We start from the raw sequence: 54,433 nt of genomic DNA, 5'->3' as shown, positions 1-54,433 counted from the left end.
CCCCGTACCGTCGAAGAGGACCAGGACCCTTGTAGCACGAACGGACTCGCACGGTGCAGTACCGCAGCACGGACCCCCTGATGGCGACCTGCACCCGGTGCCGGCACGTCATCGAGCGCGCGCCGCTTCGTTCCGGCGCCTGCTCCGGCTGGCCCTGCTACGCCCACCCTCGGCCGGAGGCCGAAGCCCGCGTCGAAGCAGTCCTCCAGCCCGGCCCCGACCTCCCGCCGACGCTCGCCACGGCCGTACCGGCGCGCAGGCCCAGGCGCACCCGAGCGCCGCAGCGCCCGCGTGCCGCGGCGACGACCGCAGGGTTCTCCACGTCGAACGCGGCGTAGCGGCCGGGGGCAGCGGATCCCCCGGGCTGGTCGCCCCACCGCCGGTACAGGCTGTGCGGCACCCGGGACGCAGCCACGGACAGGAAGCTAGGACAAGCCCGCGTGCCGGCGGATGGCGGTGAGCGCGTGCCCGAGCGACCGGACATCCCGGCTCAGCGTTCCACCGCGCACCCAGTGCGTTCCCGCAGGCTCTCCGATCCCGGCGCTGGGAGTCGCCCGGTACTCGGTGCCGTTGACCGTCACCGTCCAGTCCTCGCCGTCTCGCGTCCACTCGGTGGTGTGGTCAGTCACAGCAGCGTCCCGCCTCTTCCGGTTCTTCGAACGCCCGCCATCATCACACGGCGGCCGGGCCGGGGCCGGACGACGGCAGGCCGCTCGTTCTGGCCCGGTGCGAGCGGTGTGGTATCCAGGTGTCCGCATGATCGCGCCCTACCTGTGGGGCTGGACCGGGGGATGATCCGTGACCGCACAACCGCCGGGGCCGCCCGCGCCGAGCCGGATTCCGCCTCAGCCCGGAAGCCCACCTTCGGCTGGCCCCCACCCGTCGTCCCGGCGCGCGCTGGACCTCCAAGGCTGGGGGACGATGATCACCGCCGTGGTGGGGCTGGTGACGGCAGGTGCGGGGTTCGCGGGAGGGTTCTTCACGCAGTCGCAGGTCGGTGAGGCCCGGCCACAGCCTGCTGTGACGGTGACCGTGCCCGGCCCCACGGTCACCGTGACCGCCCCGGCCGTCCCTGCGGTCCCGGCCTCCGGGCCGTCGGTGAAGGCCCTGCCGTCCGGTGCCGCGCCGAGCCCTTCGGCCACCGGCCACCCGGTGCTGTCAGCGTCACCGGACGCTGGGAACGGCGGTGCCAAGGTGGTCCTGACCGGCACCGGCTTCACGCCCGGTGACGTGGTGAGGGTGTCGTTCGTGGTGAAGGAAGCGACGATCGGCGATGTCGAGGTCCGTGATCTCCGCAACACGGTGCCTGGTAGTGATGGCGCCTTCTCGCTGGAGGTGCTGATCCCGTCGGATCTGGGCAACTTCGTGAACTACAACACGTACCTGCGGGCGAAGGCCACCGCCGGGCAGAGCGAGACGGTGTTCGACCTGACGCGCTGAACCGGTCGCGGTGTGTCTGCCGTGGGGGCGTGATCCCGAAGCGGTGGCCTCGTTGAAGGTGGCGAACGCCCGCTTTCCCAGGGCGTTCCCGGTGCGGCCCTGGCACTTCTTCGGTGCCCGGGCTGCCGGATGGTGACCGCCTCCGGTGGGTGGCGCGCGGATTGACCCCCGGCAGCCGGAGGTGAGGGTGCGCCCGGGCGTACCCCTAGGACTACATCCGGGCCCAGTGGCGGTGCTCGGTGGGCGAGGCCGGAGTCGAACCGGCACAGCAATGCGGGGGTTTTACGGACCCTTGGGCTCTCCAGTGCCCAGCTCGCCCTTGGCGGAGAAGCGGAGGAAGTGGGGGTCGAACCCACACGGATGCTCGCGCACCCCAACGGATTTCGAGACCGAGGCCGGCGCCACCTGTCGGCTGGCTCCTCCATGAACTGCCTTGTCCTGCGCGGAGAGTGCGCGGATCGAACGCGCGCGGGCTTCCACCCGACGACGGCTTAGCAAGCCGCTGCCTTACCACTCGGCCAACTCTCCGGGTACTGCGCTGCCGGACGAGGATTCGAACCCCGAGTCTCCTGATCCAGAGTCAGGCGTGCTGCCAGTTGCACCATCCGGCACTGCGGGGCGGCAACGATAGAGGCCGCCCGGAAGGGGGGTGTTCCCCTCGGGCGGCCAGGCACGAGTCGGTGCCGGTCTACCGCGCGGAGGGATACCCCTGGCTCTGCTGCTGCGAGCTCGAAGAACGCTGATACGACTGGCTGTTGCTCATGACGTGCGTTCCTCTCCGTGGCGGTGGTGCCGGGCTGATGAGCCAACTCTGCGGCACGCTGGCTGGGACGGGCAACCGCATTTTGCTGCTGTGCCTCGGGTCGTGTAGCCCGCCGGAGGGCTCGATACGTCTGAACGGGTGGACACCGGGCGGTCAGCGGGGGAGGAGCTTGAGGTCGGTCGCCACGCTCAGGCACGCTTCCGTCAGGTCTCAGCGGGAGATCCATCCGTCCCACCGGAGCCGACCTGCCGGTGACTGCGACGGACCAAGCCAGCTCGGCAGCCCGCAGCTCGATCATCTCAACCTCTCGTTGCACACGCCTAGTTGTCGTGCTCCGAGGTCGGCGGCTGCACGAGAACGGACTTTCTGTGGAATCCCACGCTGACCAGCGCCTGCGGCACCTCTACACGGGTGACTCCGTCTGGTACATCGCCCGAACCGCCCGAGATCGCTCACCCGGGATCGAAGAGGCGAACGCGGACCAGGCCCTCATCGAGCATCTCTTCCTGTCCGAGGTTCGCGGTGGCGCCGCCTACGCCCAACACCCAGTCTCGATCCGAGCCACCCGCGTGCTGGACGGCCGTACCGAGGTTTTCCTTGACAAGTGCGCCATTGGCACGCGGGGCAAGAGGTACGACTTCGCGGAGGAGGCGCTGTGCCGCCTCCTGCCCTTCGGCGTCGACGACGGCGAACTAGCTGGTGTCTGTGGCCTGCGAGTCAGCCACATCGACAGCAGGGGAATCCACCTGAGGCTGGTCCAGGCCCCCGCCGCTCACCTCACCCTTGTCGGGCCAACTGCTGCTCACTGGAAGCAGCTTGTGGCCGAGCACCACAAGGCCGTCAGCGCCGCCGGCTCCACGCCGCTGTGGGACCGGCAGCGGTACGGAGAGGCCGAGCACGCCTTCCACGCCCGGCACCCCAAGTTCGGGGAGCACGAGGCCGGAATGAGCTTGCTCACCTCCGGCATCCTGCGGCGCATCGGCATGTGGCACACCACCTCCAACGCCTTCTGCACGCGCTACTGGCAGGCCGGGCACCAGACCATGGTCTGGGAGCTGCGGCACCTCTACGGGACCCGCCCGGCCCACGACGAGTTCGCCGCCCTGTTCCGGAAGCCGCTGTGGGGTCCGCCACTCGTCGTCCTGAAGCAGCACTGCGACTGCCACAGCAGGCGGCCCGACGCCGGTGGACGGCCGCACCCCGACTTCGAACGGCAGTGCACGTTCGAGTTCCACCACCAGGACCGGCCAGGGGTCCTTGAGATTCGCTTCCGCACCGGACGCCCCCGGAATGATGACGAGCCCGAAGTCCGGGCAGACCTGGAAGCCGCGGGCGCCGACCCGGCGTGGCTGGGGCGGGTCCTTCCCCGGCGCAAGATCCTGGTGCCGGCAGGGTGACCGTCGGCAGGCGAGCTGAGGCGGAAGTGAGCACTGAAGCCCACCGGCTGCCCAGCCTGGTGAAGTTCATCCTCGCCCCGCTCATGATGAGGCGGGTCACCCTGTGGATACTCGATCATCACCTCAGCTACTTGGAAGCCTGCGGTTGGCACGCCCTCTGGTGCTGCTTCCGAAGGGACTTGGCTGCCGCCTACGGGCCGACCTGGCAAAAGAGTGCTCCCGCTGAGCTACGAGTCCTTGCTGACCCGATCGTCTTCCACCCTGCGCTGCTGCCCGACGAAGGCCGCGCCCAACGGCTGCATACCGTCTACCAAGTTGGTGGAGTCGTCTCTGAGAGCGCGCGGTGGAGTCGGCCGTTGGGGTGACCAACTGCCGTAGTCCCCGACTTATCCACAGGCTGTGCGGGACTCCCGCGCTTCTCCCCGTTGGTCCGGCACAGTCCTCTCAGCAGGTCGCAGCCCGGCGACCCAGGAGAGAGGCGGAAGTCCATGAGCAGGGAGCGGCACCCCCGCCAGACGCGTGCCACCGGTCGCCCCCGAGTGCGGCCGCCCGCGCTGCGCCGCTCGCCGCCGGCGCGATCGGTAGCAGAGGGGCCTGGGGTGCGCGGCTCGGTTGCCGCGCGCTTGGTTGCACGCCTGCTCGGCGAGGTGCTCGGTGGAATCCTCGGAACCTGATCCGATCGCCCGGCACAAGCCGCCCGGCCGCAGCCGGGCGCTGGGCAGCCCGGCGGCGGCCGGGCTGCCCAGCGGATCGGCAGCTACTACGACCGGCGGGTGCCCGGCCTGCGGCGGTTCCGCGTACGGCGGCTCGCGGTGGCCGCCGGCCAGGTCACCGCGATGACGCGGACCATGGTGGTGGACTTGCCGGTCGTCGGGGTGCCGCGCCGGTGGCGATCGACGGCACGGTGCAGTTCGCCGACGCGGCGCGACGGGTAGAGGGGTGACGGCGGGGTGATCGCGGTCGGCGCCGTGGCGCTGCCCGGAGGCTGGTCGCGCCGGGTCCGGCGCTGGTCGAGGACCTGGCGCAGCAGGTCCAGGAAGACGCCCAGGGCGAGCCCGAGCACCTTCCAAGCGTTCTCGTCGGTGATGAGCGAATGGACGACGTGGATCACGTCGGAACCCCCAGGGTTGTGAGACTCCACCGGGATGGTGGAGTTGTTGTCGGCTCGTCCGGCTGGCGGCCGGCGGTGCCTGTGCGCACACGGTGCTGTCGGGTATCCGGGCCGGTGCTGGCTCGGTGGCGTGTGCGAGATGCCTCTAGTGCCACCTGGCCTGGGGTTTCCGCAGGCAGAAGTGGTCGGACATACTGGGGGTGCTCCTGTTCAGTGAGATGGGCGGCGAGCAGCACTCGCGGAGCCTGAGAAACCGCGCGAGTAGCTGGATGTGATCTGAGGCCGAGGGTGGCGACCCTCGGCCTCAGCTGTTGCTGGAGTGACCTGGTGACTCGCTCTAGGCGGCCCCGGTGCCCGGCTCGGTGTTCGGCCTGGGAGTGAGGGCCCGGGTCTCGCGCCTGGGGGGGATGCCCTCAGGTGAGTCGGGCAAGGTGATCTCGATGTCCGGGAAGTCGAGATCTGGGCCAGGAGTCCAGGCACCGCGGCTGGAGGCGAAGTGGCCCGTCGAGTCGGGCCAGACGACCTCGATGTCCAGGCTGGAGCAAAGGGCGAGGATGTCGTCGTAGGGCTCCGACGGCAGGATGATGCCGATGCCGGCGGAGCCGCCCGACCGCCAGCGGAGATCCATCAGGCTGCCGATGGCTGTGCGGATGGAGGCGCGTGAGGCGGACGTCTTTACCTCGTAGATCGTCCCAGTGGTCCTGTCGAACAGATCCACCAGGAGTCGGTCGGAGCCGTCCGGCAAGGTCACGGCCATGCGGCCAGTCGTGTGGCCGAGGTCGTGAAGGTGGGAGGTGAAGGCCCCAACAAGCGCCCGCCCGCGAGTGGCAGTGTCACGTCGAAGGGATGGCACCGAGGAGGTGTAGAGGCGCTGAGGCGAAGCTGCCTCCACCTCGACGGTCCGGGGGCGCGGTGTGATTGTGATGGTGCGGCCGGAAGGAGGCGGGACAAGGTCCTCGGCGAAGGGGACCGTGCCGTCGAGGGGACGAAGTCGGAAGATGATGACGCGGCGGGCAAGGCCGTGCCGGTCTTCCTCGTCCTGGTGGAAATACGGCTGGGCGTCGTCGACCTCGAACTGGCCGATATACCGGAAGGTGAGCGTTTTGGCTCCCGGAACACGGCCGACCGCCTGGAACACATGGACGCTTCGGCCGTCCTCCTTGTGCTGGAGGAGGGCCTTGTTGCCCTGAGTCATCTGCTGATCGCCTTCGAGGCCCTCTCCCTGAAAGTGAAGTGTGCCGTCGGACGCGAGGCCGGTCGGGGCAGCCGCGAGCGGACGCGGGGGGAGGAAGACGATGACGCGGCGATCCTTGGTCGGAGAGATTGCGCCCTGGAGGCGCCCACCGAACGCGGCGTGCACCTGCTGCCTGGTGACGACTTCGCCGGGCTTGATGAATTCATTCATTCGCTGGACCTCCTCCATGCTCGAACCCTAGCCTAGATCAGGCTTAGCCGCAAATCAAGGCTAAACCTACCCTGATGGGTGCCCTGCATCCAGGTCGACTAGCGCAGCGTACAAGCGGCGGCGCGTATTCCCGCGCCTCGTGGCTGGTCCGCCGCAGTGCTCGCCTGCGGCGACGGACCGCCCGCCGCCTGCCGGTCCGGAGGTAGGGGATCATGGGTGTTGGCGCGGGGGCGCACCCGAAGGACCTGCGCCCATGCCCCGCCCCACCCGGGCCCAGCGCGCCGCCATCGCCCGGCGGCGGGCAGACGCCGTTGAACTGCGCCTCGCCGGCGCCGACCCGCTGACGGTCGGCCGGAAGCTCGCCGCCGACCCCACCATCAACTCCGACCGGATCGCGTACCCGCTCGGGTACGGCCACGAGCTGCATTTGAAGGGCCGCCCCGCCCCGGACGACGAGACGCTGATCCGCTCCGTCAACCGGGACGTGACGCAGGCCCTCGAACACCGGATCGCCGGGTCGCAGGCGGCGGTCGAGGAGCTTCGGGCGTTGGAGGACGCCCGCCTGGACCGGATGTTCCTCGTTGCCTACCGCAAGGCGGTGAAGGACGGCGATCTTCCGGCGATCGACCGGGCGCTTCGGATCATGGAGCGCCGGGCGCGGCTGCTCGGGCTCGACCAGCCGGCGAAGACGGAGGTCACCGGGCAGGACGGCGGTCCGATCGAGCTTGCGGCGGACGCCACCGGTCACGAGCTGGCGGCGCTGATCGCGCTCACCGACCCGGCCGTGGTCCGGGACGGCGCGTGAGCGCGACGGACGACCTGGTCGAGCAGTACCGGCGGCTGCCGGCGGAGCGGCGCCGGGCGATTGCCGAGCAGGCGTCGCCCGCGCTGCGCACCAGGTTGGCCAAGGTCGAACGGGACATGGCGCTGCGGCACTCGCCCGGGTCGCTCGCCGCGGTCCTGACCGACGGCCGGGAGATGCAAGCCGCGCACCTGGACCTGATCGACGACGCCTTCCGGCGGATCGCCGCCGGGGAGACGGTTCGGCTGCTGCTGACGATGCCGCCCCGGCACGGCAAGAGCCGCCGGGCCGCCCGGTGGGCGCCGTTGTGGTACCTCCTCCAGCGGCCGGACCACCGGGTCATGATCGCGTCCTACAGCTCCGACCTGGCGGACGACCACGGCCGGTGGATCCGCGATGCGATCACCGAGTGGGGTGAACAGCTCGGCATCACCCTCCACCCGGGGTCGAAGGCCGCGCACCGGTTCGACATCGCAGGCCGGGAGGGCGGCCTTTTCGCAGCCGGTGTCGGCGGCGGCCTCACCGGCAAGGGCGCGAACCTGGCCATCGTCGACGACCCGATCAAGGACGACGCAGAAGCCCAATCACCCACGCAGCGAAGGAAGTTGTGGGAGTGGTGGCAGGCCGTCCTGTTGACCCGGGTGGAGCCCGGCGGGTCGGTCATCGTCATCCAGACGAGGTGGCACGAAGACGACCTTGCTGGGCGGATCCTCGCCGGGGAGACCGCCGACGACTGGACGATCATTGACCTGCCCGCCATCGCGGACAGCCCGGACGACGCGCTCGGCCGGAAGGTCGGCCAGCCGCTGTGGCCTGCCCGCTACGGGCACAAGGCGCTGGCCGGTATCCGGCGTGCGGTCGGCGAGCGCGTCTGGTGGAGCCTGTTCATGCAGAAGCCCCGCCCGGTCGAGGGCGGGGTGTGGCAGCGGGCCTGGATCGACCGGGCCCGGGTGACGCCGGTGGAGTTCGCCGGCGCCGAGATGGCCCGGGTCGTCGTCGCGGTCGACCCGTCCGGCGGCGACTCCGCCGTCAACGACGAGACCGGCATCATCGGGCTCGCCTCCGACTACCACGAGCAGCTGTACGTCGTCGCGGACGAGTCCGGCACGCTCGGGGCGAACGACTGGGGCCTCACCGCGTGCAGGTTGGCGCTCAGCCTGCGGGCGGACGCCATCGTGGTGGAGGCCAACTACGGCGGGAACATGGCCAAGCAGGTCCTGACGCAGGCGTGGGACCAGCTCGCCCGGGACGGTGAGGCCCGAGGGCAGCTGATGCCGATGATCGTGGAGGTCAACGCGAAGGTCGGCAAACGGTTGCGGGCCGAGCCGGTGGCGCAGCTGTACGAGCAGGGCCGTGTCCACCATGTCGGCCACTACCCGGAGCTGGAAGGGCAGATGGCCACCTGGGTCCCCGGGATGGACAGCCCGGACAGGATGGATGCCGCAGTGCACGGCCTGACGGAACTGGCCGGCGCCGGGCTCGATGCTCTGTCGCAGGGTATGGACGACGGCCGACTTCGCGGCAGGCGCTGACGGGTCCGGTGCGGGTGGCCTCCGACCACGGGTCGGAGGCCACCCGCACCGGAGGGTCGAGACCGGTTCCGATCTTGGACGGGCGGTCTCGAACACTTCCGGTCAACGCCCCGTGCGGGAATCGCCGGCTGGCTACGGTCGGGCCATGACACTCCTGCCTGCCGACCTGTGTGCCCTGGACGGGCACCCGCTCGTCGACCTCACCGCGAGGGTGAAGGCCGACCTTGCCAAGATCGGCATCCCGATGTACCTGGACTCGAAGCGCGGGGACGGCCGCGACACACACCCCGGCGGGATGGGCGCCGATCTCGGCGACTCGCACCTGATCCTCTGCTGGGACCGGCCCGAGCAGAAGCGCGTAGGGCCTGCCGCCGTCGCCCCCTACGAGGAGGACGAGCTCGCGATCATCCAGCTCGCCGCGCACGCGCTCACCGCCGCCGTCGTGAGTGCCCTGGTCGGCTTCGGATACACCGTCCGCGTGGAGGGCTGGTCGGACCCCTTCGCCCCGATGGTCCTCGTCTCCTGAGCTGGGCTTCGCAGATCCGGAACAGTGGCTGGGCGCCTACGTGGCCATCGCGGTGGCGAAGTCTCCGCTGACCTCGTGCACTGGTGTCCACGACGGCCGCCCGTCAAGGGCGTTCGGCCAGTGCCCGGTCGGGTTCGTCGTGAGCTGCTGCGGCCGGTTGCTCCCGGCGACGAAGAACGCCAGTGCGGCGACGGTGCGCAGGTCGACCGCCGAGCCCCGGGCCCGTTCGGCGTCGTGGACGAGCCGGGACATCGCCTGCCGGCTGACCGTCTCGATCGCCCGCAGCGTTGCCTTCGCGGTGATCGCTTGGGCGTTCCCGCGGCGGGGCAGGCCGCCGATCACCGTGCCGATGCTGGGGCCTTGCGGGGTGTGGGCCTGCCCGTCGGGTGCGGTGCCGGTCATCACCGCGAACACGGCGAGGGTGACCGCCAGTGCGTTGTCCTGCGCGATGGCCTGGTAGCGGGACGCCGGACCGTATCCCAGAGGGAGAGGCAGCCCGGCGTCCCCGGCGACCTCGTACAGGACTCGGGTGCTGGCGGCGATCCTGAGGGCTGCGCCCGGGTGCCCGCCACCGGGCGGGGCCGCCCACGCGCGGGCGTGCGTCACCCAGTCACCGCCAGTGGGCGGCGTGCTGCGTAGGTGGTCGCAGAGGGTGTTGAGGTACGTCTCGTCGAGGATGCCGCGCATCGGTGCTGGTCCTTCCGCAGGGTCGTGAAGTGGGCTTGCTTCGGCTCGGGGCGGTGGGCTTTCGGGTGGGCGGAGAGGCGGCCGTGCGCGGCACCGTTCCCGCATCGGGGCTCGCGGCCCGGGGTGAATCTTCAGGCGTTGCTCCGGCCCGGCCGCCCGTCCGCCAACCCGAGGGTTCAGGCAGCCGTGGTGTCGGGTGCTCGCGGCCACGCCGCCGGGTCGAACAGTTCGTCGTGGAGGAGACAGTGGTGCAGGGAGGCGATCAGCTTCCCGAACAGGCGCCGCAGGGCGGCGTTGTGCCGGTCGCCGGCGGCTCGCCGTCGGTCGTAGTGGGCCCGGCACTCCGGGGATTTCGTGAGCGTGGTGAAAGCCCACAGGTGTCCGTAGGCGGCCAGGCGCTTGTTCGCCGCGACCCTGCGGTGCAGGACGGTGCGGGATGTGCCGCTCGCCCAGGTGAACGGGCGGGCCCCGGCGTAGGCGGCCAAGCCCTTGGCCGTGGCGAACCGGTTCGGGTCGTCTCCGAGTTCGCCGAGCAGGCGCGCGCCGGTGAGCAGGCCGACGCCGGGGAACGAGCGGTAGATCCGGCTCTGCGGGTGCTGCTCGAACAAGTCGCCTGCTGCGTCGGTGAGTTCGGCAATGCTCTGGCAAGCTTCGCCGAGGAATCGCAGGGTGGTGAGGACTTCTTGCCCGAGGGCGTTTTCCACTGCCGGGCGGTTGTGCAGGACCGGCTCGCGGAACTGGGCGAACAGGCGGTCCGTCTCGGAGTCGAGGAGCCGGGTCCGGCCGGCGCGTTCGAGTGCTGCGCGGATCTGTCTGCGGGTGAGGCGGGCGGCTTGGCCGCTGGTCGGGGCGAGGGCGATCACCTCCCGTGCCTCGGGGCGGACCAGGCGGCCGTCGAGGTGCGCCCAGGCGGTCACGGCGGCCGGGTGCACTGCCAGCAGTTGTGAGCGCAGCTGGAGGTAGTGGTACTGGCGGGTCCGGGTGGCTCGGAGCTGGGCGCGGGTCAGGGCGCCGACCGCGTCGGCGTCGTCGGAGTTGGTGTGCAGCGGGCGGTGGGCGTGGCCGTCGGTGCGCAGGATGTTGGCGAGGAGCGCGGCGTCCCCGGCGTCGGACTTCTTCCGGTTGCCGGGGTTGAGACGGCCCCGGTATCGGGCGACGGTGGACGGGTGGATCGGGATCACGGTCTGGCCGTGGCGGCGCAGCGCGGTGACGAGCAGGCCGCGGCTGGCCTCGACCGCGACCGGCACCGATCGGCGCGAGAAGGTGTGACTGGTCCGTAGGCCGGAGAGCACTGCGAGGGCGTCGCGGACTCCGGCGGGAGTCGCCTCGAACCGTGTGCTGGCGACGACTTCGCCGGACCGGTCGACCACGGCGAGATCGTTGAGGTGCTCCGACCAGTCGACGCCGGCGAAGAACTTCGGCGATGCCACAGCGCCCCCTCGGCCTGGTGCCGCTCGGGATGTCCGCCGACCCCACCGGTGAAGCCCGCTGGCCACGACACAGCTCGGGCGTGCCGGCGGACACCCCGCCCGGGTGGCGCGAGAGTGCGCCACGAATGGAAGGTAAACCTTCCAGTGGTGTTCGCGCAAGCAAGATCATCCGAAACGGGGCAGGATGAGGCGGTCACATCCCCGGAAGCCAGGAGCCGCGGTGCCACGCAACCATCAGGTGCCACGATCGTTCGTCGCGGAGGGGGAGTGGCCGGACGTCAAGCTGACTGCGGACGCTCCGCCGGAGGCGGTCGTTGGGTATGCCTTCGTGCTCAAGGTCCGAGCCGCGATGGAGGCCCGGTCGTGGTCGGCGAGGTACACCGCCGAGAAGGCGGGCGTGAAGCACACGACGCTCAACGACCTGCTGGCCGGACAGGCCTTGCCCGGCCTGTCGACCATCGTCGGCCTGGAGATCGCCCTCCAGCTCGACCTGTACCCGGCCGGGCTGTGGGCCGAGATCGCGGAGAGCGGCGACCAGGCCCGGGAAGGCCGCGCCGACCTGGCCGGATGACCGGTGCGGGCCGTCGGACAGGGTTGTTCGTGGGCGCTGCTATCTTCTCCGATCATGAACGTGGGTGGGATGCGGCAGGCTGCTGCCGTGGTGTCGATCGTGCTGGTCGCGGGTCTGTCGGCCTGCACGTCGAAGAGCGGCGGGCCGACGGCGGCCGCGGTGCCGTCGCCAACGGTGTCGGCGGTCGAGGGCAGCCCGGAGTGGGCCGGAAGGTGGCTCGGCGACCGCGAGCGCAACAAGGGCGCCTCCAAGGTGGTCGGCCGGTACGCGCAGCTCGCCATCGTGCAGCGCGGTGACCGACAGGGCGATCCGGAGCTGTGCGACGCCGAGTGGGCGAAGTTCGCCCCGGCGCAGAAGGTCATGGTCGACCGGGACGGCTTCGACGAGGGCTGCCGCATCCCGGCGTAGCGCGAGGCGGCTACGGGCGTTCGTCCAGGCGGCTGAGGAGCCCGGCCGTGGTGGCGATGGCAGTGACGGCGTCGGCCCTGCTCCACGTGAAGTGCTCGGTGGTGCCGGGGTCGTCGTGGTGCGCGCCGCCGAAGAGGTCGTACGCGGCCTGGAGGAGCATCGTCCACCGCTCTTCCTGGGTGCGCTCCTTCGCCTTCTTGCCGACGGCCTGGGAGTATGCGGCCTGATGGCCAGGCGGGCGGACGGCGTCGAGCGCGGTCCGGGCCTTGGCGACGGCCGCCTCGAAGTCGCCGGCGCGGATGGCGGTCTGTGCCTCGCGCAGGCGGCGCGCGGCGGTCGCCCGGTCCTCGTTGTCGGTGATGGGGACCAGCACGGTGACGAACGCCCCGTGCCCGATCTCGGTGATCTCCTTGGACCACTCCGAGTCCGGGATGTCTATCTGCTCCTGGAGGTTGCGTGCCGGCCACTTGCCGGTGGGGGCGAGCGCGGTGACCACTAGGTCGAGGCGCAGCCGAAGGTCCGCACCGCTGCGGGCCTGCTCCAGGGCGGCGAGCTGTGCATCGGTCAGCGAGACCTCCGGCCCCATGGTGATGGCGGAGTCCGCTGCGTTCAGCGGCCATCCCTGTATCAGGTGGCCCAGCCAGCCGGTGTGCCCCGGAAGGTCGGTGGCCCACAGCGACCCGGTCACGGAGTGCGCCGCGTCCTCGGGCCAGGTGCCGGTCGCGGCGCATTCCAGGTGGACGGTCAGGCGGTGGGTGCCGAAGCCGGGCAGGAAGCTGACCACCCGCCGCTGCGGTCTGATGTTGAGCGAGTAGCCGTCGAAGTCCAGGCGTCCCATCGCGTTCCCCTTCTGTCGGTGAGCTGATGGTGGCAGCCGCAGCGGGCTGACGGAAGCGACTTGATCTGCCCCGTAGGCTGAGCGGTGGCGTGGGGCCTGGTTGCCTGGGAGGGCAGCATCGTGGGCCTGCGCGAGCTGATCATCGACGGCTGGTCGTGGCTGAACTACAAGCCGGTCATGGCCACCCCGCCGAGGCGGGGCATCGGACCGTTCGGAGACCTCGCCTCCGGTTGGGTGCCGCCGGAGGACCTGCGGCGCCTCCAGGCGTACAAGCTCCTCGTCGCGTACGACCACAACCAGGCCGGGCAGCTCGCGTACGCGGCCGGCGACGAGTCCGGCCAGGACCGGCGGGAGCTGGGCGACCCGGCGAAGCTCAACTCGGCTGCGCTGAACTACCTCCTCGGCGCATCGCAGAGCATCGTCGTGCCCGGGGCGGAGGGCGACGGCGGGAAGCCGACCCCGGAGGCCGCTCTTGCCCGGGACGTGCAGGACCGGCTCCGGGCGTGGGCCCGCAAGGAGTTGCTGCCGATGAGGATGCAGCAGGCCGAGCGGTCCGCGGTGCGCTACGGCGACGGCGTGTTCACTCTCGCCTGGGACGCGCAGGCTGCCCGGCCGGTCCTGCGGACGATGGACCCCGGGTTCTTCTTCCCCGAGTGGACCGAGGACGAGGTTGACTCGGCGCAGTTCCCTGCCCGGGTGCACTTCGCGTGGGAGCTGCCGGAGGACCCCGTCACCGGGCAGAAGGCGAGGCTGCGCCGGATCACCTACGAGCTGGGTCCGATCGGTGGTGCGACCGTGCCGGTGGTCCCGGAGAAGGGCAGCCCCTACCGGGAGTGGGCGGCCGGGCCGGACGGGGAGCGGGTGCTGCTGGCCGGTGACCGGACGGACCCGGCGACGGGGCTGGTGACCCGCGTCTACCCGTGGGCGCCGGACCGTCCGACCGGTGTCACCTGCTATCTCACCGACGCGGAGTGGCTGCTCGAAGACCTCAAGGCCGCGCACAACGTGTACGCGCTGCCCGCCGACAAGGCGACCTACCGGGTCCGGCGGGACGGACAGGTCCTCCAGGCGCTGGACCTGCAGATCGACTTCCTCCCGGTCGTGCACCTCACCAACAGCATCCCGGACGTGGGCGAGCACTGGGGGCAGCCAGTGATCTCCCGGGTGATGCAGGTCCTTGACGAGGTCGCCGCGACCGACACGGACTCCTCCGCCGCGTCCGGGACGACCGGCACGCCGATCATCGCCCTGTCCGGGGTGCGGCTACCGAAGGACCGGACGACCGGTGCGGCGGTGCCGCTGCGCGTCGAGGCCGGCACGGTGTGGTCCCTGAACGAGGGCGGCTCGATGTCGACCCTGGACACGTCTCCGCAGCTGCGGGAGCTGCGCGAGCGCACCGATCACCTCCTCGACCGGCTCGCGGGCAACTCCCGGTTGACCGCGTCCGGTCTCGGTACGGTCCAGCCGTCCGAGGTGCCGTCCGGGTACGCGCTGGCCCTCGCGCTGGGCCCGCTGGATGCCCTGGTGGGGGAGATGCGTCTCGCCCGCGCCCACAAGTACGAGATCCTGCTGCGCATGGTCGGCCGCCTCCACCAGGCCGGGCAGGTCGGCTGGCCGGGCGGGGAACTTCCTGCCGGTCAGCTCGTCTGGGGCCCGCACGTGCCCACCGACAAGGCGGAAGCCCTGGAGCAGGCCGCGAAGGGCTACCAGGCCGGGGTGTTCTCCCTGGAGACGTGCGTGCGGATGCTCGCCGACGCCGGGTACCCGATCACGGACATCCCGGAGGAGGTGCAGCGCATCCAGTCCCGGGCGTTCGACGCGGCTGCCCGCCTCGCCGATGCCACCGGCGACATCGCCGCAGTCAGGGCCTACCTCGGACTGCCCGCCGGAGGGCCCACAATCCCCCCTGCGCCGCTCCAGAAGGCCGACCGGTAGAAGATCACCCCGCAAGGCCCGGGTGGCCTCTCAGGGGCCCTCTGGGCCCCTGTGGGGGATGTGGTGTCCGGGGGTGATCCTTCCGTGGCGACCGGGACCTCCTGGCCCCCTGCGGCGACAGCGGTGGGGGGTTGGGGGGAAAGGTAGGAAGTAAGTAGGAACAAAGGAAAGAAAGGGGTTCCCCCGGGGGAACCCATGGGTTGCGCGAGGGGAACCCACAGGGTTCCGCCAGGGGAACCCGCTGTGCCGACTTCTATGGGTTCCCCCGGGGGAACCCACTTCGGGAGGACTGGCCCCGTCGACAGGACACGGCGGGGGTGGCCTCCATCGACCGGTGAGACCGAAGCCCCGACCGGACGCGGCCACGACCCTTTCTCCGAACACGGTGTTCCAGGTGGCCCCGAACGGCTGTCCGGGCCGTTATGGCAACGCCCTATGTCTTTGCTTCCGTCCCCTGATCAGGCGGGTAGGTGTACCGACCGGCAGGGCAGGGCGCTGTGTCAGCAGGCCGCTCTACCATGGTGGGCATGCCTGACGACCGCCCCGCGATTCCCCGAGAGTTGGACCGCAGAGTCAGAGTCGAAGCCGGTCATCGATGTGCTATCCCGCATTGCCGCATGCCCGTCCTCGATATTGCCCATATCCGGCCTTGGGCCAAGGTGCAGCGGCACGAGTTCGAGAACCTGATCGCCCTTTGCCCGACCTGCCACAGGCTGTTCCACCGGGGTGACATCGACCGGAAGTCCATGCTCCACTACAAGGCGAGATTGAGCCCGTTCTCCCCGTATGCGCTTGCCGCGCATCCCGACCACATCGACCTCTTGGCGGCCTACCAGAAGTTCCGAGCGTTCATCGACATGTGGGTCGATGCCGCTCATGCATTCAGCACGGCGAAGCAGCAACGAGTCGGAGTCGACGAAGGAAAGCGTGCTTTTCAGGCTGTTGGCGATGCGGCCATGGAAGCCAGCTATGCGCGGCTGTGCTTTGCGGCCGAATCCCCAACTCGTGTCACACGGATGGCGGACCAGATCATGAACGCGGCCGTGTGGAGTGCTTCTACGACCATGGGTATGCCCGTCCCCGCCGCGTTCACGGACCTGAAACCGGCCTCTGACGATCTCGCCGCGATGTGGGCGGATCTGGATCAAGAGATTCACGAGGTGCTCAACAGCCACGCGCGGAAGAAGGTCAAGCTCATGCCGCAACGTCCACACTACGTGGATGAGCTTGATGAAGCGGAGCAGCAACGGTCCGGATGAGGTCGGCACGAGGTCCCGCGCGGGGTCTCATGGAGTGTGAGCGTGTGAGTGCTGAGGCGTCGTCGGCCAGCTTGACCGTTCCAGGGACCTGACCGGCGGGATGGCTCGTCGCGCAGTTCCGGAGATCCTGATCTCCGCGCCCCGAACGGAGGAGTAGCTACACTGATCACTGGCGCGGGGGCGCTCGCTGTTGCGGAGGAATCCGATGACTGCCCCCCTGCCCCAGGCCGCCCCGCCCGCCGGTGACCCGGCCGCACCGCAGACCCCGGCCGCCACCGACCCCGGCAGCGCCCTCATCACGCAGGACACCCTTGCGCGGCTCCTCGCCCGCGAGAAGGACCAGGGCTCCCGCGCCGGCGTCCGCAAGCTCGTCACCGACCTCGGCTTCGCCGACGGAGCCGCACTCCAGGCGTGGGTGGAGGCGCAGCGCACCGCCGAGCAGGCCGCCCTCACCGAGGTCGAACGCCGCGAGCAGGCCGCAGCCCAGCGCGAGCAGGTCGCCGTCCAGCGGGAGCAGCAGGCCCTCCAGCGTCTCCAGCAGGCCGTCCGTCACGCCGCGCTGAGCCGCCTCGGCGCGGCCGGTGACAACCTGGACGACGCGATCCGTCTCCTCGACGTACCCGACGACGCCGACCAGCAGGCCGTGGCCGACGCGGCGAAGGCCCTCGCCGACCGCCGCCCGGAGCTGTTCGGCCCGGCCGTGCCGCCCGCCACCCCGCCCGCGCCGAGCGGTTCCCCGGCCGGAGGGCCGCCGCCGCGCGGCCAGGCCCCCGCTACCAGCTCCTTCGGCACCGAGATGGCCAAGCGGCGCGGCTACCTCACGTCCTGACCGGACACCTTGATCGTCTGACCCGGCAGTGAACCGGGACCAGGGGACCACGCCCCTCCCCTCCGACGTGGACGGCACCACCAGCAGGTGAGTGCGTGACCGCCAGCTCCAGAAGGCGATCACACCCCTTGACCGTCCAGCCGATCACCACCACGGCGAACTACGCCCACGGCCGACCGTGGCTCGCCAGCCTCCACGGCACCGACCAGACCGAGACCGTCACCATCGACGCGTCGAAGCTCGTCGCCGGCACCCACTACGTCGCGTCCACCGACCCCGCCCAGCCCTACAGCCGCGTCCTGTCCGGCGTCCCTCTCGGCAAGATCACCGCGTCCGGCCTGTACGGGCCGTACGACCCGGCCGCCGCAGACGGCCGCCAGGTCCTCGTGGGCCTGGTGCTTGACGAGGCCCTGTTCGCGCCGGGCCAGCCGAAGATCCCCTGCGCGCTGCTGTGGCACGGCTCCGCCCGCGCCTCCAAGATCCCCGGCGGGATCGACACCACCAAGATCACGGCGTCGCCCGCCGGCGCCCTGATCCGCTGGGGGGCCTGACATGTCCCTCCAGGACCTCATCAAGGGCGTCAGCGCCGCCGATCTCACCACGTTCGCCCGCGCCATCCCCACCCCGGCGGATTTCCTCCTCACCAGCACGGTGTTCCCGGCGTCGGTCGTCCCCGAGGTGAAGTGGCGGATCCGCAGCACCGGCCGCCGGGTCAACACCGCCAAGTACCGCGCCTACGACTCCAGCGTGGCGTTCGCCGAGCGGACCGCGTGGGAGACGACCCGCGAAGGGCTGCTGCCCGCCCTGGGCCAGAAGTTGATCGTGGGGGAGCAGCAGCAGATCCTCCTGGAGCAGGCGCACGGCGCCGACCAGGACCGGCTGCTGGAGCTGCTGTTCGACGACGCCGAGCGGCACATCGAGGCGATCCGCTCGCGGCTCGAACTCGCCGCGGGTGACGTGCTGGTGGACGGCCGCTTCACGCTCGACGCGGCCACCGAGAACGGGCTGAGCATCGAGGTGGACTTCGGCGTCCCGGCCGGCAACATGCCGGTCGCGCCGAAGCCGTGGAGCGATCCGACCTCGGACCCGCTCGCCGACGAACTCGGCTGGCTCCAGTACCTGGACGACCTCGGCGCACCCGAACCCGAACTCGTCATCACCTCCAAGCGGGCGTTCAGCCACCTCGCCCGCAACAACGCCTACCGGGCCGCCTACTACCGGAGCGTCAACCCCTCCAACACCCCGACCCGCACCCTCACCGTCGCCGAGGTCAACGCCGTCCGCAACGACTACGGCCTGCCGCCGGTCACCCTCTACAAGGCCCAGGTCAACGTGGACGGGACGGCGACCAAGGTCCTCCCGGACGACCGGTGGATCATGCTGCCGCCGGACCGCGCCAAGTGGGGCCAGACCATCTACGGCGTCACCGCCGAAGCCCTGGTCCTCGCGCGCGGCACCAACCCGGAGATCGTGAAGGAGGACGCCCCCGGCATCATCCTCACCCGCGGTGTCCAGGACGACCCGGTCCAGATCTGGACCAAGGGAGCTGCCGTCGCCATGCCCGTCCTCCACACCCCGGACTGCCACATCGTGGCCAAGGTGCTGTGATGGCACGCCGACTCGCCTTCGCCGTCCACCTGGAGGACCCCGCCACCGGGGACCGCCTCGTGCTGCTGCCCGACGAGATCCCCGTCCGGGAACTCGCCGAGCTGATCACCCACCCAGGCGCCTGGCACCCCGACGACGGGGACGACCCGGACCCGGAAACTGGCGACGACGGCCCGGCCGACAGCGAGGACGGCCCGGCCGACGACGAGGAGGACGACCCCGCCCCCGACGCGGACGGCCCGCCGGCTTCCAAGGCGGCCCGCACCCGCAAGACCCGGGCGACCGCGACGGAGTAGCCGTGCCGTCCGCTGACCCGCCGACCGGCCGGATGGCGATCGTGCCGCTGCCGTTCAGTACCGCCAGCGACTACGTCAATCAGATCCACCGCAGCCACCGCGCCCCGCAAGGCCACAAGTTCTCGCTGGGCGCGGTGGCCGCCGGTGATCTGGTCGGCGTCGCCATCGTCGGCCGTCCCGTCGCCAGGGCCATGGACGACGGCCTCACCGTCGAGGTCACCCGCCTCGCCACCCCAGGCCACCCGAACGCCTGCTCGTTCCTCTACGGGGCAGTGTGGCGCGCCGCCCGGGCCCTGGGCTACCGGCGGGCGATCACCTACACCCAGCAGGGCGAGAGCGGCGCCAGCCTCCGGGCGGCAGGGTGGCGCAACGCCGCCGACTGCCGCGCCCGGCCGGGCTGGGACACCCCCTCCCGCCCCCGCACCAGCCACGGGACCGAGCAGATCCCGCGCACCCGGTGGGAGATCACCCTGCCCACCCACCCGACCCGCTGACCCCGACTCGGCGACCGGCGCCCAGCCATCACGCTGCGGGCGCCGGTCCCGTCTGACCGACGAAACGGAGCCCGCCCGTGGACCCCGCAGCCCTGGCCTGGCTCCGCGCCCAGCTCGGCCCCACCACCGACACCGCTGACCTCACCGAACGCCACGCCCGCCTCGGCACCGCCCGCGCCGTCGCCCTCGAAGTCCTCGCCGAACGCCGCGCCGCCCTCCTCGCTGACCCCCTCCGGCTGGTGGTCGACGGCGTCGTCACCATGGACCGCAGCGCCAACCTCACCGGCCTGGAACGCCAACTCGCCGAACTCCACGACACGCTGGGGCCCGACGAGACCGTCCCCGGCGGCGACACCGCCCTCCAGTTCGACATGAGCGTCCTGACCCCGGCCCGCCGCACCCGATGAGCGACATCCCCGAAGCCGACGCCGAGCAGGCCGCCGAAGACCTCGGCGCGGCCTGGCAGCCGCTCGCCGACGCGCAAGCCGCCGTTCTCGCCGCCCTCGCAATAGGCCGCCGTACCGCCCGTCTCGCGTCAGCCCTCGCCGCGTTCGCCGACGCGATCCGCAGCTTCCACCACACCGTGGACGCGGTGATCGGCGACTTCGCGCACCGCGAGGTCGCCCGCCTCTACGAGGAAGCCGCCCGCGCAGCCACCGCCGGCATCGGCCGCACCTTCGAGTGGACACCCACCCACCAGGACACCCTGAGGGCCCTCACCGCCGACACCTACAGCGATCTCCTCCGGCGCGCCCAGGAGACCGTCCGCACCTCCGGAGCGTTCTACCGCGCCGCCCGCGCAGCAGCCCGACACGACCTGCCGCTCCTCAACGTCGACCCAGGCGGCACCCGGGCCGCCGCCCAAGCCCTCGCCGACCGCCTCGCCGCGACCTACCGCCTCGACCGAGTCATCTACCGCACCGGCACCCGCATGCCCGTCCAGGCGTGGGCCGAAGCCGCACTCCGCACCCGGGCCGCCGTCGCCACCAACACCGGCACCCTCGCCGTCGCCCGCGAGTACGGCATCACCCACGTTGAGGTCTTCGACGGCTACGACTGCGGCTGGACCAGCCACCCCGACCCCGACAAGGCCACCCGCACCCTGCGCACCGTTGAAGACGCCGCCGAGTGGCCGATCTCCCACCCCCGCTGCACCCGCGCCTTCGGGCTGCGCCCTGATGAAGAGGACCGTGGAACCGGGGAACTGTGACCAGTCCCGAGTGTGTGTGCGGTACCGAACCGAGCTTCGAGAGGGCGCCCTCTTCTGAACGCCTTTGATCGCCGTGACGCCGATTCGGCTCTCTGTTCGGCGTCAGTGTGTTCGGTGAAAACGGGGAGGATTGCGTGGCGCCTTCCAGGGCGACCGGGGACCGTCGGGCGCGCTACGTTCTTCGCATCGGCCCACCCCGCTCCGGGGTCGCCCCGCCCGGTGTCTTCAGCACCGGACGAGGCTGTCAGGCCAGCCATGGAGGTAACGCCTACCTATGTATGACCGACCCGCTTTCGGACGGGCTCTGCCCGAGGTGTTCGCCCACGCTAGCAGGGGCGACGGTGCCTTCGCGGGATTGCGCGGAGCGTCTGCCTCCCGCGGTGCGGTGCAGCTGCACGCGGTCCTCGCCCCGTTGGTGCTCGTGTGGGCGGTCGTGTCGCCCACCGAGGCGGAGTGGACGCGCGCGGTGCTGATCCTTGGTGTGCTGAGGATGTGCCGCAGCACCGGCTTCGAGTGGGTTCGCTTCCGCCGGTTCTGAGCCCGACGCAGGTCGGTCCGGGTGCCGGTGGGCACCCGGACCGACCGCCGCGTATCGCGCTTCCACGCGCCGCAGCATGCGCCGTCGCGCCCCCGCGTGTCCTCCTTCCACGCGCCGACGTGCGCGCCTTCTGCCCCTCTGCATGCGGCAGGACACATCCCTCCCGACATCGACGCCGAACGGAGCACTGGTGGCTATATGCCTCTGCTACGCCGCCTTCGTCGAACTGAACCACGGCCACTACAAGATGTACGCGCGAGCGCGTCTGGGTGATACCGGTCTCGCCGAGCGGGTCGTCGTGCTCGTTCTGCGGCGGACGGAGGCGAACTGGGAGCGGGCGCTGCGTGACGATCCTGCGGCGTTCACCTGGCGCGCACTGTGCGAAGCCGTCACTGCGGCGCGCACACTCGCGCCGACCGTGCCCCCGGACCGCCTGCACCGTGTCATGCCCGACCAGGCGGCCGACGCCGCGCTGCTGCACGACCTCCTCGGCCTGGAGCCGGCTGCCGCGGCCGCGTTGATGGGGCTGGACGAACCCGCCGTCCATGTCCAGTTGAAGGCTGCACGCCGCTGGCGTGGCGGGCGGGCCGAGGCCGGAGGCGCCTGACAATCCGACATACGTTCCCGAGCGAGCCTGGCCGACCACCTACGCCCCTGGTCGGCCGGGCACTTCGCCATGCTTTCGCCACCTTCACCCTCGCGTGTGGTTTCGGCACTTCGGAACGCGCCCTAGTATGACGCGACGTCACAATTGCTCGGCGGCGCCTAAGTTCGCATCACGCAGGGGGTAGCGGGTGAACCGGAACGAAGCCGATTGGCAGGAGCCCATTGACAGGGTCAGGCCAAGCGCGGCTCGGATGTATGACTTCCTGCTCGGAGGAAATCGCAACTACCCGTCCGACCGTGCGGCGGTCGACGAGTTGCTGAAGACCGCGCCGAGCAGTCGCGAACTGGCGCTCAACAACCGCAGCTTCCTGATAAGGGTGGTCAGACACATCGCCCGGCACTACGGGATCAGGCAGTTCATCGACCACGGCTCGGGCCTGCCAACCCAGAGCAACGTCCACGAGGTCGCCGAGTCCGTCCATCCGGACGCGCGAGTGGTCTACGTCGACAACGATCCGATGGTCCTCGGCTACGGCCGGGCGGTGCTGGACGAGAGCCCGAACGCGGTGATCCTCAACGCCGACATGGCGGACACGCCCGCGATCGTGGCCGGCCTCAAGGGGCGGATCGACCTGACTGAGCCGGTTGCTGCTCTCTTCGTCTCCGTGCTCCACTGCGTTCCCGACCGGGGCAACGGCGACCCGAAGGCGATCATCGAGCGCACGGTGGACCTGCTGGTCCCCGGCAGCGTCGTGGTGGTCTGCCAGTTGGTCAGCGACGACGCCGCGGTCCGCGACGCAGTGACGGGGCTGATGCAGCAGCAGACCGGTGGCAAGTGGGGGCGCGTGCGCACGGAAGCCGACGTCCACGACTTCTTCGACATCGACAGGCTCGTTGTCGAGCCCCCCGGCCTGATGGACGTCACCGACTGGCACCCCGATGCCCAGGCCCCCGCCCGGCAGGAGACCCTGGAGTGGATCGAGTTCGGCGGGCTCGCGCGCGTCGTCTGACGCGCCCGGCCCGGCTCCGCTGCTACAGGCGGAGCTGGGCCTCCAGCAGGGCGTTCTCGATGAGGCGGCGGCTGTCCCGGTACCCGGGGGCCCTCATGAGCACGTTGTCGATGAGATCGTCCAGGTCCACGTAGTCGGGGTCGTCGGCCTCGGTGATTCCGGGCAGCGAGCCGCGGTGGAAGGACGCCGTGCGCCCCGTCTCGCTGTAGATCACGTCGGGGACCGCGTCCAGGAGCGACCTGCGGAAACCCAGACGCGCCAGGGTACTCACCGGGACGGCCAGGGGAGCCCGTGCAGTCATCACCCGGATGCCGACGGGCAGGGCCCGGTTCTCCACGATGTCGAGCAGCTTCTGCAACTGGTCGATCAGGACCCCGGGGTGGCCGAAGTCCGCGTAGAGCACGGCCTCCTCGATGAAGAACCGGCCCTTGGGTCGGTCTGTGACCAGCCGCCCCGCGAACCGGTATCGGCGCTCGGCCCGAAGGCCGACGATCACGTCCTGCAGCCCGGCGTCCTTCAGGCTGGCCGGCAGGGTGTAGTTGGTGACGAGCTTGGAGTACGCCTCGGTCTGGAGCTGGCCGGGGATCGCGTTGCGGTCCACCACGAAGAACTCGGTCGCCGACTCCTCCAGCGAGGTCAGCCGGAGCATCGAGTCGGGCACTACCTCGCGGTGCCCGCTGCGGAACCTCGACGCCCAGCCCTCCTTCGACGCCTCGAACGCGAGGGCGGTCAGCTGGTCGTGGTGGGTGCCCGGCGCGATGTCCAGGGCGTCCAGGATGATGGACACGATGTGCGGCTTGTCGATCCGCACCTCGCCGCCTTCGAGGCGGCTGTAGAGCGACCTACTGACCCGCCCCCCGGTCGCCTCCACCACCTCGCTCTGCTTGCGGCGCCCGCGCGCGACCTCCAGGTGGGCGCCCAGGATCAACCCGGCCTCCGCCCACGGCCGGTCCGCGCGGCCCCCGCGCCCGGAATTGAATGTCTCGACGGCCATCGGGCCCCCCAGTGCTTTATCCCAACCATTGAGCTATCCGGATGAGTTTTACACAAGGGGGCCCGACCGTCACACCAATCGGCTAAGACGGGAATCAGCCGTCAGCTGAACGTCAGGCGGTCAGGTGATCGAATTCACCGTTGCGGACGCCGTCGAACAGCGAGTCGATCTCGGCGCGGGTGAACACCAGGGCCGGACCGTCCGGGTGCCTGCTGTTGCGGACCGCCACCGCACCGGTGTCCAGCGGCCGGAGCTCCACGCAGGACCCTGCCTGCACGCTACGCCTGGCCTTCTGCCACGGCCCCGTCGCCTCGATGGTGTCCGCCGCGACGCCGTTGAAGATCTCCATGACGAGCCCTCCTCCATGATCGAACGACACTCCACTCCCATTGGTCGTATCAATGGGAAGCCCCCGTCGGGAGGTTTGCGCAATCCCGTGCGGGATTGCGCAGACCGAGCGAGAAGAATCATTCACCCTCCACGGCGAGAAAGGCCATTACACGATCGAGTGAACGTCCATGGATTTTGCACATCTATGACGGAACTATGATCGGACCATTCAGTTCCTGCCCTGCCGTTCACCAGGAAGGCGGCTAACTGCCCTTCAGAACGGCTTCTTCTGTCCCTGCGCGACACGGGCGCAGGTGGGGGCATGTGCAGACCGCCCCAGGAAGTGCGGTGCGGTCCCTATCAAGATCGGCGGGGCCGTCGACTGCCGGGTCGGAGGGTGATCGGCTCGGTATGCCTCCAGTTCGGTCCGCCGCACCGGAGGAAGCCGGTGTCCACGGTGGCCTGCCGGAGGCTCCGAAGCCAGAGCAGGAGGTCACCCGAGGGCGTCTATGGCGGTGGTGATCAGCGTGCGCGCGGCGGCACCGTGGACCGCGAGCCCGGCGAACCGGGCGAACGCCTGGTTGTAGAGCGCGAGGTCACCGGGAGCGGTCACGGTGACCTGGGCCGACAACAGTTCGACTCCGGCCTGCCGGTCGTCGAAGAGATTGAAGGTCTCCACCGGCCACATCGTACGAGGGCCCGCAGTGAACGGGATGATGCCCAGCGACACCGACGGCATCGACATGATCCGGAGCAGGTGGCCGAGCTGCCCGGCCATCACTGCCTCGTCGCCGAGCCGGTACCGCAGGACGGACTCCTCGATAACCGCGACGAAGCGGCGCCCGCCCTCGAAGACGACACCGGAGCGAGTCAGGCGGGCTTCGACCGCGTCCGCCACGTCGTCCGGGGTCTGGCGGACATCGGCGACCGTGCGCAGCAGAGCGGTGGCGTACTCGCGGGTCTGCAGGGCGCCGGGGACGACGCGGGAGGAATAGGCGCGGAAGTGGCGGGTGCGGGTGTAGAGCGGAACGCGGGCCTGTTGGGCGTGGCGCAGTCCCGTGCGGGTGAGGCGTCGCCACTCGACGTACAGGGAGTCCGCGGCGCGGTTGGAGGCGATCAGGTCGTCGGCCTGGTCATCGGCGTCGCAGGCCCGGCACCAGGCACGGATGTCGGCGTCGGCGGGGGCCGCCTTGGCGTTGAGGATGCGGGAGGTCTTGGCGGCATGCCAGCCGCAGCGGGCGGACAACTCCCCGCCCTTCAGGCCGGCGTCGCGCATCAGCTCGCCGAGACGGGCGGCGAGGGCAACACGGGCTGCCTGGGCGCTGGAGGACGGGGAGGTCGGCATCGTTGCTGTGGTGATTGGTGCGTTACGGGTCAGACGCTGTACTTCTCGTGCGGCACGGCCCGCTGCCAGACCGTCTCGAAAGCCGCGGCGCACAGCGTGGCCACGGCCGGGTCGTCACTGAACGACGGGCCGGCGGACTGGCCTTCGCCGGTGAAGTGGTTGAACCTCACCAGCTTGCCGTCGAACAGCCAGAAGTCGTTGCCCGGCAGGGCGATGTCGGACGCCCGGCGCCGGGGAAGCCACCTGATGTCCTCGCCGGCGGCGATGTTCGTGAACGTCCCGGAGTGCTCGTACCTGATGTACTCCGACACGGGCTCGGAGACGATCCGCGCGCGCCGGACCTCAACACCGCGGGCCACGGTCTCCTGGATCTGGGTGAGCCACGGCCTCCACCAAGCTGCGCGGTCGGCCGGATCGTAGCGGAAGCCGTCCCGCCACGCAGCGAGGGCCTCCGCCTCCTTCTCGACGCTGTAGGAGTCGCGCATCTCCAAGTGCACGGCGGTGAACCGAGCAGCAGCCAGCTGCTCAGCGAACGTCGGTCCCGTCGGCGGCATCGCACGCCTTCCTCAAGATCGGCACCATGCGCTCCGGCAGCCGGACCACATCCTCCGAGTCGGGGATGCTACCGGTCTCCAGACACGCGGTGCGCAGTCCGTCGCTGGCCTTCCAGCCCTGGACGACGATCTCGCGGGTTTCCTCGTCGAACCAGACTGTCGGGCACTCATCGTCCCCGGTGCTGGGGTCGATCCCAATGAGTCGTAGCCTCTTCATACCAGCCCTCCATCGCAAGCCAGTTGCGCAGATTTGCTCGACGATTCCCCACTGAGTGGTCACCGTCAAGGGCGTGGTGGGGAGTTCGGACCCCGTCCGACGGTCTCTGGCCTGTCCGCAGCGCGTTGGTCGTCCGCTCGCCCCCGAAGGGGCCGCGATGTCCGGGCGGCACCGGTCGACATCGCATGGGAGCGCAATTCTGCGCAAAATTCTGGCACCGTCCGCAACCGCCCCGCTACGGTCAATCACGCCTTGAGACGTGGAACACGGCTGCGAGCCCGCTCCCGCCCAGCCTCTTCCGCACCGCGACCGCACAAGAAGGAAGCGATGACCACCACGACCGCGCTTCACCCCGTGACCCAATGGGACACCGTGGCCCAACTCGTCAGCTGGCTGGACGCCAACGCCACCCTGCCGCCCGAGCAGGAACAGCTGATGCGCATCCTCAAACTCAGCGAAGAGGTCGGCGAGGTCAGCGAAGCCATCGCTGGCGTCCTCTCCTCCAACCCGCGCAAGGGCCGCAGCCACACCGAGGCCGACGTGCAGGCCGAGCTGTGCGACGTGATCCTCACCGCCATGGTCGCCCTGCGCAGCCGCACCCCCGACGCGAACGACGTCTTCTGCGCGCACCTCGACCGGGTCGCCCGCCGCTCCCTGCCCGACTACCGAGGCCCGGCCAGGATGCACGACCTGCACCTCCTGCCCGAGTACCACGCCCTGGTCGCCAGCGGTGCCAAGACCGTCGAGGTACGCACCGCCAGCCCGACCAAGAACCTGATCCGCCCCGGCGACCGGATCGACTTCCGCACCGACCACGACCGGCCGGTCACCTGCGAGGTCATCCGCGTTAGCCACTACCCGGACTTCTCGGTCCTCCTCAACGAAGAGGACCCGGCCGCGATCAACCAGGCCACCGACCGGGCCGGCACCCTTGCCGCCCTGCGCGGCATCTACCCGCCCGACAAGGAGCAACTGGGCGCCCTTGCCATCGAGATCGCCCTGCTGGCCACCGACCACCCCGACCGGTAGCAGGCCGTACAGCGCCGGTGCGCCCTGGCCGCCGCAATCCCGGCCCGGACGACCTACCGAACAGAACGGACGCACATGGGCCACCCACCAGGGAACACGCTCACCGCCGAGCAGCGGAACGACGCACTTCTGCTCTGGCACTACCAGCAGATGCGCCACACCCTGCGGCCGTGCACCGTCGCGATCGGCCTTGGGACACACGACCTCGGCGTTGCAGCCGAGGCGGCCAACCTGTACCTGCGCGGCTTCGCGCCGCGGATCGTGTTCACCGGCGGGCCGAACACCTCCCGCCCGGACGCCTTCCCCCGCGGCGAGGCCACGCACTTCGCCGAGCACGCCGTCGCGCTCGGCGTACCGGAGTCCGCGATCCTGCGCGAGCTGAACGCCCGCAACACCGGGGAGAACATCACCTTCTCCCGGGACCTCCTCACGGACGCAGGCGTCCAGGTCCGGTCCGTGCTGCTCGTCTCCACCCCGTACATGGAGCGGCGCGCCTACGCGACCTGCCGCAAGGTCTGGCCGGCGGTGGGCATCGTGTGCGCATCGGCCAGGACAGACCTGCACAAGTACCTCGAAGCAGTCGGCGATCACCGGCTGGTGATCAACAGCATGGTGGGCGATGTCCAACGTGTGATCCAGTACCCGAAGCGTGGCTTCGCGGAGCCCCAGCCCGTTCCAGAGGAGGTTCGAGATGCCCTCCAGCGACTCATCACCGCAGGGTTCGATCAGCGACTCGTGGCCTGACGAGAGCCACGCCGTATTCGTCGCCCCGCGCCGGACAGTGCCGACACTGCCGCGCCGCGCAGGGATACTGGCGGGAGCCCGTACCCACGCGGGCCAAGTCGACAGCACCACCACGCAGGAGGCCGCCAGTGCCCGAACCGTCCCGCCCGAGCCGCCCCCCGAAGCCCCGCGACCTCGACCTCACCGGGGCCCAGTGGCTGGCCGCGCCGGACGCGCCCGAAGGCCCGCAGATCGCCTTCGTCGACGAGTACATCGTCATGCGGCACGGTGCCGACCCGTCCGTACCACCGCTGGTCTTCGACCAGGACGAGTGGAAGGCATTCCAGCAGGGAGCAGCGGCCGGCGACTTCGACCAGTTGCCCTGACCTGCCCGGCCTGGCCCCCCAACGGCCCGGCCCGCACCAGCCCCGTTCAGGCGGTCGGCACCAGGCGCCCGGCGGCGACCGCAGCCACGAACGCGCCGAACACCCCAGCCGGGTGCAGGTGCGTTGGCCCGTGCGGGTCCTTGCTGACCCGGATTGCGACGGTGTCGGCCAGCTTCCCGCACTCCACGCAGTTTTCGTTTCCGCCGTTCGCAGAAGCCCTTCTCCAGGACGTGGGGAGGGCAGAGGCGATCAGGTGGGAGGTCATGGTCGGCTCCTCAGCAGCTGCATGGTCGGGCGGCAGGGTGTTCACGGTAACGCGGTCACCTCCGCCGCGACAGGCGGCGCGAAGAACGCCGTACGGCCCGCCACCCCGCGGAGGTGTCGGGCCGGACAGGGCCGTTCTATTCAGGCGACCGATGCAAGCCTGTTCCCGGCGACTGCGGCCAGGAAGGCATCGAAGGCCGCCTTCGGGTGAACGTGGGCGGGGCCATGCGGATTCTTGCTGTCTCGGACGGCGACGGCCCCAGTGAGGTTGGCGCACTCGACGCAGTCGCCGTTGCCTCCGCTGAAGCTGGATTTCGTCCACCTGACCTGCAAGGTTGTGGAGTCTGGCACGATGCTCACTTCAACTTGTCTTTCTGCTCAGTGATGAAGTTGATGGACTGGTCGACGGGCCAGGCTTCGGCAGCGATCTCGCGGAACGCCCTGTCGAAGACGCTCACCCGCTGCGGGTCTTCCACCCACTCGCTGCTCAGCAGACCTTCGAGCAGGACGACGTCGAGATCACTGCCAGGGAAGCCAAGGATGGAGAAGGGCCCGTTCATTCCCTGGTGGACCCCAGTCTCCGAGGGCATCACCTGGATGGTGACGTTCGGGAGGACGGCAAGTTCCAGCAGCTTCTCCATCTGCCCGCGCATGGTTGGTGCTCCGCCGACGAGGCTTCGGAGGGCAACTTCGTGGATGACCGCCCACACCTCCAACGGCTTGGGCTGGGTGAGTACGGCCTGTCGCTCACGGCGCACGCGTACCCTCGCCTCGACATCTTCGGACGATGCGCCTATGGCCAGCCGGCCGATGGCGGCTCGTGCGTAGTCGGCGGTCTGCAACAGCCCCGGGATGAGCTGAACCTGAAAGGTGCGGAACGAGGCCGCTGACGACTCCAAGCTGATCTGGTCCGCCAGCCACGGCGCCAGCACGTCCTGGTAGTTGAACCACCAGCCTCGCTTGTTACCCTCTCGCGCAACTGCCACGAGTGACTCGCGGAGTTCGTCGTCGCACTCGTACGCGCGGGCGAGCTTCTCGACATCGGCAGGCTTGGCGGGCGTCTTGGCCAGCTCCACCCGTGACAACTTCGCCGGGGTGAGGCCGGTGAGGAGTTCGACAGCCTCCAAAGTGAGGCCGCGCTTCTCGCGGATCGCCCGTAGCTGGTTGCCGAGCTGGCGTTGCCGAACTGTGGCCTCCGCCATCGGCAGTACCCCCTTCTCACGTTTGATCCGTCAGGTGGCCAGTTTGCCTCCTGTGGACCGGTACTTGCTAGCCCGGCCGAAGCCGAGTGTGCGAGCCAACATGTTCGAAATGAGAATTCTCAAAGTCTGCCCAACGGCTTGCGCTGACATTGGCTCAGCTGTCATCCTCGTTGTCACGGATCGCAAGACAGCACCTCCGGGTGGTGACCGGCGATCCCGTTGATTGGGTACGCCTAGACCTAGATCGGCACCGTCCAGGTTGCCGAAGCCCGGGATGCCTTCAACCCGTGATCAGCACTTCGCATGAAGCCGCTCCCTGCCGAGCCGTGCCGCCCAGTGGCGCGGTCAACGAGCTGAGCGCGCTCTTGGCGGCCTCCGAGTCGTCACCGGATTCACCCCCAGCCGCACCACCACCCCGGCCCGGAGGATCTGCCATGCACCGCGTCTTACAGTTCACAACCCCGCTCAGAACCGCCTCACTCGGAGCGACCCGCGACAGACTCCTGCGCGAGGTCACCGACCTGGCCGGCATCAAGCTCGATGACGACCGGAAGTACGCGCTGCGCGTGTGTGCCTCGGAGGCAGTCGCCAACGGGATCAAGCACGGATTCGGTGGCCAGGCGGCTGATGGGAGCGCCGCACTGTTGATCGAAGCCGACATCGACAAGGACCGCGAGCGGCTTCGGATCACCGTCACGGACGGGGGCATGGTCGTGCCCTCGATGAACGGGCGCATGGACGACCCGGAGGCGACCTGTGGTCGCGGGCTTGGGGTCATCGCTGGCTACGCCGACGACGTCGGATGGGGCCAGCGCACGAACTCCGCCGGCAGCGTCATGGGCTGGAGCGTGTGGTTCGAACTTGAGGTGCAGACTTCGTCGGCTGCCGATCAAGCCACGGCTCACTCGCAGACGCGCCCGGACCGGCGGGACGACCTCGGACCGGGCGGGAGCATCCGCAGCCGCATCGCCGTGTTGACCGCCGCCGTGGCCGTTCGGCGTTCGAGGCCCCAGATCCGGATCGGCACCCTTGGCGCACCGCAGCGCCAGCGCGTCGAGAGGGGCAGGACCGCGGCGTGACCCGGACCGGGCCGCCCCGCCCCGGTCCGGGTCACGTGCTGGGAGTAGCGCGGAGACTCCTCCGCGCCCGCCCAGGGAAAGGCAGGACGGTCGGCGCGCTTCAGGGGCCGACGGTTTCACCCCGGCCGCGGGGCCGACTCCGGGCGCTCAGCGCCAGGTTCCACGGCGGCTTCAGGCACCGCCCAGTGCGCAGGCCGAGCACCGCAGCACCCCCGTCGATGAGGAAGGGCGAGTAGTCATGGCTGGCCGTGGTCGACCGGGAGGAATCTCCGATGATGCTGTTCGCGGCGGCTGGTGGCTGGCCCAAGCCAGCGGCGACACCGCTCGTGCGCGCCTGGAGTGGAGCCGAAGCAGGCTCGTCGAGATCCCTGTCGGCATCCACTTCGACGTCGTCCGGCTGCTGTCGCCTCAGCTGGGACGTGCCGCGATCGAGGATCTCCGGGCTTCCGGGCTGCCGCCCGGGCCGGTGATGCTGGACCACACCCGGCGCCACTACTACTGGCTTGTGACCGTCGAGTCCGACCAGGAATGGGGCATCCCCGAAGGCGAGTTGCTTGTCCGGCGGCCCGGGGGCAGAGCGCCGCAGACGATCCCGATGCCCGCCGTAGGCGCCGGCCGCGTCGGTGACCGGGAATGGCTGGTCGGGCCGGACGGCAGCGGCCTCCTCACCAGGCGAAGAGATCTCGCCATCGCGATCCGCCGCACCCGTTCCAGCCTGCGGCCCGCCGCCGCACCCGCCCCCTGAGTGCCTCCCGGGCATGTCCGTCTCCGAACGGCCAGGCCTGCCCCGAACTGCCGTAGCAGGCCTCCAAGCGTCACCGCTACGGCCCCCATGTCTCCCGCGGCTCGGGAGACGTGGCGGAAACACGGTCCGCGTGTCGGAGGGTGAACACGCGGCCCACCCGGCCTGCCGCACCCCCGGTGCGGCAGGCCGACCCCAGGACCGAACACCGCCTTCAACCGGCCCGCCCGCGACCAGAATCCGGGCTGACCGAAGGCGGCTCGCCGCAGTGTCCCCGGCCTCACCCGGAGACCGCCCGTGGTCGTGTATTCCAGGGACTGATCCGCCGCGTTGCGCACACCGCGGCCCCTACGACGAGGAGTTGCCACCATGTCCACCTTGCCGAATACCTCCGAGCCCCACGAGCAGCTGCGCTCGGCCATGGTCGACGCGCTGCGAGCCGACGGCACGATCCGCACGGACCGCGTGGCCGACGCCCTGCTCGCTGTGCCCCGGCACGTCTTCGCCCCCGAGGTGCCGCCGACCGAGGCGTACGAGCCGGTGCGCGCCCTGGTGACCAAGCGCGACGAGCACGGCGTCGCGGTCAGTTCCGTCTCGGCGGCGCAGATCCAGGCCCTGATGCTGGAACAGGCCGACGTCCACCCGGGGATGCGGGTCGAGGAGATCGGATCCGGCGGATTCAACGCTGCCCTGCTCGCCGAACTCGTCGGCACCGAGGGCGAGGTGACGACGGTCGACATCGACCCGTTCGTCACGGACCGCGCATCCCGCTTCCTCGACGAGGCCGGCTACGGCCGGGTGAAGGTGGTGCTCGCCGACGGCTCCGAGCCCGTGGACGGGGGGCCGTTCGACCGCACCCTCGTCACGGTCGGGGCCTGGGACCTTCCCCCGGCCTGGACCGATGGCCTCGCCGATGGCGGGACGATCACCGTGCCCCTGCGGATGCGCGGCCTGACCCGCTCGATCAGCTTCCGGCGCGACGGCGGGCGCCTGGTCAGCGTCAGCGCGGAGGTGTGCGGCTTCGTCAAGATGCAGGGCACCGGCGCGCACGATGAGCACTTGGTGCTGCCGCGCGGAACCAAGGAGGTCGGGCTGCGCTTCGACGAACTCGACCGGCCCGACACCAGTCGGCTCGCGGGCGTGCTGGAGACGCCCCGCGTCGAGCGGTGGACGCAGGTCACGGTCGGCAACCAGGAGCCGTTCGACTCGCTGTACCTGTGGCTGGCCGGCGCGCTGCCCGGCTTCGGTCTGATCTCCGTCGACCCCGAGTTGGACACCAAGACCGTCGCCCCGGCGAACAGGATGGCCTGCCCGCTCGTCGTGGACCGCGACAGCCTCGCCTACCTCGCGCTGCGCAAGATCGGCGACGAGCCTGCGGTGTTCGAGTTCGGCGCGCACGGCTTCGGCCCCGACGGTGACCGCCTCGCGGACCTGATCGCCGAACAGGTCGGCGTCTGGACCCGGGAGCACCGCACCGGCCCCGGCCCGGTCTTCACCGCCTACCCGGCCGGAACCCCCGACGACCAGCTCCCGGACGGGCCGGTCATCGACAAGCGGCACGTCCGGCTCGCGATCACCTGGCCGTGACCCGCGACCAGGCAACCCAGCACCACCAACGAAACAGGAGGAACCGTCATGACCCGCAACGTTGACGCGGCGACCACTCTGGCCGACGACTTCGACCTCGACCTGCAGATCGTGGAGGGCGCCGACCCCGTCGCCGCCCTGCTGCGCTCCACCGACGACAACTGCGGCAGCACCTGCGACGGCTCGGCGTGCGCCAGCGGCGGCGGCAACGTCTGACCGTCCCCGTCCCGTGTGACCCGAGGCCCGGCGTGCGGCTGCTGTGCGTGCCGCCGCACGCTGGGCCTCGCCCTTCCTGGATTCCGGAGGTGAACCCCCTTGTACCGCCTTGTTGGACCGGCTCTGATCCGCGCCGCCGCGCGGCCCGCCGACGCCACGCCGCGATGGCCCGACCTCGCCGACCGCACCCCCGCTGGCGCGGCGGCCTGGCGAGCCTGGTTGCGCTCGGCCTGGGCCGATTCCCAGCTGGTGGCCGCGATCGAGGCCGCGGCAGGGGAGCAGCTGACCGGCCGGGTGCACGCGGTGGTCGCGGGCCGCCCGATCGGCACCGCCCGGCTGCGTCGGCTGACGGCCACGGTGATGCACTACGCGCTTCGGGCCCAGGGCAGGGCGACCCCGTTCGGCCTGTTCGCCGGCGTCGCCGCCTGCCCGATCGGAGACAGGGCGGTAGCCCCGCTGTGGGGTGGAAGCCGGACGGAGGCCAGGGCCGACGCGGCGTGGCTGGCCGGCGTCACCACCCGGCTGGAGGCGCTGCTCGCGGACCGGCTGCTGGCGGTGGCCAACGACCTGCGCGTGCTGCGCGGAGAGCGGATTGTGCTGCCGGTACAGCCTCACCCGGCGGGCAAAGCCCCGGTCGAGGTCTCGGTGCGCGCCACCCGGGCGGTCCTCGCAGCCCTGGAAGCCGCCTCCGAGCCTGTGTCCCTCGGCACGCTCGTCGGCCGCCTCGCCGCCCGGTTCCCCAACGCGCACCTCGACCAGGTGCGGCTGATGGTCGGCGAACTGGTTCGGCAGCGGCTGCTGCTGAGCTGCTTACGACCATCGATGACCACCACCGATCCGCTCGGTCATCTCCTCGCAGCCGTTGCACGGGCCGGAGCGGACGACAACCCCGAGGTCGTCCGCATCACCGACGACCTCCGTCGGCTCCACGCCGGGTTGGACCGGCACAACCGGCTCGACACCCCCCAGGAGCAGCGGGCGGCACGGGCGGCGATCACGGTCCCCATGAGCGGCAGCCCCGAGGACGGCCCGCTGCTGATGGTGGACCTGCGGCTGGCCGCCGGGCCGGTGACGCTGCCCGCGCGGGTAGCCCGGGAAGCCGAACGCGCGGCCGAACTGCTGACCCGGCTCAGCCCGCACCCCGACGGAAACCCGGCCTGGCTCGCCTACCACGCCCGCTTCACCGAGCGGTACGGGCCCGGAGCCGTCGTGCCCGTCACCGAGTTGGTGAACCCCGACACCGGACTCGGCTACCCAGCCCGCTACCGCGACTCGCTCCTTCCCGAGACACCGGCCAGGCTCCGGCGTCGTGACGCCAGGCTGCTCGCGCTCGCCCAGAAGGCCGCAGTCGAAGGCGCCGTCGAACACATCCTGGACGACCGCACGCTGGAGGACCTGGCCCCCGCTCCCGCTCCGTCGGCGGTGCAGCCGCACTCGGAGCTCACCGTCCACCTGGCCGCCACCGACATCGAGTCGCTGGACGCCGGAGCCTTCACCGTGACTGTGGTGGCCGCGCCGCGCGCCGCAGGAACCACTACGGGCCGCTTCCTCCACCTGCTGGACGGCGCGGAGCGGGACGTCCTCGCGAAGGCGATCTCCCAAGCGCCGACACTGCGCGCCGACGCGCAGCCGGTACAGGTCTCCGTGCCGCCGCTGTTCACCCGCGTCGAGAACGTCGCCCGCACGCCGGCGCTGCTCCCGGTGCTGCCGCTCGGCGAGTATCCCGGCCCCGGCGGCGGCCCGCTGAAGGCGGACGGGCTGGGCGTGTGCGCGGACGAGCGTCGGATGTGGCTGGTCTCCCTCACCGACCGCCGTCCGATCGAGCCCCGCGTGCTGAACGCGATCGAGTTCCGGGCGCACACCCAGCCCCTCGCCCGGTTTCTGTGCGAGATCACAGGCGCGTTCACGCCCGTGTTCACCGGCTTCGACTGGGGCGCCGCCGGGAAGCTGCCGTTCCTGCCCCGGCTGCGCCGCGGGCGCGTCGTGCTCTCCCCGGCCCGCTGGAACCTCCCCTCCGCCGACCTGCCGCCCCGCCGGGCACCGTGGGGCGAGTGGGAGCGGGCCGCCCGAAGCTGGCTGGTGCTCTACCGAGTACCGGGCAGGGTGCAGCTGACCCAGCACGACCTGAAGCTCCCGCTCGACCTCGACCAGCCCGGTCACCTGGTCCTGCTGCGCGACCACCTCAACCAGCAGGCCTCCGCCGTCCTCACCGAGGCCCCGGCCCCCGAGGCGAACGGGTGGTGCGGGGACCGGGCCCACGAGATCACCTTCCAACTGCACTCCACCCGCCCGCCGCTGCCACCGACCCGGCGCCGACCGGTGCACGTCACCGGCCATCGCGACGGGCACCTGCCGGGAGCGTCCCGGTGGCTGTACGCGCGCCTGTACGGCAACCCGGCCCGGGTCGGCGAGATCCTCGCCCGCATGCCCGCCCTGCTGGGCCGCTGGGTGAACGACCCCGCCTGGTGGTTCCTGCGCCACACCGACCCCGAACCGCACCTGCGGCTGCGTATCGGGCTGCCTGATCCGGCAGCGTTCGCCCTGGCCGCAGAGCGGACAGGCGCATGGGCCGGCGAGCTTCAAGCGGCCGGTCTGCTGACCCGCCTCCAGCTGGATACCTACCAGCCGGAGACCGGCCGGTACGGAAGGGGCGCGGCGATGCGCCAGGCCGAGGAGGTGTTCGCCGCCGACTCCCGGGCCGTCCTCGCTCAGCTCGCCCACGCCGACCGGACGAAGGCCGACCCGGGCGCGTTGACGGCAGCGAGCATGGTGGCCATCGCCACCGCACTGCTCGGGGCCGACGCCGCAGCACGATGGCTGCTGGAACACGTTCCCCGCCACACCGACCACCCCCTTCCCCGCGCCGCCCGCAGCCTGGCGCTGGCTCTCACAGAGCAGCCCGGCGCCTGGCCCGCACTGGCGAACACGCTCTCCGGCCGAGACCTGATCCGCGCCTGGCGGGAACGCGCCGCAGCCCTCACGGACTACCGCCTCCTGCTCGACCAGCAGGGGGAGCTGGAGCCGGATGAAGTGGTCGGCGCACTGCTGCACGTCCACCATGCGCGGGCCATCGGCATCGATCCCGATCACGAGCGCGCCTGCCACCGGCTCGCCCGGGCCGTCGCCCTGACCCACACCCATGTCTCGGAGAGGGCCCGATGACCACCACCCGCGGCCGCAACGTATCCGCCACGCCCACCGACCCGTTCCGCACTCCGCCCGACAGCACCTCCTCGAAATGGGGACAGTCCCTGGCCAAGGGCGCTCCGGGTATCACCCTGCTGCACATCACCCGCGCCACCACCGGCGCCGGCGACTGGGAGACGGTGCATGCCTGGATCGCCGCCTGCCTGCGCCAACCGGTGCTCTCCACCCCGGGAACCGGCCTGTTCTTCGGAGCCCCCGCACTCGCCCACGTCCTGCGCGCGGCCGCAACCGCTGGCCCGCGCAGCTACGAGCGGCAGATCACCGCACTGGACGCGACCGTCGACCGGATGACCGAACGGCGGCTGGCCGCCGCCCACCAGCGCATCACCCAGCGGGACCGGCCGATCTTCGCCGAGTACGACCTCATCTACGGCATGACCGGCCTCGGCGTGACCCTGCGAGCCCGAGGCGACAGCCACCTGCTGCGCGACGTGCTGACCTACCTGGTCCGCCTCACCGAACCCCTGCGCGACCTGCCGGGCTGGTGGACCGACACCGCGCCCTCCGGCGATTCCTCACCGCACTACCCCGGAGGCCACGGCAACCTGGGTCTCGCCTACGGCATCACCGGCCCGCTCGCCCTCCTCGCCCTGACCTGGACTGAGGGAACCCGGGTCTGCGGCCACCGGGAGGCGATCGACCGGATCACCCACTGGCTCGACACCTGGCGACAGGACACCGGCACCGGACCGTGGTGGCCCGAAGCCGTCACGCCCGCCGAACACCGCTCGGGCCTCACCCTCCAGAACGGTCCGCTGCGCCCGTCCTGGTGCTACGGCACCCCCGGCATCGCTCACGCCCAGCACCTTGCCGCACTCGCCACCGGCGACCTGCCGCGCCGAGAGCTCGCCGAACACGCGCTCCTCGCCTGCCTGACCGATCCGCGTCAGCGGACCCGACTCACCGACGACACGCTGTGTCACGGCACGGCCGGGACACGGCTCCTCGCCCACCGGCTCGCTGCCCGCACCACCGACGCCACGACGATGGCCAGGCTGCACGCGGCAGCCGACGCGATCGCCACGCTCGACGTCGCCCCTGCCGAGGCGGGCCTGCTCGAAGGCGCGGCCGGCACCGCGCTCGCTCACCACACCCTGACCTTCGACCGGCCCGCCGTCATCAGGTGGGACAGCTGCCTGCTGCTGACGTGACCCGGAGGACTCCGCCATGACCGATGCGAAGAAGCCCCCGCCCCCGCTGTTCCAGTTCCACCTGCACCTGACCGGCGCGGTCAACGCCGAGAGGCTCGCTGCCCAGCACCTAGGGCCCGCCCTCGCGGTGCTTGAGCGCACGGGAGCCGTCGCGAACTGGCACTTCGTGCGCAAGGGTGACCGATGGCGGCTGCGCTACCGGCCGGGCCCCGTCGACAGCGCGACCGCCACGGCCGCGGTGGACACGGTCCTGGAGCACTTCCGCACCACCGGCGCAATCATCGGGTGGACCCCGGTGATCTACGAACCCGAGACGATCGCGTTCGGCGGCGAGGAGGCCATGGAGGCCGCGCACCGCCTCTTCCACCTCGACAGCCGCAACGTCCTCGCCTACCTGCAGACCGTTCACAACGCCGAACGGAGTGACCAGCGGCGTGAGTTGTCCCTGCTTCTCGGAACCGCGATGATGCGCGGCGCGGGCCTGGACTGGTACGAGACCGGGGATGCCTGGGCCACGGTCGCGCGCAATCGCCCGCCCGACCCGGGCACCGGCGGCGGGCGCCGACTCCACCGGAGCGTTGCTGTTCTCCTGCGGGCCGACACCGCCCCCGCCTCCGCCCTCTTGACCGTCGGGCAACTTTCCTTCGCCGGCCAGTGGTTCAGCGCCTTCACCGACTGCGGCCGGGACCTGCGGGCTCTTGCCGACAGGGGCCTGCTCCAGCGCGGCCTGCGGGCGGTCCTCGCCCACCACCAGCTGTTCCACGCCAACCGGCTCGGCCTCAGCCACCAGGATCAGGCGCTGCTGGCCGAGGCCGCCGCCGCCACCGTCCTCGAACACACACTGGAGCCCTCATGACGGCCGCCCTGATGCCCGGTCCGCTCGCCGACGCGCTCCGCTACTTCCCCCTCGTTCCGCGGAGGCGTCCCCTGGGCCTGGCGCTGGACGCTCGGGTGTCGCGGCTCACCGAACTCGCCGCATCGGCCGACGTCGGCAACAACCTCGTCGATGCATCCGGTGTGCACAACCTCACCGCGCTCCTCGCCGCCGACCGCGGCCTGCCCGACCTCGCCCGAACCCTGTGTCTCAACCACGCCAACCTCTACCTCTCCGCCCGCCCGCTGCCCCCGGCCAGGGCCTGCCTGGCGCTGGAGCCCCTGGTCAACCTCGCCCTGCTGCGTATCCGCGAGGCTGACGGCGACGCCGCGATGGGCCTGATCGAACGGTTGGCCCACGCCGTCGCCACCGACGGCGACGCCGTCCTCGACGGGACCCCGGTTCCCCTCGCGGGCCTGACCGTTCCCGGGCCCGACCGGGACGAGGTTGCCGCGTGGCTGGACAACGTCCTCGTCTACGACGGAGCTCGCGCCCTGGTACGGGCCGGTCGATGGGTCGACGCCCACCTCCACCTGAAACTGGCCGGCGGAATCGCCCGCCGCATGTTCGACGGCCGCCAGATCGCCGTCATCGCCGTCGCCACCGAAGGTCACATCGACCTGGCGCGCAGCCTGCTCGCCGACAGCCCCACGGAGGAGCCCTGGGAGGACGCGGTCACCGCGGCCCTGACCGCGGCCTGCTCCCTGCTCGCCGGGCAGCCCTGCCCCGAGCAGGCCCGCGCCATGCTCAGCGCCCACCAGGCCGTCGGGCCCGGCGCCGGAACGCTGATCTTCGACACCCGCCTCGCCCTGACGGTTGCCGATCTCGCCGCCGCGGCCGGACTCCCCGGCCACGGGCGGCAGATCTTCACCGCCACCGTCGACCGGGTCCTCGCCGCCCCGGAGGGCTACAGCGCACGCGACCTTCTCACCCACCCCCGGGCCGACCACCTTCCCGCCGCCCGACGGCAGCAGCTCGCCGCCGCCATGGCCACAGCGGGCCTGGGCGTGCGCCGACTGCCGACCGACCTCGAAGACCGCATCGGCGCAGCCCTCGCCCTCGCCACCAGCGTCATCACCCGCACCACCACCGCCGACAAGCACCCCCGCCAGACCCAGCCAACCCAGCACCGAACGGAGTAGCCCCATGGCCGGACGATGGATATCCGCCTCCGAGGCGTTCGACAGCCCCTCGGCCATCACACCCCCGCGCACCGACCCCGGCTCCTACACGTCCCAGCACGGCGGGAGCTACCGCCTCGTCGGCTACCGCATCACCTTCCCCGGCCACGTCATCACGGTCCCGGTGGCGCCCCCGCGCCGCCGTCCGGTCCGTCCCGGCGCGGACGCGCAGCAGCCGACCACCCGCCCCCGGACGGCCCGCCACAAGGCCCCGGCGAGCGGGACCGGCACCGATGGCTGAGCGCCCGGAACGCCGACGGCGAATCACCCGCCCCGGTCCGGCCCGGCCGACGGTCCGTTCCCACCGCTGGCGCCGGCAACTCGGCAACCCCGCAGCCGCCCCGCAGCCGATCGCGTACCTCGTCGATTCCTGGCCGTCCTGCCCCTGCCACCGTCCCGCCCCCAGCCCGGAGAGGGCCAAGAGATGACCACCGCCACCGGGACGACCCGGCCGGTGCCCGTTCTCGGAGACGAGGCCGCCCGCCTGGTCCAGCGCACCGGCATCCCCGTTCTCCTGCTCGCCGGCCAGCCGGGCGAAGCCACCCTGAGCGCCACCATCGACGGAGACCCCCGCCGCTACACCGCCACCACCGCCACCTACCCGGACGGCCTGCGAACCGAGGTCCACGCCCCCGGCGCACCCGACCCCGAACAGCTCGTTCGCCGCGCCCTGCCCGGTTCCGACCGCACCAGTCCCGCCTACCTCGCCACACCCGGCGCGATGACGCTCGGCGTCGAGGCCCGCCACGACGGTCTGATGGCGCGCGCCGGCGTCTGGAACGGCTGGACCCTGCTCACCGTCACCGCCGACACGAACTATCGCGGCCCCCTTCCGGCGCTGCGGCTGATCGGCGCCGGCACCCTGCCCACCGGCCGCCCCGGTCGAGCCTTCACCGGCCGGACCGAGCAATGACCGGCGTGCTCCTCGACGGCGGCACCGAGCCGACCCGCCTGATCAGAGACCTCGCCCCCTGGGTGGTGGTCCGGGCGGGCGAGCGAAGGGCCGACTCGCCCCTCGTCGTCACTCCCCGCGGTCTCGCCTACGCAGACGAGACCCCGTACGACCGGGACGAGCACGGCCTCCTCTGGGCTCGCTGGACCGGTCGGCGCGAGGGCCGCCCCCAGCTGGCCAACGTGCACTCCGCACGCCAGCGGCGAGCGGTACGCCGATCGCTCTGTCAAGGCTGCAAGAGGCCCGCCGACCGCGACGAGAACGGCGTGCTGTGGCTCGTCGAGAACGGCCGCGCCGATGACTGGCCCGACTGGCCCGAGCAGATGATCACCATGCACCCGCCGACCTGCCTGCCGTGCTCCGACACCGCCCGCAGCCACTGTCCCCACCTCAAACGCACCGGCAGCGTGCTCATGCGCGTGCGAAGACCCGAACTCGCCGGAATCAGAGGCCACTTGTACCAGCCAGGCGAAGAGGAGCCCGCGCGCGGCGCGATGGTCGAGGTCGAGTACGGCGACCCGCGCTCCCGCTTCGTCCTCGCCGAACACCAGCTCGTCGCACTCGAAGGCTGCACCATCCTCAACGAGTCAGCTGTGCAGCGAAGTTGAGCGACGACTCGAATCATCGAAGGAGAGCAAGGCCATGACCCAGAGCACACTGGCCAGCAGGCCGACACCCGAACCCGACCTGCGGATTGGCGTCATCGGGCTGCGGCACGGAGCCCGGCACGTGCGCGGCTGGCAGCAGACCCCCGGAAGTGCGGTGACCGCACTGTGCGACCTCGCCCCGGACACCGCGTGGGCACTGGCGAAGGAGGCCGCACCGGGCTGCACTGTCACCGCCAACGCGGACGAGCTGCTGGCCGACCCGGCCGTGGACGCGGTCGTCGTCTCCGTCCCCAACGGCCTCCACGCCGACATCTCCCGGCGGGCACTGCTGGCCGGCAAGCACGTCGCCGTGGAGAAGCCTATCGCCACCACCGCGGAACAGGCCTCCGCCCTCGTGCGCCTGGCCGAGCAGCGCGGCCTGGTCCTGGCGGCCCTGCACGACTTCCGGGCCGACCCGGCGCACTGGGCCGCCCGCGAACTCGTGCGCCGCGGCGACCTCGGACAGGTGTACTTCGCCCGGACCCGATGGATCCGCCGCGACAACGTCCCCACCGGCTGGTACCGGCACAAGGCCCTCGCGGGCGGCGGCGTCCTGCTGGACCTCGGCACCCACCGCATCGACCTGGCCTTGTGGACGCTCGGATTCCCGGCCGTGCGATCCGTGAGCGCCGCCACCAGCCGACACCTGCTGGAACGACGCGACGAGCCCGGCGACGTCGAAGACACCGCCGTCGGCATGCTCCGCCTCGACGGCGGCTCCTCCCTCTCGGTCGACACCAGCTTCCTCGGCCACCTCCCGCGCGCTGAGGACGTGCTGCTGGAGGTGCGCGGCACGAAGGGCTCCCTGCGGGTGACCAACATCGGCGACTCCTACCGCCACTACGTGCTCACCGCGTTCGGGGAAGCGGGTGAGGAACAGCCACTTGCCGGCGCCGGGCTGCAGGCCGCCCCGTCGATGTACGCGGACTTCGTCGCCGCTGTCCGTGCCGGCACCGCCCCGCTGTGCCCCGGCTGGCAGGCCGCCGCCGTCGCCGACGTGATCGACCGCATGTACGCCGCTGCCGCGCAGAACGGGGACGACCGTGTTCGAGCCGCCTGACGACACGATCCTCGACCTGGACCTCGACGCCTTGTTCGGCGAGCACGGTGAGTGGCGTGCGCTGACCGAAGCTCAGGTCACCGCCGCACTCGCTGACCACGGCCTGGCGGTGCACCTGGTCGTGCTGTGCCACGGCACCGACACGACCCGCTTCGACACCACCGCCCGGCTGTGCCGCGCCCTGGCCGGACTGCTGCGCGCGCCCGGCGTCGACCTGACCGTCAGCTACCAGGACGGCCCGGCGCCGGGCGACCTGGCCGCCCGACTCGACCGACGGGTCCGGCTGCTGGACGGCTACCGCCCCCTGGCCGACCCCGGCACGGGTGCGGTACTGCCGGGCAGCGGGAAGACCGAGCACCTCTTGTCCTGCCTGCACCGACTGCTGGCCGATGGCGGGGACCCGGCCCGCCGGTACGTCGTGTTCCTCGACAGCGATTACCTCGTCTACGACGCCGACAACGCCTTCGCTCTGTACGCGCCGTGGGCGCTCGGCTTCGGCGGTGAACGCTGCGCCGACCCCAGGTTCACCGACGTGGAGTTCGCCAAGGGCGGCAGCCTTCGTCTGGCTGTCGCCCCGGGCATCGCGAAGCACGCCGCGGGGGAGCGGACGTGGCGGTTCCTCGACCTCCTCGACGCTGCGCTCGCCCGCGCCGTCCCCCAGGCCCCGCCGGTCAGCGAAGTCCTGCCCTCCGGGCGGCCGCCCACCCGCACCAGCCTGCTCGACGTGCTCGGCCCGACCGGCTTCGCCGAGCTCGAAGCAGCGGTGGAGCAGGTCACCAAGAACGGAGGCCGCTCCTCGCGGGCGCTCTCCCAGTGGCTCTCCAGCCGCAGCGAGTCCGTGGTCGACCGCTGGTTGGCCCGCTTCTCCCACCTCCTCCACGGCGATCAGGGCGCGACCCTCGCCGCGTGGACGCAGATGGAACTCGCCCCCGGCTACGGCCTGGAGGTTTCCTTCCTCCTCAACGCCCTGTTCCGACCCGGTCTGCACCGCCGGCGGATCGTCAACGCCTTGGGCCTGCCGCACGCCCACCTGCCGAAGGACGAGGCGGACAACTTCGCTCTAGGCGTCGAACTGTTCGCCCTCGTCCAGCGCCTCCAGCAGGGCATGACCAGCCACGTCACGGAGATGAGGCCGCGCCAGTCTCCCACCAAGCTCGGCTACAAGCCGGTCACGCTCGCGCCCGTCCCGCACGCCATCCCGGCGCTCTACCCGCCGGCGGCCACGCTGACCACCGGAGGAACCCGATGAAGCGACTCACCGTGGGTGTCCACTACACCCCAGCTCCGGGGGAGCCGATCGCCGACACCGTACGGGCAGCCCGGGAGATCGAGGCCATGGGCTACCGCTCCCTCGCGCTGCCCGACCACCTCACCCGCCCCCACGCTGCCGCCATCGCCCCGGTGCCCGACCCGCTCCTGCTGCTTGCCCGGCTTGCCGCCGACACGACCCACCTCACGCTCGCGACGATGACGCTCCTGGACGCCTTCCGCGCCCCCGAGCAGACCCTGCGCTCAGCCGCCACCCTTCAGCACATCACCGGCGGCCGCCTCGAACTCGGCGTCGGCGCTGGATGGCAGAACGCCGACCTCAACGCCCTTCCCACGGGCCTGCGCGCCGCCTCCGCCCGGATCGACGCCCTCGAACGCACCCTCGATCTTCTGCGCCAAGCCTGGCCGCTTGCCGACCGCCCCAATCAGCCCGATGCAGCCCGAGCGTGGCTCCTCGCCGCCGAGGCTGCCCCGCCCCAACTGATCATCGCCGCGGGCAGCACCCGCATGCTCCACCTCGCCGCCCGCTACGCCGACACCATCGCGCTCACCGTCCCCACCCGGCCGCGCCTCGCCGGAGCGGTACCGACCGCCCAGTCCGTCGCCGCGCAGATCGCCACAGTACGCGCCGCCCGCCCCGGCCACCTTCCCCCGCCCGGCTTCCACCTGCAGATCCGCGAGATCACCCCGAGGGCCTCCCACAGCGGAGACGACACCTGGTGGACCGTCGGCGGCAGCCCCGCCCGCATCGCTGAAGCCCTCCAGCGCCGCGCCGACGCCGGGATCACCGACATCGCCCTGTGCACCGAGGACCTGCAGCTCCTGGAATGGACCGCCGTCCATGTCCTGCCCCAACTGGAACAGGTGTGAACAGCATCGTCGTCCTGTGCGGAGGACGCGGCAGCCGCATGGGCCCGGCCGGGGCGCACCGGCAGAAGACCATGAGCGACCTGTTCGGCGCGCCTCTGCTGGAGCACGTCCTCGCCCAGTTGTGCGCCGCTGTCCCCGGCGCCGCGACGATCCGTCTCCTGGCCGGCTACCGGGCCGAGGACATCGAGGCCGCCGTTCCCGACTGGTGTACCCGCATCGATCCGCGCATCCACGCCGTCCGTGAACACACCCCCGGCCCGGCCGGACTCCTTGCCGCGGCCGCTTTCCTCCCGGCGCCGGTCCTCGTCGTCTCCGGCAACGTCCTGCTGCCCTATCGGCAACTGCTGCCCGACCTGCTGGAACGGCACGCCGCCGACGGCTGGCCGGTTGTGGCCGCCAGTGCGAACTGGCGGACCGACGGGCACCACACCGTGAACGCGCACCAGGGGCGGGTGTCCTCCTGGCACCGTGCGCCCCACCGCGGCCCGGGACGCTACGAACTCGTCGACACCTACCTCCTCACCCCCGAGGTGTTCACCGTGATGGCGGCCGGACCGCACCCCGTCAGCCACACCCGCGCCCTCGAAGCCCTCCATCGCGAGCACGGCGGCGTGGCGTTCGCCGAGCACCCCGGCGACTGGCTACACCTGCAAACCCCGGCCGACCTGGCCGTCCACCCCGACCGGAAGGACACCCTGTGCCCACTGTGATCGTCATCTCCGGACCGCCCGCCACCGGGAAGACCGCCATCGCCCAGCAGCTCGCCGCCCGCCTGCGCCTGCCGCTGCTCAGCCGCGACCGCATCAAGGAGCCCCTGTTCGACACCCTCGGCTGGGACGACCGCGAGCGGTCCAAGACCCTCGGGGCCGCAGCCGCCGCCGTCCTGTTCGCGCTGCTTACCGACACCCTCGCCGCCGGGGCCGACTGCATCACCGAGTCCAACTTCCGCGCCGGCCACGCGACCTCCGACTTCCGCCAGCTCCTCACCGCCACCGGAGCGCGCGCCATCCAGATCCAGTGCGTCACCGACGGTCCCACCCTGCTGGCCCGCTTCGCCGCCCGCTCCGCCTCCCCGGACCGCCACCCCGGCCACCGGGACGAACACAACCTCGCCGAATTCCACGACGAGCTGATGGCCGGCCGCTACGAACCCCTCGACCTGCCCGGCCCCGTGATCACCGCCGACACCACCGACTTCGACGCCCTCGACCTCGCCGCCCTCACCGCCCAGCTCACCGACCTCCTCCACCACACCCCGTAAGTCCCCCAGCCATCCGGCCCCTTCACGACGAGGAGACCCGCCCACCATGTACGCGCTACGCCTCAAGGCCCCCCAGGAGTTCGAACTCCTCGACGACGTACCCGAGCCGGTGCCGGGCCCGGGACAGCTGACCGTCCGCCTCACCGCCGCCGCCCTGTGCGGCAGCGACCTGCCGAAGTGGCGCAGCACGGCCGACCCGCGTTCGGGTCGTGTCGGCTTCCCGATCCACGAGTGCGTCGGCCGCGTCGCCGACCCGGGGGACACCGGCCTACGGGCAGGGCAGCGAGTCCTCGCGATGCCCGTCGAGGAGTGCGGGCTCGCCGAGATCTACCTCGCCGACCGCGCCGCCACCCACCCCATCGCCATCGCGCACCTCACCGACGCCCAGGCGACGCTGATCCAGCCGCTCGCCACCGTCCTGCACGCGACCGCGAAGCTCGGAGATGTCGACGGCTGCCACGTCGCCGTCCTCGGCCTGGGCCCGATCGGCCTGCTCACCGCGTTCGTCCTCAGCCGCCGCGGCGCCATCGTCACCGGCGTCGACCCCGTTGCCCGCCACCACGACCTCCTCGCGGCGTTCGGCATCACCCGCCACCTCCAGGACACCGCCTCCGCCTGGCCTGCCAGCAAGCACACCGCCACGCCCGTCGACATCTGCGTCGAGGCCGTCGGCCACCAGCAGCACACCCTTCGCGACGCCATCTCCATCACCCGCCACGACGGCACGATCCTCGCCCTCGGCGTCCCTGACGACCCCGACTACTCGATCCCCTACGCGCAGTTCCTGCGCCGCAACCTCACTCTGCGGGCGAGCATCACCCCGCCCTGGCAGCAGGTCTTCGCCCCGGCGGAGACGTACCTGCACAACCACCTCGACATCCTCGCCACCCTGCTGGGCGACCGCGCGTACCCCGCCATCGGCGTCAACCGCGCCTTCCGCGCGTACGCCAACCCCGCCCCCGACCGCCTCAAGGTCGTCATCATCGCCGACCACCGCTGGGCACCCCAGGGAGGCTGCCCGTGACCGCCCGATTCGTCATGATCCGCCACGGTCGGACCACCGCGAACGCCGACGGCATCCTCATGGGCCGGAACGACGCACCGCTACTGCCCGAAGCCCTCACCGGTGCCGACCGGCTCGGCGACGACCTCGCGCTCGACATCACCGCCGTCATCTACAGCAGCCCCCAGCCACGTGCCCTGGACACGGCCCGCCGTATCAGCAACGGCCGGTGCCCGCTGATCCCGCACGACGACCTACGCGAACGCGACTTCGGCAACTACAACGGAGCCCGCTTCAGCGACCTCGCAGGCGACCCGGACTGGCCCCGCTACGACGTGATGTACGACGCACGCCCCGAGGACGGGGAATCGCTACGCGACGTCGAACAGCGCCTCTTCCCCTGCCTCCTCGCCCTCCACGAAGCCCTGCCGGCGGGGCAGACGCTCGTCGTCGTCGGACACAGCACCTGCTGGCGGCTCGTCGAATCCGCCCTCCGCGACCGCCGGCACGACCCGCTCGACGAACCGATCCCGCTGCCTCTCGCGGTCCTCGACCACCCACGAGGCACCCTCGCCCGGCTCCGCAACTACTGCTGAGAGCGCCCAGCCGCAGCCCACGCCCCCTGCGAGGACTACCCGAAATGACCCACCTCCCGCCCTCGGACCCGGATGGGCACCGGCCGGTCCGGCCCGAGCCACGTCGAAGGGACAGCGTGAGCGGCGACAGGATCGACAACCGGATGCTGGGCGGCACCATCCACGGCAGTGTCGTACAGGCCAGCAACATCACCGGCGGGGTGCACATCCACGCGCCAGCACCGGGGCATGTCGTACCGCCGGTTCCACGCCAGCTCCGTCCTGTGCCGGCCACGTGGACCGATCGGGAGGAGTCGCTCACCGCGCTCGCCCGGGTGTTCAGCGCGGTACCGGATTTCGCATCCCCGTTGGCTGTGATCGACGGGCCCGGTGGCGCAGGGAAGCGCGCCCTGGCGCACCGCTGGGCCCACACCCTGTCTGCGTCCTACCCGGACGGCCAAGTGGTCACGGACCTGCGTGCGACCGCGCCCGGCGGCCCCGCACCCACCACCGAGACGCTTCGCTCGCTCCTGCGCGCCCTCGGGTACGAATCAGATGCCCAACTTCCCTGGATGCGAGCAGAGTTGGAGGCGATGCTCCGATCCGTGACGGCCGGGCGGCGACTGCTGCTGGTCCTTGGGGACGCCGCGAACGCCGATCAGGTCACCCCCCTGCTGCCCGCCGGACCCAACTGCCTGGTGGTCGTGACCAGCCGCGACGCGCTGCCCGGCCTCACCGCCCACGGAGCCGTCCACCACCAACTCCTCCCGTTCGCACCGCACGCCTCCCGGACGCTCCTCACCCGCATCCTCGGTGCCGAGCGTGCCGCCGAAGACCCCGCTGCTCTCGACCGGATCGCTGACGTCTGCGGTCACCTGCCCCGCCCGCTCTCCCTGATAGCTGCCGACCTTGCCCACGCCCCGCACCGCCGACTCCACGCCGCGGCCGCCCTCGCCCAACGCCCTTCCGACCGAACGGACAACAGCACCGTGACCGCCGCCGACACCGCATACCGCGGCCTGCCGGACGACTCCGCCCGCGTCTACTGCCTGCTCGCCGCCGTCCCGGCCCCCGACCTCGACCCTTGCGCGACAGCGGCAGCCGCCCGGCTCCGAGCCGACGAAGCCCGCGAACACCTACGCCTCCTCGCGGATCGTGCCCTGCTGGAAGCCGTGGGCGAGGTACCGGGCCGGGGCGACGTGTACCGGATGCCCGCCGAGATCCGCCAGCACGCGCAACAGCGCATCGCCGCCCACGACGGCCCCGCAGGCGCGGCCACCGCCACGCTGTCCTACCTCGATTACCTCCTGCGCACCGCCACCCGTGCCGAACGCCTCCTCGCCCCACACCACCGCGTGCTGCCGCGCACCTACCACCACCCGCCCGGCGAGGAAGCAGAGTTCACCGACCCCGACGCCGCGCGCACCTGGCTGCGCGCCCACCTGCCCGCTCTCCAACCCGCCAAGGACGCAGCCCGACGTCTTCGCAAGACCGCCTTCCGCTGGCAGATCACGCACGCCTTCGGACCGCTCTGGCAGCTGGACCGGCCCATCAACGAGTGGATCCGCCACCACGAAGACGGCCTCCAAGCGGCGCAGCGGTGCTCCGACCCCATGGCCCAGCGAGAGATGGCCAGCACCCTCGCGCTCGGCCTGACCTACGCCCAGCGGTACGACGATGCGATCGAGCAGTACCGCCTCGCGCTCGATCTCGCCCAGATGACCGGCGATCAGGAAGGAATCGCCCAGTACACCGCCGGGCTCAGGTCCGTCCTCTACGACGCCGGGCGCCTCGCCCTCGCCGCGCCCTACGTCACCACGGCGGTCGACCTCTACGACGGGCTCGGCCAGCCCCGAGGGGCCGCGCTCGCCCGCACCATGGGCGGCTCGATCGCCGCCACCAGGCGCGACTTCGACACCGCGCACCAGCTGCTCGACCGCGCCCGCCGTGACCTGCTCGCTCTACCCGCGCCGGACCTGCGCAACGCGGCCCGGGCCCTGGCCCGCCGGGGCGAGGCCCACTCCCTGCAAGGCGACCACGGCGAAGCCCGAACCCTGCTCCTCCAGGCCCGCGAGGAGTTCACCGCCGTCCCCGACGGCCACTGGACCGCCAGGGTCACCGAGTACCTCGGGCAGGCCGAGGCCCGAGCCGGCCACCACGACCGGGCCGCCGAACGGTACCGGGAGAGCCTCGACCTGTACCGGGCCCTGAGCAGCACCCGCGACGTCAACCGCCTCCGCCACCACCTGCGGGTGAAGCCGTGATCCGTCCCGCTGTCCCAGCCCGCCCGCATGCCCGTGGCCCGCCGACGCCCCACGGCCGACCACCAGCCCACCGCATCAACCCGATTCAGGAGACCGAGATGACCCGCACCATGGCCCAGCCGCCCCAGGCCCTCGCCGCCATGCACCACGACTTCCTGGCTCTCGCCGAGGTCACCACCGATCACCGCGCGTTCCAGCCCGAGATCATCTGGGGCGAGCTGCAGACCGCCGACTACATCCGTGCGACGTACGCGCGGTTGCGCCGCGTGATGGACGTTACCGGCGAGGACATCGACGCCGCCGTCATCACCCGCCTCGCCCGCGGCCGCCTGCTCGGCCAGGACAACCGCGCCTACCACGTCCTGCTCGGTGAGCACGCCATCACGACCGTCGTCGGTGGGGCCGACGTCATGCGCGCCCAGCTGCGGCACCTGTTGGACCGCCTCGACACCCCGGGCCTTCGCCTGGGCATCATCCCCTTCGGCGCCGAGCTGAAGGCGACAGTCCCCGGCGGCTTCGCGATCTACAACGGCGTCCGCGTCGGGATCGACAGTCTCGTCGGCCCCCAGACCGTCACCGAAATGCCCCTCATCAAGCGGTTCACGGCGATGTTCGACCTCCTGGCCCAGTCCGCCGCCTACGGCCCGGACGCCCGCGCGCTCATCGAAGCCGCCCACGACCGGCTCTGACCACCCAGCTCCGCGACGAAGGGCGCTGCTCGTGACCATCGCCCCGCCCGTTGATCGAGCGCGCGGACCGCCGTTCCGCCGCCTGCGAGCCCCGTCAACTCGACGGCCAGCTCCGCAGCACAACGACATCGATCAACCGAAATCCGATCACCAGAGGAAACCCATGTCTCTCCGCACCATCACCATCGCGGCCGCCGTCGCCGCCGCAGGCGTTCTCACCGCGCCGGTCGCCGTCGCCGCGCCGACCGACGTCGCCATCTGGGCGGCCCCGGCGGCATCCGGCCTCCCGATCTGGACGGTGCCGGCGGCATCCGGCCTCCCGATCTGGACGGTGCCGGCGGCATCCGGCCTCCCGATCTGGACGGTGCCGGCGGCATCCGAGATGCCGATCTGGTCGGCCCCGACGTCCGTCTAGGTTCCTCTGCCGAAGAGCGCCCCGGACGCCGGACGGCGCTCTGAGTGACCTCCAGCATGCTGTCCCGGGAGTGGAACGTCCCACGCGTTCCTGCTCCCGGGGCAGCGGTCCGTCGGATCCCCGACTGATCCGCTGCGGCTGCCCGGCCGGGGCTCCGGTCTACTGAGGGGGCTGGTTGCGGACCGGCTCGATAGCCGCCGGATCGAACACCAAGTGCCGCACCGGGGCGCTTTCGTCCAGGGAGGCCCGGACGGTCACCGTCCAGCTGCTGCCGTCGGACGGTTGGTGCCAGGCGAGAAGGCGCGCAAGATGCCAGCCTCCATCCGCCGCCACCCATACCGGGAGCCACGGCGCGGGTGTGGTGTGGAACGCGCCGGGCTTCAGTGCCTCGACCTCTTCGGCATCACGGCCGGGTGGGCCTGCCGGGGGCGCCAGCTCGACGATCACCTGCGGGTCGAAGCGCAGCACCGCCCGGTCCTGCTTCGGATCTGGGCCCCAGGTGACGCCCGCCTCCCACCATGTCGGCGGCCCGGGGTGCGGTATCCAGCGGTCGAGGATCCCGACACGCCACCGGTTGTCAGCCAGCACGGAGACCGCCCGCCACGCTGCCCGGGCCGTCGGTTGATCCGGGCCGCCGGGCGGTGTGGGCTGCGATGGTGACGCGGGTACGGACGTTGGCGGCTTCACCCCTCCATGATCGGCCACGGTCGGCCGAGACCGGACGGCGGCTACCGGGTGCGCCGTCCGGGTAATCCTTTGTTCGGACAACCGTCGGCCCGGGTACGGCCCACAGTGCTCGGCCCGCGACAGCTGCGCGCGGGTCTCCACCTACGGGAGGTCGAGCCAGTGTCCTTCGCCATGACCACCGCCGAGCGCGAAGGCTTCCTGGCCGCGCCCCACGTCGGGGTGCTAGCCGTCAGCGGTGACGGCGCGGAACCCGGCAGGGGCCTGCTCGCCGTGCCGATCTGGTACATCTACCAGCCCGGCGGGCTGATCACGATCATCACCGGCCGCAACTCGGCGAAGGCCAGCTTGATCCGGGCAGCCGGCAGGTTCGCGCTCTGCACCCAGCAGGAGGAAGCACCCTGCCGGTACGTGAGTGTGGAGGGCCCCGTCGTGTCGATCGAGGATCCCGTCGATCCGGCCGAACGCGGCAGGATGGCCCACCGCTACATGCCGCCCGGCCAGGCCGACGCCTACCTCGCCGCGACCGTCGAGCAGCTGGCTGAGGATGTCACCATCCGGATGAGGCCCGAGCGGTGGAACAGCGCCGACTTCGCCGCAGTCGCCGCCCGCTTCACGAGCGACCCCGCCGCAGGGCACGAGCAGGTCATCGGAGCACCTGCCCAGGTCCAGCGGTAGACGGATCACGGCGCCGGCGGGAAACCGGGCGGGGTTCCCCGTGCTGCTCCCAAGCTGAGACGGCCGTTCCCAGCCCTCCTGCGACGAGGAGAACCTCATGAAGGCGTTCCACCCCACCTTCGGCATCCAACCCTGGCCCGACGGGCTCCGGGCCCTCCAGGTGTACGCCCTGCCCGACCTGCCAGAAGGGTCGGCCCTACGGGGCCTACTCGCTGGCTTGCGCAAGGCGCTCGCGGGGCTGCCCGTCGTGCCAGTCCCGGACAAGCGCGCACATATCACCCTCGACATGATCACCTCCGCATCCGCTGACGCCATCGGCCACGCAGCCCGCGACGAATTCGCCGAGCGGCTGCGCACCGCCGTGGCCGGCATCGGGCCGGTCCTTCTGCAAGCCGGATCGCCGATCGCGTACCGCACCGGTGTGCGCCTGGACCTTCACCCCGATGACCACCTCGCCCTACTTCAGCGCCGCGTCCGTACCGCCGTCCACGAGGTCTTCGGCGCCGAAGCAGCCAGCTACCCGCTTGGCGTTCTCCACACGACCGCCGCGTACGCCGCGTCGGACATCGACACCGATCAAGTTGCGCAGATCATCCACTACGTGCGGCCCGGCCACGCGCCATTCACCGTGAGCCGGATTGCCCTGATCGAGGTGTACTGGCGGCGCGTCCCGACGCCCGGCGCGGACTTGCCAGGTTGGCAGATCTGTTGGGACACCCACGCTGTCATCCCGCTCGACTCATAGGCCGCCAGGGCCGCGGTGCGCGCGTGCCGGGCATTCGTGTGACTGGGCGGTGTGGCCTGCGCCGATCACACCAGCGCCGTGCTGCGGTCCGGCGACGGCCCTTCCCGGACGCGGTGCCTACAGGGAGGAACGCGACCGGCGTCGAGACAAGTTCCAGAGGCACGGTGAGGATCACTACCGAGGTAACTGCCCATGCGGCCGACGTGCTCGGTTCAAGGACGACGCCGAGCACGAGGCGGCGGTCCGGGCCGGAGTGATCTCCCCTCGCGTTCCGTGGCAGAGGACCGGTCGAGGACGGTAAGCAGCCAGCACGCGTGGGGGTCTCTCCGACGAACCTCTACTGTCCTCATAGGAAACTGTCCGAAACGCCGAGTTCGGACAGTTCGCCAGGCCACGGGAAGGTCAGGTCAGAGGACTGCCGTCGGAGTCGAGACCCAGGGCGGCCCACCACGGCTGCTCGGGCTGCTCCTCCCACTCGTGCACCTGGTCACGGTGGAGAACGGGGCCGGTGCCGTCCGCCCGCTCGCGGTGGCCACGCGGGCGCAGGCAGAGGCCAAGACCGGGTCCGGTGCGGGTGCCGGCCGGGCCTTCGTGACCGCACGTCGGCCACGTGCCCGTGACCGCCAGGTGCTCGCTGCTGCTCATGCCGCCGATGCTAGCGCCGGACGCCGTTGCTGCTGGCCGGGGGAAGTGTCGGCTGCGGTTCCTAGGCTCAGATCATGACCACCCCCACCACCGAACCCAGCTCCGGCGCGCCCGCGACCATCGGCGTCAGCGCCATCGTGGAGCGCCTGCTCCTGACCGAGGAAGTCCGGCTCAGCACGCCGGGCCCCCAGATCTTCGACCCGAACACCGGCCAGTACGTCCCCGGCCCGGGCGTTGTCGCCTACGAGGGACCCGGACTGCACCGCGCCGCCGGTGGGCCCGGCGTTGTGCTCCGCCTGGAGGGCCAGCCGTACAAGGACGACGGTGACGGCCGCTACCTCCTCTTCACCCCGATGTCCGCGCCCGTCGCGGCGGAGGGCAACACGGTGACGATCGTGAAGAGCGCCGATCCAGCTGCTGTCGGCCGGACCTTCAAGATCCTCGACCCGGGGGAGACGGGCGCCCTGTCCGTCGTCCGACAGACGTGGATGCGAATCGAGAAGACCAGCGGCGGTGCGGCGTGAGTACCCCTACCGCGCCGGTTGACCTCGAAGCGGTCCGGCAGGTCCTGGAGAGCACCGTGATGGTGGACGAGGTGCGGATCAGCAGGCCGACCGGAACCCCCGTGCTGGACGTCGAAACCGGGCTGGTGGGGCCCGCGCCGACAACGACGGTGTGGCAGGGCGCTGGAGCGGTGCTCTCCGCTCACGGCCTCGCCGCGGTCGAGCACCTGGTCGGCGGCCGGTGGCTGGAGGACACCGCGTCCTGGTATGGGCTCGTCACCCCGCTGTCGGCGCCGCTCCCGCAGCGCGGCGACCTCGTGACCGTCGTCACGGCGAAGACCCCGACGGCCGGCACGATCGGCCGCATCTGGCAGGCCCTCGACGCGGGGGAGGCCAG

General features: G+C 71.3%; 63 protein-coding genes and 4 tRNA genes (1 of these 67 only partly in view). 47 read left to right on the top strand and 20 right to left on the bottom strand.

All coding sequences use genetic code 11. From position 1 onward, the window contains the following. Window positions 1–425: 425 nt before the first annotated feature. A complete protein-coding gene (locus ACIQIB_RS11600; RefSeq protein ID WP_400757693.1) occupies window positions 426–629 on the bottom strand; it encodes a hypothetical protein in 204 nt (67 codons plus the stop codon). 469 nt (window positions 630–1,098) lie between these two features. Between ACIQIB_RS11600 and ACIQIB_RS11595 the strand changes: the two genes are divergently transcribed. Then, window positions 1,099–1,440 (top strand): hypothetical protein, encoded by a 342-nt coding sequence (locus ACIQIB_RS11595; RefSeq protein WP_400757692.1) that lies wholly within the window; start codon window positions 1,099–1,101, stop codon window positions 1,438–1,440. Between the two features lie 240 nt (window positions 1,441–1,680). On the opposite strand, the gene ACIQIB_RS11590 is transcribed toward ACIQIB_RS11595, so the two are convergent. The 4 genes from ACIQIB_RS11590 to ACIQIB_RS11575 form a co-directional block, all read right to left on the bottom strand. Next, window positions 1,681–1,759 (bottom strand) — tRNA-Tyr (locus ACIQIB_RS11590). A 12-nt stretch (window positions 1,760–1,771) separates the two neighbouring features. After that, a tRNA-Ser gene (locus ACIQIB_RS11585) sits at window positions 1,772–1,863 on the bottom strand. 20 nt (window positions 1,864–1,883) lie between these two features. Continuing rightward, window positions 1,884–1,968, bottom strand: a tRNA-Ser gene (locus ACIQIB_RS11580). A gap of 10 nt (window positions 1,969–1,978) precedes the next feature. Then, window positions 1,979–2,051 (bottom strand) — tRNA-Gln (locus tag ACIQIB_RS11575). Between the two features lie 520 nt (window positions 2,052–2,571). Here ACIQIB_RS11575 and ACIQIB_RS11570 point away from each other — a divergent pair. Continuing rightward, window positions 2,572–3,600: a hypothetical protein gene (locus tag ACIQIB_RS11570; protein WP_400757691.1), complete on the top strand. Its 1,029-nt coding sequence runs from the start codon at window positions 2,572–2,574 to the stop codon at window positions 3,598–3,600. 760 nt (window positions 3,601–4,360) lie between these two features. Here the strand turns inward: ACIQIB_RS11570 and ACIQIB_RS11565 are convergent. Then, the gene (locus ACIQIB_RS11565; protein ID WP_400757690.1) at window positions 4,361–4,711 is read right to left on the bottom strand and encodes a hypothetical protein; all 351 of its coding nucleotides are present in this window, start codon (window positions 4,709–4,711) and stop codon (window positions 4,361–4,363) included. 337 nt (window positions 4,712–5,048) lie between these two features. Then, window positions 5,049–6,134: a hypothetical protein gene (locus tag ACIQIB_RS11560; RefSeq protein ID WP_400757689.1), complete on the bottom strand. Its 1,086-nt coding sequence runs from the start codon at window positions 6,132–6,134 to the stop codon at window positions 5,049–5,051. A gap of 235 nt (window positions 6,135–6,369) precedes the next feature. On the opposite strand from ACIQIB_RS11560, the gene ACIQIB_RS11555 reads away from it, so the two are divergent. The 3 genes from ACIQIB_RS11555 to ACIQIB_RS11545 all read left to right on the top strand — a co-directional run bounded on the left by ACIQIB_RS11555 (window position 6,370) and on the right by ACIQIB_RS11545 (window position 8,976). Continuing rightward, window positions 6,370–6,921 (top strand): hypothetical protein, encoded by a 552-nt coding sequence (locus tag ACIQIB_RS11555; protein ID WP_400757688.1) that lies wholly within the window; start codon window positions 6,370–6,372, stop codon window positions 6,919–6,921. Next, window positions 6,918–8,450, top strand: coding sequence for a terminase large subunit domain-containing protein (locus ACIQIB_RS11550; protein WP_400757687.1), 1,533 nt, complete (start codon window positions 6,918–6,920; stop codon window positions 8,448–8,450). Before ACIQIB_RS11555 ends, ACIQIB_RS11550 begins: the two co-directional genes overlap by 4 nt. Window positions 8,451–8,595: 145 nt before the next feature. Then, on the top strand, window positions 8,596–8,976 hold the full coding sequence (locus ACIQIB_RS11545) for a hypothetical protein (RefSeq protein WP_400757686.1): 381 nt from the start codon (window positions 8,596–8,598) through the stop codon (window positions 8,974–8,976). Window positions 8,977–9,012: 36 nt separating this feature from the next. Here ACIQIB_RS11545 and ACIQIB_RS11540 read toward each other — a convergent pair whose 3' ends face one another. Together ACIQIB_RS11540 and ACIQIB_RS11535 are read right to left on the bottom strand one after the other, a co-directional pair. Continuing rightward, window positions 9,013–9,663, bottom strand: coding sequence for a hypothetical protein (locus tag ACIQIB_RS11540; RefSeq protein ID WP_400757685.1), 651 nt, complete (start codon window positions 9,661–9,663; stop codon window positions 9,013–9,015). Between the two features lie 176 nt (window positions 9,664–9,839). Then, window positions 9,840–11,093 (bottom strand): IS110 family transposase, encoded by a 1,254-nt coding sequence (locus ACIQIB_RS11535; protein ID WP_400757684.1) that lies wholly within the window; start codon window positions 11,091–11,093, stop codon window positions 9,840–9,842. Window positions 11,094–11,313: 220 nt separating this feature from the next. Between ACIQIB_RS11535 and ACIQIB_RS11530 the strand changes: the two genes are divergently transcribed. After that, on the top strand, window positions 11,314–11,664 hold the full coding sequence (locus tag ACIQIB_RS11530; RefSeq protein ID WP_400757683.1) for a helix-turn-helix domain-containing protein: 351 nt from the start codon (window positions 11,314–11,316) through the stop codon (window positions 11,662–11,664). Between the two features lie 54 nt (window positions 11,665–11,718). Beyond that, window positions 11,719–12,072, top strand: coding sequence for a hypothetical protein (locus ACIQIB_RS11525; RefSeq protein ID WP_400757682.1), 354 nt, complete (start codon window positions 11,719–11,721; stop codon window positions 12,070–12,072). Window positions 12,073–12,082: 10 nt separating this feature from the next. Here ACIQIB_RS11525 and ACIQIB_RS11520 read toward each other — a convergent pair whose 3' ends face one another. Then, entirely contained in the window at window positions 12,083–12,910 is an 828-nt protein-coding gene (locus ACIQIB_RS11520; RefSeq protein ID WP_400757681.1) for a hypothetical protein, read from the bottom strand. 84 nt (window positions 12,911–12,994) lie between these two features. Here ACIQIB_RS11520 and ACIQIB_RS11515 point away from each other — a divergent pair, with 84 nt between their 5' ends. The 12 genes from ACIQIB_RS11515 to ACIQIB_RS11460 all read left to right on the top strand — a co-directional run bounded on the left by ACIQIB_RS11515 (window position 12,995) and on the right by ACIQIB_RS11460 (window position 22,695). Further along, window positions 12,995–14,845 carry a hypothetical protein gene (locus tag ACIQIB_RS11515; protein ID WP_400757680.1) on the top strand — a complete coding sequence of 617 codons (1,851 nt, stop codon included), beginning with the start codon at window positions 12,995–12,997 and terminating at the stop codon, window positions 14,843–14,845. Between the two features lie 518 nt (window positions 14,846–15,363). Further along, on the top strand, window positions 15,364–16,104 hold the full coding sequence (locus ACIQIB_RS11510; protein WP_400757679.1) for an HNH endonuclease: 741 nt from the start codon (window positions 15,364–15,366) through the stop codon (window positions 16,102–16,104). A 205-nt stretch (window positions 16,105–16,309) separates the two neighbouring features. Then, window positions 16,310–16,933, top strand: a complete 624-nt coding sequence (locus ACIQIB_RS11505; protein WP_400757678.1) for a hypothetical protein — start codon at window positions 16,310–16,312, stop codon at window positions 16,931–16,933. 128 nt (window positions 16,934–17,061) lie between these two features. Beyond that, entirely contained in the window at window positions 17,062–17,484 is a 423-nt protein-coding gene (locus ACIQIB_RS11500; RefSeq protein WP_400757677.1) for a head decoration protein, read from the top strand. 1 nt (window position 17,485) lies between these two features. After that, complete coding sequence (locus ACIQIB_RS11495; protein WP_400757676.1) at window positions 17,486–18,541, top strand: major capsid protein; 1,056 nt, start codon at window positions 17,486–17,488, stop codon at window positions 18,539–18,541. Next, window positions 18,541–18,837 carry a hypothetical protein gene (locus ACIQIB_RS11490; RefSeq protein ID WP_400757675.1) on the top strand — a complete coding sequence of 99 codons (297 nt, stop codon included), beginning with the start codon at window positions 18,541–18,543 and terminating at the stop codon, window positions 18,835–18,837. Before ACIQIB_RS11495 ends, ACIQIB_RS11490 begins: the two co-directional genes overlap by 1 nt. Before the next feature lie 32 nt (window positions 18,838–18,869). After that, window positions 18,870–19,331 (top strand): XF1762 family protein, encoded by a 462-nt coding sequence (locus ACIQIB_RS11485; RefSeq protein ID WP_400757746.1) that lies wholly within the window; start codon window positions 18,870–18,872, stop codon window positions 19,329–19,331. A 77-nt stretch (window positions 19,332–19,408) separates the two neighbouring features. Then, complete coding sequence (locus ACIQIB_RS11480) at window positions 19,409–19,738, top strand: hypothetical protein (RefSeq protein WP_400757674.1); 330 nt, start codon at window positions 19,409–19,411, stop codon at window positions 19,736–19,738. Beyond that, window positions 19,735–20,541 carry a hypothetical protein gene (locus ACIQIB_RS11475; protein ID WP_400757673.1) on the top strand — a complete coding sequence of 269 codons (807 nt, stop codon included), beginning with the start codon at window positions 19,735–19,737 and terminating at the stop codon, window positions 20,539–20,541. The genes ACIQIB_RS11480 and ACIQIB_RS11475 overlap by 4 nt, the downstream gene beginning before the upstream one ends. Before the next feature lie 385 nt (window positions 20,542–20,926). Next, complete coding sequence (locus ACIQIB_RS11470) at window positions 20,927–21,079, top strand: hypothetical protein (protein WP_400757672.1); 153 nt, start codon at window positions 20,927–20,929, stop codon at window positions 21,077–21,079. A gap of 142 nt (window positions 21,080–21,221) precedes the next feature. Further along, window positions 21,222–21,686: a hypothetical protein gene (locus ACIQIB_RS11465; RefSeq protein ID WP_400757671.1), complete on the top strand. Its 465-nt coding sequence runs from the start codon at window positions 21,222–21,224 to the stop codon at window positions 21,684–21,686. A 187-nt stretch (window positions 21,687–21,873) separates the two neighbouring features. Beyond that, on the top strand, window positions 21,874–22,695 hold the full coding sequence (locus ACIQIB_RS11460; protein WP_400757670.1) for an SAM-dependent methyltransferase: 822 nt from the start codon (window positions 21,874–21,876) through the stop codon (window positions 22,693–22,695). Window positions 22,696–22,717: 22 nt separating this feature from the next. On the opposite strand, the gene ACIQIB_RS11455 is transcribed toward ACIQIB_RS11460, so the two are convergent. The 5 genes from ACIQIB_RS11455 to ACIQIB_RS11435 form a co-directional block, all read right to left on the bottom strand. Further along, a complete protein-coding gene (locus tag ACIQIB_RS11455; RefSeq protein WP_400757669.1) occupies window positions 22,718–23,689 on the bottom strand; it encodes a Scr1 family TA system antitoxin-like transcriptional regulator in 972 nt (323 codons plus the stop codon). Between the two features lie 112 nt (window positions 23,690–23,801). Further along, window positions 23,802–24,038 (bottom strand): DUF397 domain-containing protein, encoded by a 237-nt coding sequence (locus ACIQIB_RS11450; protein ID WP_400757668.1) that lies wholly within the window; start codon window positions 24,036–24,038, stop codon window positions 23,802–23,804. Between the two features lie 474 nt (window positions 24,039–24,512). Further along, complete coding sequence (locus ACIQIB_RS11445) at window positions 24,513–25,364, bottom strand: DUF5753 domain-containing protein (RefSeq protein WP_400757667.1); 852 nt, start codon at window positions 25,362–25,364, stop codon at window positions 24,513–24,515. 29 nt (window positions 25,365–25,393) lie between these two features. Next, complete coding sequence (locus ACIQIB_RS11440) at window positions 25,394–25,918, bottom strand: DUF6879 family protein (RefSeq protein WP_400757666.1); 525 nt, start codon at window positions 25,916–25,918, stop codon at window positions 25,394–25,396. Next, the gene (locus ACIQIB_RS11435) at window positions 25,890–26,135 is read right to left on the bottom strand and encodes a hypothetical protein (RefSeq protein ID WP_400757665.1); all 246 of its coding nucleotides are present in this window, start codon (window positions 26,133–26,135) and stop codon (window positions 25,890–25,892) included. Before ACIQIB_RS11435 ends, ACIQIB_RS11440 begins: the two co-directional genes overlap by 29 nt. A 327-nt stretch (window positions 26,136–26,462) precedes the next feature. Between ACIQIB_RS11435 and ACIQIB_RS11430 the strand changes: the two genes are divergently transcribed. The 3 genes from ACIQIB_RS11430 (at window position 26,463) to ACIQIB_RS11420 (ending at window position 28,273) form a co-directional block, all read left to right on the top strand. After that, a complete protein-coding gene (locus tag ACIQIB_RS11430; protein ID WP_400757664.1) occupies window positions 26,463–27,164 on the top strand; it encodes an ASCH domain-containing protein in 702 nt (233 codons plus the stop codon). Between the two features lie 75 nt (window positions 27,165–27,239). Beyond that, the gene (locus tag ACIQIB_RS11425; protein WP_400757663.1) at window positions 27,240–27,908 is read left to right on the top strand and encodes a YdcF family protein; all 669 of its coding nucleotides are present in this window, start codon (window positions 27,240–27,242) and stop codon (window positions 27,906–27,908) included. A gap of 128 nt (window positions 27,909–28,036) precedes the next feature. Further along, window positions 28,037–28,273 (top strand): DUF397 domain-containing protein, encoded by a 237-nt coding sequence (locus ACIQIB_RS11420; RefSeq protein WP_400757662.1) that lies wholly within the window; start codon window positions 28,037–28,039, stop codon window positions 28,271–28,273. A gap of 46 nt (window positions 28,274–28,319) precedes the next feature. Here ACIQIB_RS11420 and ACIQIB_RS11415 read toward each other — a convergent pair whose 3' ends face one another. The 3 genes from ACIQIB_RS11415 to ACIQIB_RS11405 form a co-directional block, all read right to left on the bottom strand. Continuing rightward, window positions 28,320–28,538 carry a DUF397 domain-containing protein gene (locus tag ACIQIB_RS11415; protein ID WP_400757661.1) on the bottom strand — a complete coding sequence of 73 codons (219 nt, stop codon included), beginning with the start codon at window positions 28,536–28,538 and terminating at the stop codon, window positions 28,320–28,322. Between the two features lie 140 nt (window positions 28,539–28,678). Further along, window positions 28,679–28,888 (bottom strand): DUF397 domain-containing protein, encoded by a 210-nt coding sequence (locus ACIQIB_RS11410; RefSeq protein WP_400757745.1) that lies wholly within the window; start codon window positions 28,886–28,888, stop codon window positions 28,679–28,681. 5 nt (window positions 28,889–28,893) lie between these two features. Beyond that, a complete protein-coding gene (locus tag ACIQIB_RS11405; RefSeq protein WP_400757660.1) occupies window positions 28,894–29,739 on the bottom strand; it encodes a helix-turn-helix domain-containing protein in 846 nt (281 codons plus the stop codon). Window positions 29,740–30,173: 434 nt separating this feature from the next. Between ACIQIB_RS11405 and ACIQIB_RS11400 the strand changes: the two genes are divergently transcribed. The 21 genes from ACIQIB_RS11400 (at window position 30,174) to ACIQIB_RS11300 (ending at window position 50,781) form a co-directional block, all read left to right on the top strand. Further along, window positions 30,174–30,818 carry an ATP-binding protein gene (locus ACIQIB_RS11400; RefSeq protein WP_400757659.1) on the top strand — a complete coding sequence of 215 codons (645 nt, stop codon included), beginning with the start codon at window positions 30,174–30,176 and terminating at the stop codon, window positions 30,816–30,818. Window positions 30,819–31,056: 238 nt separating this feature from the next. Continuing rightward, on the top strand, window positions 31,057–31,563 hold the full coding sequence (locus ACIQIB_RS11395; protein ID WP_400757658.1) for a hypothetical protein: 507 nt from the start codon (window positions 31,057–31,059) through the stop codon (window positions 31,561–31,563). 366 nt (window positions 31,564–31,929) lie between these two features. Further along, the gene (fxlM, locus tag ACIQIB_RS11390) at window positions 31,930–33,147 is read left to right on the top strand and encodes a methyltransferase, FxLD system (protein ID WP_400757657.1); all 1,218 of its coding nucleotides are present in this window, start codon (window positions 31,930–31,932) and stop codon (window positions 33,145–33,147) included. Window positions 33,148–33,195: 48 nt separating this feature from the next. Then, complete coding sequence (locus ACIQIB_RS11385; protein WP_400757656.1) at window positions 33,196–33,363, top strand: FxLD family lanthipeptide; 168 nt, start codon at window positions 33,196–33,198, stop codon at window positions 33,361–33,363. Between the two features lie 99 nt (window positions 33,364–33,462). Beyond that, window positions 33,463–36,525 (top strand): lantibiotic dehydratase, encoded by a 3,063-nt coding sequence (locus ACIQIB_RS11380; protein WP_400757655.1) that lies wholly within the window; start codon window positions 33,463–33,465, stop codon window positions 36,523–36,525. Then, complete coding sequence (locus ACIQIB_RS11375; RefSeq protein ID WP_400757654.1) at window positions 36,522–37,721, top strand: lanthionine synthetase C family protein; 1,200 nt, start codon at window positions 36,522–36,524, stop codon at window positions 37,719–37,721. The genes ACIQIB_RS11380 and ACIQIB_RS11375 overlap by 4 nt, the downstream gene beginning before the upstream one ends. Before the next feature lie 16 nt (window positions 37,722–37,737). Further along, complete coding sequence (locus tag ACIQIB_RS11370; protein ID WP_400757653.1) at window positions 37,738–38,577, top strand: thiopeptide-type bacteriocin biosynthesis protein; 840 nt, start codon at window positions 37,738–37,740, stop codon at window positions 38,575–38,577. Further along, a complete protein-coding gene (locus ACIQIB_RS11365; RefSeq protein WP_400757652.1) occupies window positions 38,574–39,737 on the top strand; it encodes a hypothetical protein in 1,164 nt (387 codons plus the stop codon). The genes ACIQIB_RS11370 and ACIQIB_RS11365 overlap by 4 nt, the downstream gene beginning before the upstream one ends. Window positions 39,738–39,741: 4 nt before the next feature. Beyond that, complete coding sequence (locus ACIQIB_RS11360) at window positions 39,742–40,017, top strand: hypothetical protein (RefSeq protein WP_400757651.1); 276 nt, start codon at window positions 39,742–39,744, stop codon at window positions 40,015–40,017. A gap of 183 nt (window positions 40,018–40,200) precedes the next feature. Next, a complete protein-coding gene (locus tag ACIQIB_RS11355; RefSeq protein WP_400757650.1) occupies window positions 40,201–40,689 on the top strand; it encodes a hypothetical protein in 489 nt (162 codons plus the stop codon). After that, window positions 40,686–41,336: a hypothetical protein gene (locus ACIQIB_RS11350; protein WP_400757649.1), complete on the top strand. Its 651-nt coding sequence runs from the start codon at window positions 40,686–40,688 to the stop codon at window positions 41,334–41,336. Before ACIQIB_RS11355 ends, ACIQIB_RS11350 begins: the two co-directional genes overlap by 4 nt. A 34-nt stretch (window positions 41,337–41,370) precedes the next feature. Next, window positions 41,371–42,435, top strand: a complete 1,065-nt coding sequence (locus ACIQIB_RS11345; RefSeq protein WP_400757648.1) for a Gfo/Idh/MocA family protein — start codon at window positions 41,371–41,373, stop codon at window positions 42,433–42,435. Next, on the top strand, window positions 42,419–43,684 hold the full coding sequence (locus tag ACIQIB_RS11340; RefSeq protein ID WP_400757647.1) for a hypothetical protein: 1,266 nt from the start codon (window positions 42,419–42,421) through the stop codon (window positions 43,682–43,684). Before ACIQIB_RS11345 ends, ACIQIB_RS11340 begins: the two co-directional genes overlap by 17 nt. Then, on the top strand, window positions 43,681–44,574 hold the full coding sequence (locus ACIQIB_RS11335; protein ID WP_400757646.1) for an LLM class flavin-dependent oxidoreductase: 894 nt from the start codon (window positions 43,681–43,683) through the stop codon (window positions 44,572–44,574). The genes ACIQIB_RS11340 and ACIQIB_RS11335 overlap by 4 nt, the downstream gene beginning before the upstream one ends. Beyond that, on the top strand, window positions 44,571–45,284 hold the full coding sequence (locus tag ACIQIB_RS11330; protein ID WP_400757645.1) for an NDP-sugar synthase: 714 nt from the start codon (window positions 44,571–44,573) through the stop codon (window positions 45,282–45,284). Before ACIQIB_RS11335 ends, ACIQIB_RS11330 begins: the two co-directional genes overlap by 4 nt. Beyond that, a complete protein-coding gene (locus ACIQIB_RS11325; RefSeq protein WP_400757644.1) occupies window positions 45,272–45,835 on the top strand; it encodes an AAA family ATPase in 564 nt (187 codons plus the stop codon). Before ACIQIB_RS11330 ends, ACIQIB_RS11325 begins: the two co-directional genes overlap by 13 nt. A gap of 46 nt (window positions 45,836–45,881) precedes the next feature. Next, entirely contained in the window at window positions 45,882–46,859 is a 978-nt protein-coding gene (locus ACIQIB_RS11320) for a zinc-binding dehydrogenase (RefSeq protein ID WP_400757643.1), read from the top strand. Then, window positions 46,856–47,434: a histidine phosphatase family protein gene (locus tag ACIQIB_RS11315; protein WP_400757642.1), complete on the top strand. Its 579-nt coding sequence runs from the start codon at window positions 46,856–46,858 to the stop codon at window positions 47,432–47,434. Before ACIQIB_RS11320 ends, ACIQIB_RS11315 begins: the two co-directional genes overlap by 4 nt. A 116-nt stretch (window positions 47,435–47,550) precedes the next feature. Beyond that, on the top strand, window positions 47,551–49,677 hold the full coding sequence (locus ACIQIB_RS11310) for a tetratricopeptide repeat protein (protein ID WP_400757641.1): 2,127 nt from the start codon (window positions 47,551–47,553) through the stop codon (window positions 49,675–49,677). Window positions 49,678–49,775: 98 nt separating this feature from the next. Continuing rightward, window positions 49,776–50,366, top strand: coding sequence for a DUF5753 domain-containing protein (locus tag ACIQIB_RS11305; protein WP_400757640.1), 591 nt, complete (start codon window positions 49,776–49,778; stop codon window positions 50,364–50,366). Between the two features lie 163 nt (window positions 50,367–50,529). Continuing rightward, window positions 50,530–50,781, top strand: coding sequence for a hypothetical protein (locus tag ACIQIB_RS11300; RefSeq protein WP_400757639.1), 252 nt, complete (start codon window positions 50,530–50,532; stop codon window positions 50,779–50,781). Between the two features lie 159 nt (window positions 50,782–50,940). On the opposite strand, the gene ACIQIB_RS11295 is transcribed toward ACIQIB_RS11300, so the two are convergent. Further along, entirely contained in the window at window positions 50,941–51,249 is a 309-nt protein-coding gene (locus ACIQIB_RS11295; protein ID WP_400757638.1) for a hypothetical protein, read from the bottom strand. A gap of 378 nt (window positions 51,250–51,627) precedes the next feature. Between ACIQIB_RS11295 and ACIQIB_RS11290 the strand changes: the two genes are divergently transcribed. Both ACIQIB_RS11290 and ACIQIB_RS11285 read left to right on the top strand, forming a co-directional pair. After that, a complete protein-coding gene (locus ACIQIB_RS11290) occupies window positions 51,628–52,143 on the top strand; it encodes a pyridoxamine 5'-phosphate oxidase family protein (protein ID WP_400757637.1) in 516 nt (171 codons plus the stop codon). A 97-nt stretch (window positions 52,144–52,240) separates the two neighbouring features. After that, on the top strand, window positions 52,241–52,888 hold the full coding sequence (locus ACIQIB_RS11285) for a 2'-5' RNA ligase family protein (RefSeq protein WP_400757636.1): 648 nt from the start codon (window positions 52,241–52,243) through the stop codon (window positions 52,886–52,888). 402 nt (window positions 52,889–53,290) lie between these two features. Here the strand turns inward: ACIQIB_RS11285 and ACIQIB_RS11280 are convergent, their stop codons facing one another. Beyond that, window positions 53,291–53,533, bottom strand: a complete 243-nt coding sequence (locus ACIQIB_RS11280) for a hypothetical protein (RefSeq protein ID WP_400757635.1) — start codon at window positions 53,531–53,533, stop codon at window positions 53,291–53,293. Window positions 53,534–53,607: 74 nt separating this feature from the next. Between ACIQIB_RS11280 and ACIQIB_RS11275 the strand changes: the two genes are divergently transcribed. After that, a complete protein-coding gene (locus ACIQIB_RS11275) occupies window positions 53,608–54,057 on the top strand; it encodes a DUF6093 family protein (protein WP_400757634.1) in 450 nt (149 codons plus the stop codon). After that, window positions 54,054–54,433, top strand: partial view of a DUF6093 family protein gene (locus ACIQIB_RS11270; RefSeq protein WP_400757633.1) — the 5' portion only. The gene runs 52 nt beyond the window's last position; only the first 380 of its 432 coding nucleotides appear in the window; its start codon is at window positions 54,054–54,056; the stop codon falls past the right edge of the window. The genes ACIQIB_RS11275 and ACIQIB_RS11270 overlap by 4 nt, the downstream gene beginning before the upstream one ends.

The organism is Kitasatospora sp. NPDC092286 (genome assembly GCF_044755565.1).
Classification (GTDB): Bacteria; Actinomycetota; Actinomycetes; order Streptomycetales; family Streptomycetaceae; genus Kitasatospora.
This window is presented reverse-complemented; position numbering and strand designations above follow the sequence as displayed.

Excerpts from the sequence above, each read along its gene's own strand:
- ACIQIB_RS11560 (WP_400757689.1), bottom strand. The coding sequence starts at position 6,134 with ATGGAGGAGGTCCAGCGAATGAATGAATTCATCAAGCCCGGCGAAGTC.
- ACIQIB_RS11555 (WP_400757688.1), top strand. The coding sequence starts at position 6,370 with ATGCCCCGCCCCACCCGGGCCCAGCGCGCCGCCATCGCCCGGCGGCGG.
- ACIQIB_RS11545 (WP_400757686.1), top strand. The coding sequence starts at position 8,596 with ATGACACTCCTGCCTGCCGACCTGTGTGCCCTGGACGGGCACCCGCTC.
- ACIQIB_RS11540 (WP_400757685.1), bottom strand. The coding sequence starts at position 9,663 with ATGCGCGGCATCCTCGACGAGACGTACCTCAACACCCTCTGCGACCAC.
- ACIQIB_RS11525 (WP_400757682.1), top strand. The coding sequence starts at position 11,719 with ATGAACGTGGGTGGGATGCGGCAGGCTGCTGCCGTGGTGTCGATCGTG.
- ACIQIB_RS11520 (WP_400757681.1), bottom strand. The coding sequence starts at position 12,910 with ATGGGACGCCTGGACTTCGACGGCTACTCGCTCAACATCAGACCGCAG.
- ACIQIB_RS11510 (WP_400757679.1), top strand. The coding sequence starts at position 15,364 with ATGGTGGGCATGCCTGACGACCGCCCCGCGATTCCCCGAGAGTTGGAC.
- ACIQIB_RS11505 (WP_400757678.1), top strand. The coding sequence starts at position 16,310 with ATGACTGCCCCCCTGCCCCAGGCCGCCCCGCCCGCCGGTGACCCGGCC.
- ACIQIB_RS11495 (WP_400757676.1), top strand. The coding sequence starts at position 17,486 with ATGTCCCTCCAGGACCTCATCAAGGGCGTCAGCGCCGCCGATCTCACC.
- ACIQIB_RS11490 (WP_400757675.1), top strand. The coding sequence starts at position 18,541 with ATGGCACGCCGACTCGCCTTCGCCGTCCACCTGGAGGACCCCGCCACC.
- ACIQIB_RS11485 (WP_400757746.1), top strand. The coding sequence starts at position 18,870 with ATGGCGATCGTGCCGCTGCCGTTCAGTACCGCCAGCGACTACGTCAAT.
- ACIQIB_RS11475 (WP_400757673.1), top strand. The coding sequence starts at position 19,735 with ATGAGCGACATCCCCGAAGCCGACGCCGAGCAGGCCGCCGAAGACCTC.
- ACIQIB_RS11465 (WP_400757671.1), top strand. The coding sequence starts at position 21,222 with ATGCGGCAGGACACATCCCTCCCGACATCGACGCCGAACGGAGCACTG.
- ACIQIB_RS11455 (WP_400757669.1), bottom strand. The coding sequence starts at position 23,689 with ATGGCCGTCGAGACATTCAATTCCGGGCGCGGGGGCCGCGCGGACCGG.
- ACIQIB_RS11450 (WP_400757668.1), bottom strand. The coding sequence starts at position 24,038 with ATGGAGATCTTCAACGGCGTCGCGGCGGACACCATCGAGGCGACGGGG.
- ACIQIB_RS11445 (WP_400757667.1), bottom strand. The coding sequence starts at position 25,364 with ATGCCGACCTCCCCGTCCTCCAGCGCCCAGGCAGCCCGTGTTGCCCTC.
- ACIQIB_RS11440 (WP_400757666.1), bottom strand. The coding sequence starts at position 25,918 with ATGCCGCCGACGGGACCGACGTTCGCTGAGCAGCTGGCTGCTGCTCGG.
- ACIQIB_RS11435 (WP_400757665.1), bottom strand. The coding sequence starts at position 26,135 with ATGAAGAGGCTACGACTCATTGGGATCGACCCCAGCACCGGGGACGAT.
- ACIQIB_RS11430 (WP_400757664.1), top strand. The coding sequence starts at position 26,463 with ATGACCACCACGACCGCGCTTCACCCCGTGACCCAATGGGACACCGTG.
- ACIQIB_RS11425 (WP_400757663.1), top strand. The coding sequence starts at position 27,240 with ATGGGCCACCCACCAGGGAACACGCTCACCGCCGAGCAGCGGAACGAC.
- ACIQIB_RS11415 (WP_400757661.1), bottom strand. The coding sequence starts at position 28,538 with ATGACCTCCCACCTGATCGCCTCTGCCCTCCCCACGTCCTGGAGAAGG.
- ACIQIB_RS11405 (WP_400757660.1), bottom strand. The coding sequence starts at position 29,739 with ATGGCGGAGGCCACAGTTCGGCAACGCCAGCTCGGCAACCAGCTACGG.
- ACIQIB_RS11400 (WP_400757659.1), top strand. The coding sequence starts at position 30,174 with ATGCACCGCGTCTTACAGTTCACAACCCCGCTCAGAACCGCCTCACTC.
- ACIQIB_RS11395 (WP_400757658.1), top strand. The coding sequence starts at position 31,057 with ATGGCTGGCCGTGGTCGACCGGGAGGAATCTCCGATGATGCTGTTCGC.
- fxlM (WP_400757657.1), top strand. The coding sequence starts at position 31,930 with ATGTCCACCTTGCCGAATACCTCCGAGCCCCACGAGCAGCTGCGCTCG.
- ACIQIB_RS11385 (WP_400757656.1), top strand. The coding sequence starts at position 33,196 with ATGACCCGCAACGTTGACGCGGCGACCACTCTGGCCGACGACTTCGAC.
- ACIQIB_RS11375 (WP_400757654.1), top strand. The coding sequence starts at position 36,522 with ATGACCACCACCCGCGGCCGCAACGTATCCGCCACGCCCACCGACCCG.
- ACIQIB_RS11370 (WP_400757653.1), top strand. The coding sequence starts at position 37,738 with ATGACCGATGCGAAGAAGCCCCCGCCCCCGCTGTTCCAGTTCCACCTG.
- ACIQIB_RS11365 (WP_400757652.1), top strand. The coding sequence starts at position 38,574 with ATGACGGCCGCCCTGATGCCCGGTCCGCTCGCCGACGCGCTCCGCTAC.
- ACIQIB_RS11360 (WP_400757651.1), top strand. The coding sequence starts at position 39,742 with ATGGCCGGACGATGGATATCCGCCTCCGAGGCGTTCGACAGCCCCTCG.
- ACIQIB_RS11355 (WP_400757650.1), top strand. The coding sequence starts at position 40,201 with ATGACCACCGCCACCGGGACGACCCGGCCGGTGCCCGTTCTCGGAGAC.
- ACIQIB_RS11350 (WP_400757649.1), top strand. The coding sequence starts at position 40,686 with ATGACCGGCGTGCTCCTCGACGGCGGCACCGAGCCGACCCGCCTGATC.
- ACIQIB_RS11345 (WP_400757648.1), top strand. The coding sequence starts at position 41,371 with ATGACCCAGAGCACACTGGCCAGCAGGCCGACACCCGAACCCGACCTG.
- ACIQIB_RS11335 (WP_400757646.1), top strand. The coding sequence starts at position 43,681 with ATGAAGCGACTCACCGTGGGTGTCCACTACACCCCAGCTCCGGGGGAG.
- ACIQIB_RS11320 (WP_400757643.1), top strand. The coding sequence starts at position 45,882 with ATGTACGCGCTACGCCTCAAGGCCCCCCAGGAGTTCGAACTCCTCGAC.
- ACIQIB_RS11305 (WP_400757640.1), top strand. The coding sequence starts at position 49,776 with ATGACCCGCACCATGGCCCAGCCGCCCCAGGCCCTCGCCGCCATGCAC.
- ACIQIB_RS11300 (WP_400757639.1), top strand. The coding sequence starts at position 50,530 with ATGTCTCTCCGCACCATCACCATCGCGGCCGCCGTCGCCGCCGCAGGC.
- ACIQIB_RS11285 (WP_400757636.1), top strand. The coding sequence starts at position 52,241 with ATGAAGGCGTTCCACCCCACCTTCGGCATCCAACCCTGGCCCGACGGG.
- ACIQIB_RS11280 (WP_400757635.1), bottom strand. The coding sequence starts at position 53,533 with ATGAGCAGCAGCGAGCACCTGGCGGTCACGGGCACGTGGCCGACGTGC.
- ACIQIB_RS11275 (WP_400757634.1), top strand. The coding sequence starts at position 53,608 with ATGACCACCCCCACCACCGAACCCAGCTCCGGCGCGCCCGCGACCATC.